Source organism: Streptomyces sp. BE20 (assembly GCF_036322525.1).
GTDB lineage: Bacteria > Actinomycetota > Actinomycetes > Streptomycetales > Streptomycetaceae > Kitasatospora.
This window is the reverse complement of record NZ_JAQYWW010000587.1, coordinates 113,946-171,616: the sequence shown is the minus strand read 5'-3', so window position 1 is coordinate 171,616 and position 57,671 is coordinate 113,946. Positions and strand designations below refer to the sequence as shown.

The window sequence follows — 57,671 nt, the reverse complement described above, 5'->3', positions numbered from 1 at the left end:
CGCCGCCGCCGTCCAGGAAGCCACGAAGGACATCGACCCCGGCGCCCGGGACACCGACAAGCTCCTCAAGGTCGGCGCCGCCTCCGTCGCCCCCGACGGGCGGATCGTCGCCCTCTACGGCGGCCCCGACTACCTCAAGCAGGGCTTCAACAACGCCAACACCTCCACAGTGCCGCTCGGTTCGGCCTTCACCCCGCTGGTCTACGCCGCCGGGCTCGACCAGGGCGTGCAACGCGCGCGGGGCGCCACCCGTACCCCGGTCACCCCCGGCACCACCTACAACGGGGACAACGGGGTGAACGTGATGACCCCGGAGGGCCCGTACTGGGGACGCGACGGCAAGATCGCCAAGACCGCCAACGACGGCAAGCGTGACTGGGGCCAGGTCACCCTGCGCGGAGCCGTCGAGCAGTCCGTCAACGGGCCGATCATGCAACTCGGCCTGGACATCGGCCTCGAACGGGTACAGAAGACCGCCGCCGCCCTCGGCCTCCTCCCCAGCGTCATGGGCGAACTCAGCCCCGGCTTCGCGGTCGGCAACTCCACCCCCAGCGCCATCCGCACCGCCGACGCCTACACCGCCTTCGCCGCCGGCGGCAGCCGCACCGACCCGTACTCCGTTCTCCGCGTCACCCGCAACGGTGAGCCGCTCACGCTGCGCCTGCCCACCGCCGTCCAGGCGCTGTCACCGGCCGTCGCCGCCGAGGTCGACGCGGCCCTCAAGGGCGCAGTCCGCGGCGGCAGCGCCGGCTGGGCGGCCGAAGCGGGGTCCGATCCGGCAGCGAAGCCCGGCACCACCCCGGACCGCACGGCGGGGTGGGCGGTCGGCTACAGCGGGCAGCTCGCCACGGCGGTCACGGTCTTCCGGGCCGACCTGCGGGACATGAAGCTGCTGTCCCTCGAAGGACTGGGCGGTGCCGCCCCGGACACCCTGGACTCGACGCTGCCCGGCCGGATCTGGAGCACGTACGTGAAGGCGGCGGGCGGGCGGTAGGAGGACCGGGCGGCCGCGGTCCCGCAGCCGCCCGGCGGTCGTCACTTCACCAGCCGCGACCAGTCCGCCGGCTGCCCCGGATCCAGTCGGCGCAGTTGGTCCAGCACCTGCGGGTCCTGGGCGTCCAGCCAGTCGGCGACCTGGCGGAACGAGGCGCAGCGGACCTCCTCACGCTTGCAGACGCTCTTGATCACGTCCTCGACCGCCTGCATGTAGATGCCGCCGTTCCAGTCCTCGAAGTGGTTGCCGATGAACAGCGGGGCCCGGCTGCCGTTGTAGACCCGCTCGAAGCCGGCCAGGTAGCTCTCCCGGGTCGCCTTCTCCCAGGTGTCGAACTTCTTCGGGTCGCCGTTCGTGGTGTTGCCGGACTGGCCGGCCAGGTAGTTGAAGTCCATCGAGAGGTTCTGGGAGGTCGTGCCGGGGTTCGGCAACAACTGCAGCGGGAAGTTCCAGACGCCTTCCTTCTTCACCGGCCACACCTGGAACTCGCCGGGCGAACTGGCGTCGTAGCGGAAGCCCTTGGCCTTCTCGACGGGCAGCAGGTTCTTCTGGCCCTCCAGGCAGGGGGCGCGGCCGCCCACCAGCTCCTTGGTGTAGTCGAAGGGGAACGGTGGGAGGTCCTTGTAGCCGGTGTTGGTACGCCAGTTGGTGACGAAGGATATCGCCTGGTCGAGTTCGGACGTCCACTCCTCGTTGGACCAGTCGCCGCCCCCGCCGGGCTGCGGGCCGCAGAAGTGCCCGTTGAAGTGGGTGCCGATCTCGTTGCCGTCCAGCCAGGCCAGGCGGAGCTGCTCCAGGGTGTCCTTGATGTGGGCGTTGGTGGCGAAGTCGATCGACGCCGCGCCCGCGTCGTGCTTCGGGGGGCGGTAGAGCGTGCGTTTGGACTTGGGAAGGAGGTAGAGGCCGGAGAGGAAGAACGTCATCTGGGCCTTGTTCTCGGCGCCCAGCTTCCGGAAGCGGGAGAAGAGGCGGTCGTCGCCCTCCAGGGCGCCGTCCCAGGAGAAGACCACGAACTGCGGCGGCTTCTCCCCGGGCTTCAGCCGCTCGGGTTCGGGCTGCTTGGGCTGCGGGCCGGTGTCGGAGGTGGAGCCGTCACCGAGCAGCTTGACCTGGCCGTCCCAGGTCGGCGAGGGCGTGGGGGCCGGGGCCGGGGTCTCGGCGGGGGACGAGGGCGTGGGGCTCTCGGGCAGGCTGCCGGTGGCGGTGGGTCTGCTCCTGGACGTGGGACATCCCGTGCTCAGGACGAGCGCCGACGCGACCCCCGCCGCCAGCACCCAGGTCACACCGCGAGTAGTCCGCACCGTGCCTCCGTCAAATCGCCCGACAGTTCAGTCACTGCACTGATAGGACGTGATGGATAGTCACAAAGGTTACACGGATGGCAGATTGAGAGTTCGTTGGAGCGGGTGTCGGCCGTGAGGAGTGAGCAGGGCTCCGTGCGGTCCGGCGGAAGTTCCCGGAATCCGTCACTGAGCTCGCGTCAACGGAGCCCGGAAGGACGTCCGGGCAGCGTCGTGGGAGGAGTCGTCGAGTGTCTCGCAGTCCGGTGGAGTCGGGGCTCGACAGAGCGGGCGAAGGTGGCTCCCGGGGCGGGTTTTCGCCCCGGAAGCCACCTGGGCCGGTGGCGTGCGGTGCCGGACGGGACCGCGTCACGCGGTCGGTGTCGGGCGGCGCGCCGCCTTCGCGGGGGCGCCGGTCAGGACGGGTGCCCCCGTTTGCGGGCCGGCGGTCAGGCCTTCTTGCTGAGCACGATGTCGAGCTCGGTGACCCGAGCCTCGAACTGTGCGAGCTCCTCGTTGGTCGGAGCGGGACGCGTAGCCATGTATTTCACCCCCGTTCCCCTGATTCGGCGGCGGCCGTGGACCGGCCGCCGTGCGACGGTGTCGGTCGACCGTCAGGGCTTCTTGGCGAGTGCGATGTCGAGCTCGGTGACCCAAGCCTCGAACTGCGCGAGCTCCTCATTGGTCGGAGCGGGACGCGTAGTCATGGATTCCACCCCCTTCCTTGATCCATTAGGCGGTGACGCTAACACGTTGCATGTTCACATCAGCAATGTGATGCGCGTCACGGCGAGGGTGGCCGGGGGTGCGGTGATCATCACGCTCGACGGCGTACATGTCATGCGGTTAGAGTCTGGCGAAGATCAATCAGCCGGCGCTGACGGGGATGCCGGGTTGCCGCCGCCGGGACACCGGCCGCGATGGCCCGCGGGCGCCGGGACCGCGGCCGTTCGAGTGCTCGACGCGAGCTCCTCACGACCGGTCCCGCCGTCATGCCCGCTCACGCCACCAGAGGGGGAGTCCGTATGCAGGCAGGGGTGATCGGAGCCGACCTGCGCGCGTTCGCGGCCGTCGACGACGCGGAGGACCCGGTCCCGCTGATCCGTGCGCTGGACGTCGGCAAGTCCTACCCGGGCATGCGCGGCGCCGAGGCCGCCATCATGGCCGCCCTGCGGCTGGACGGCGCCCGGGCGGTGCTGGACGTGGGCTGCGGCCTCGGTTCGGACGCCATCGGGACGGCGGCCGAGCTGGCGCCGGGCACGCGCGTCACGGGGATCGACGTCAGTCGCACCATGGTCGCCGAGGCGGGTCGCCGGGCGGCCGAGGCGGGCGCGGACGTGTCCTTCGTCTGCGGCAGCGCGCTGGACCTCCCCTTCGCCGACGGCGAGTTCGACCGCTGCCGGGCGCAGACGCTGCTGCAGCACGTGCCCGACGCGCCGCGGGCGATCGCCGAGATCGCGCGGGTCCTGCGGCCCGGCGGCCGGGCGGTGGCCTTCGAGTTCGACCTCGGTTCGACCGTCCTCGACCACCCCGACCGGGCGACCACCCGGACGGTCCTCGACTACGTCGCCGACGCCGCCCTGCAGGGCTGGATCGGGCGGCAGCTTCCCCGGTTCTACCGGGAGGCGGGCTTCACCGACATCGCGGTCGAGCCGCACCTGGTCTTCAACGACTACGCGTTCTTCCTGTTCACGATGCGCCGGCCGCTGGCCCAGCTCGTGAAGGACCGCGTCCTGACGGCGCGTCAGGTCGTGGCATGGAAGGGACGGTTGGAGCAGATGCACGCGGAGGGTCACTACCTCGGCGGCACCACCGGCTACCTGGTCTCCGCCACCCGGACCTGACGCGCGTCCGCACCGCGGTCGGCCGCAACCGGCCCACCGTCATCGAACAGTTCCACCGCACCGAGGAAGTGTCATTCCGTGCCCACCCAGCAAGACGGCGATCCACCCGTGACGGCCTCCGCGACCGCGGCGGCCACCGAAGGAACGGAAGGCGCGGAAGACGCGGAAGGAACGGAAGGCGCGGCGGCCACCGAGGCCGGGGGAGCCGTCGGCCCCGGATCGTGGATCGCCCGGCTCCGTGCGCGCGACGAGTGGACGTTCTTCGCCGTCCTGCCGCGCGCGCACCGGGGGCTGGCCGTCGCCTGGTGGACGCTGATCGTCCTGCGCGGTGCGCTCCCGGCGCTGTTCGCCGTCACGGTGGGCCTGCTGGTGGACGCCATCGACGACCACACCTCCCCGACCGGCCCGCTCTGTGCCGCCGGCGTCGTGTTCGTGCTCTTCCGGCTGCTGGTGCCCTTCCACTCCCTGGTCGGTACGGCGCTCGGCGAACGGCTCTCCTGCCTGCTGCACGACCTGCTGGTGGAGAGCACCACCGCGCCCGACGGCATCGCCCACCTGGAGTCACGGGAGCTGGCCGACAAGCTGGCCGGCGCCCGCGACTTCGACCAGGGGACCGTCGGACCGCCGATGGCCATCTCGGTCGGCCTGATCGCCGGCGGCCTGGTCGAGGCCGCCGTCGGCATCGGCCAGCTCGTCGTGCTCGCCGCGTACACCTGGTGGGCTCCGCTGCTGGTCGGCGGCGCCTGGACCGCGACGCACTGGCTGCTGCGCGAGAGCAGTTTCTGGGACCGCAACTCCGGCGAGGTGCTGGAGGCGCAGCGGCGCTCCGACTACACGTACAAGCTGGCCGTCGAGGCCGCCGCCGCGAAGGAGCTGCGGATCTTCGGCCTGGGCGGCTGGGTCGTCGACCAGTTCACCGCCAACCGCCGCCGCCTGGTCGAGCTGCGCTGGGAGACGACGCGGCTGAAGCAGCGCCCGCTGCGCTGGACGATCCTGCTGCTGGTCGCCGCCAACGGCCTGGTGCTCTGGTCGCTCGCCCGGGACGCCGTCTCCGGCGCGGTCGGGACCGGCGAGGTGGTCGTCTTCGCACAGGCCGTGGTCGGCGCGAGCGCGATCGCCTTCGGCGGCCTGAACTGGGCGTTGCCGCCCGCCGCGGGCTCGGTCGCCGCCGTGCTGGCCCTCGGGCCCGCGATGGCGGAGACCGGTGGGCTCGCCGACGGGGACCGCGGCGCGAAGGCGGCACCCGGCACGGAGCCGGCCCCGCGCCCGACGACGGAGCCCGGCCCGACGACGGAACACGGTGCGGAAACGGCGGTCGGCGTGAAGGCGGCGGTCGGTGCGGAGGTCCGCTTCCGGGGCGTCGGCTTCCACTACCCGACCGACTCCCGGCCGGTGCTCTCCGGGCTCGACCTCACTGTCGAGGCCGGCCGCTCGCTCGCGATCGTCGGCCTCAACGGCGCGGGCAAGACCACCCTGGTCAAGCTGCTCTGCGGCCTCTACGAGCCGACCCGCGGCACCATCGAGGTGGACGGCACCGGGCTGCACCGGCTCGACCTCACCGCCTGGCGCCGCCGGGTCACCGCCGTCTTCCAGGACTTCAACCGCTACGAGCTGCCGCTGCGCGCCAACGTCGCGCCGCTCGGCGCCCCCGACGAGGTGATCGGGGCCGCGCTGGCCGACGCCGGAGCCGCCGACCTCGCCGGCCTCGACACGGTGCTCGCCGCCGGCTACGAGGGCGGCCGGGACCTCTCCGGCGGCCAGTGGCAGCGCGTCGCCGTGGCCCGCGCCCTGTGCGCCGTCCGCCAGGGCGCCGAGGTCGTCGTCCTCGACGAGCCCACCGCGCAGCTCGACGTCCGGGGCGAGGCCGAGATCTTCGACCGCATCCTGAAGGCCACCGAGGGCTGCACCACCGTCCTCATCTCCCACCGCTTCTCGACCGTCCGGCACGCCGACCGGATCTGCGTCCTGGAGGACGGCCGGGTGGCCGAGCTCGGCACCCACGACGAGCTGATGGCCGCCCGAGGGCGCTACCGGGAGATGTTCGACCTGCAGGCGTCCCGTTTCGACTCCGAGGAGGAATCCGATGGCATCGTCCTCTGACGGGCTGCCCTCGTCCGCCAGGTCGCTGGTGCGTTCGCTGAGCCTCGGCTACCGGGCGAGCCCGCTGCTGATCGTGGTGGCCTGCGCGACCGCGATCGCCGCGGCTGCGCCGGACGCGCTGTTCGCCGTCGGCCTCGCCGCGCTCATCCACGCGGTGATCGACCAGGACGGCGGCGGCATCACGGCCGCCGCGCTGTTCCTGGGAGCCCTCGCCACCGGCGGGTGGCTGCTGGGCATCGTCAGCGACCGGGCCAACCGCCGCTTCGCCGACCGCGCGGCGGTGTTCGTCGAGTCGCACGTCGCCCGGCTGCAGTCGACCGTCTCCACGCTGGAGCACCACGAGCGGGCCGAGCACGCCGACCGCATCTCGGTGCTGCGCAACCACGCCGGCGCGCTGAGCTACCTCTACCAGGAGCTGTTCGGGACGGTCGGCGCCGTCATCCGCCTGGTCATCACGCTGGCCCTGCTCATGTCGGTCGACCCCTGGTACGGGCTGCTCGGCGCTGCGGCCGTCCCGGGCGTGCTGGTCTCCGGCTGGCGGTCGGGCATCGACAAGAAGGTCGAGGAGGCCGGCGCCCAGCACGAGCGGCGGGCCCGCCACCTCTTCACCCTGGCGACGTCGGCCGCCGCGGGCAAGGAGATCCGGGTGGCCGGGGTGCAGCGCTGGCTGTACGAGGCCCGGCGGGACGCCTGGCACCGCCGCTACGAGCCGCTGGCCCGCACCCGCTGGGTCTCCACGCTCTGGCAGGCGGCGGCCCAGTCCGTCTTCGTCGGGTCCTTCGTGCTCGTCGTGGTGCTCGCCGCCCGGGACTCCGGCGCGGGTGCGGCCGACACGCTGCTGCTCCTCACCGCCGGTAGCCGGCTGGCCCAGTACGTCGGGCAGACCGTCAGCCACGTGCAGTTCTACCGGACCATCTGGCTCGACGTGTCACGCCGGCTCACCTGGCTGGAGGACCTCGCCGCCGCCGAGACGGTGGGCGCCGACCAGCGCGTGCCCGCCCGGCTGCGCGACGGCATCCGCCTGGAGAACGTCTCGTTCCGCTACCCCGGGGGCGAGCGGTCCGTCCTGGAGGACGTGACCCTGCACCTGCCGGCCAGCAGGGTGATCGCGGTGGTCGGCGAGAACGGCGCCGGCAAGACGACCCTGGTCAAGCTGCTCTGCCGGTTCTACGCCCCGACCTCGGGCACGATCGCGGTGGACGGCGCCGACCTCGGCAGGATCGCCCCCGCCGAGTGGCGCGCGCGGATCAGCGGCGCCTTCCAGGACTTCTTCAAGTTCGAGTACCCGGTGCAGCAGGCCGTCGGCGTCGGCGACCTCGCGCGGGTCGACGACCCGGCCGCCGTGCGGGGCGGCGTCGCCCGGGCCGGCGCCGAGGAACTGGTCGCGGGCCTGCCCGACGGCCTCACCACGCAGCTCGGCCCGTCCTGGGAGAACGGTGTCGACCTCTCGCACGGTCAGTGGCAGAAGGTCGCGCTCGCCCGGGGCTTCATGCGGGACGACCCGCTGTTGCTGGTCCTCGACGAGCCGACGTCCGCGCTCGACGCCGAGGTGGAGCACGCGCTGTTCGAGCGCTACGCCGAGGCCGCCCGCAGCGCCGCCGACGACGAGTCCGGCCGGATCACCGTCCTGGTCTCGCACCGCTTCTCCACCGTCCGGATGGCCGACCTCATCGTGGTCGTCGACGGCTCCCGCGTCGTCGAGTACGGCTCGCACGCGGAGCTGATGGCGCGCGGCGGCCAGTACGGCGAGCTGTACGAGATCCAGGCATCCTCCTACCGCGAGGGCGCGCGCGCCGTCCCGGCGGAGGCGCGCTGATGGCCCCGCCCGCCCGCAGGCCGCGGCCGGTTCCCGACGGTGCGACCCTGCGTGCGGTCGTGGACCGGATCGTGCGGGTGCCCGACCGGTTCCGCTCGTTCACGTCCACCGCGGCCGACGCAGCCCGGCACTTCGGCATCGACGAGGCGCTGCTCACCGCGCTCACCGACGAGGGCCTGCCCTGCGGTGGGGCAGGTGGGGCAGGTGGGGCAAGTGGAGCAGGTGGGGCAGGAGTGTCGGGTGGTTCCGACGGTTCCGGGGGCGTCCGGTACGACCAGCTGGACCTGGCCAACGCCTCACTCTCGCTGACGCTGCCCTCCGCCCGGTTCATGGCCATGCGGGGCTGGTCGGCGGCCCTGCGCACGGCGGCGGGCGCACACGGAGCGGCCACCTACGCGGTGGACGTGCTGCCGGCCTGCCCGCCAGGCGCGGGCGAGCACGGCTGCCGTTCCCTGGCCTCGGCCGAACTGCGCGCGCAGCCGGGGTTCACCGGCCCGGCGGGCGGCCCGTTCACGCTCACCCGGCAGGTGCGGGCGCAGCCGGCGCAGGTCCACCCCGAGCTGGCCGAACTCACCGGCCTGGTCGCGGACGTGCACTTCCACTACCTCCCGGCCGGGCTCCGGAACGACGTGGGCTTCCTGCGGGACGCCCGGCTCGGCGACTGCGGTCTCGTGGCCACGCACCTCGCCGGGGAGGCGTCGCGGCTGGGGCTGACGGCGCGCCGCTCGTTCGGCCTCTTCCTGTCGGCGCCGTACTCGATCGCGCACTCCTGGCTGGACGTGCGGCTGGACGGCCGCTGGGTCTCCTTCGACCCGCACCTGCTGAAGCTGCTCACCGGGTGGGGCCTTCTCCCGGCCTCGGAGTGGCCGGCGCACCGTTCGATCGGCGAGGGCGCCTGGCGGCTGGCGGACCACGAGTTCGTGCTCGCGACCCACGACGGGGCGGAGACGCCGCTCTCCTTCCCCACCCGGGTCCTGGCCGGATCGATCTGACGGACCCGACGGGAAGGCCGGGCCCGAGGCCGGTCGGGCCCGAGGCCGATGCCCGGCCGATACCCGGCCGATCGGGCCGACCACCCGGACTCCCGCCCCGACCGGGGGCTCCCCGGCCGTGCTCCGGCTCCGGCCGTTTCGAGACGAAAGGACCGCCATGTCGCCCGATTCAGGGACCACCGGCCTGCCGGAAGCAGGCGGCCGGGTGCCGTCGTTCGAGGCCGTGCACTCCTATGTCCGCGAGGTGGTGGCGGAGGCCGCCGGGGTCGGGGCCGCCGACCTGCACGGCCCGGACGCCCTGCGGGATCTCCGCCTCGACTCGCTGACCCGGATGAACATCACCGTCCGGTTCGACCAGGACCTCGGGGACATCCCGCCGACCCTGACGTTCGAGTACCCGACGGTGGCGGACATCACGGAGCACCTGCGCCGGACCTGCGGACCCGAGCTGTGCGCCCTGCTGGGCCAGGAGCACACCGAGCCTTCCGACACCGAGTCCTCCGCCGCCGGGGAGCGCGCCGCCGGGCCGGTCGCGGTCCGGGCCCCGGCGCCGGCCCCGGTGGCGTCCGTCGTCGCCGCCGACTCCGACATCGCGGTGATCGCGGTGACCGGGCGCTACCCCGGCGCCCCGGACGTCGAGACCCTCTGGCGCAACCTGCGGGACGGCGTGCGCAGCATCACCGAAGTCCCCGCGGACCGCTGGGACTGGCGGACCCACTTCGACCCGCGCCGGGGCCGGCCCGACCGCTCGTACGGCCGCTGGGGCGGATTCATCGACGGCGTGGCCGAGTTCGACGCCGAGCTCTTCCACGTGCTGCCCCTGGACGCGGTCCACACCGACCCGCAGGAGCGGCTCTTCCTCCAGACCTGCTGGCACCTGTTCGAGCAGGCCGGGATGCTCGGCCCCACCACGCACGAGCCGTCCACCGGGGTGTTCGTCGGGACGATGAACCACACCTACGGGAAGATCGGTGCCACCGGCTGGCCGTCGGGCCGGCTCACCGGGGCCAACTCGGCGCCGTGGTCCGTCGCCAACCGGGTCTCCTACTTCTTCGACCTCAACGGTCCGAGTTTCGCGGTCGATTCGGCCTGCTCGTCCTCGCTCACCGCGATCCACCTGGCCTGCGAGAGCCTGCGCCGGGGCGAGTGCCGTACCGCCGTCGCGGGCGGCGTCAACCTCCTCCTGCACCCCGCGCACCTCGTCGGGCTCTCCGGTTCGGGCATGCTCTCCTCCGACGAGGCGTGCAAGGTCTTCGACGAGGCCGCGGACGGCTTCGTGCCCGGCGAGGGCGTCGGCGCCGTCCTGCTGAAGCCGCTGGCGGCGGCGGTCGCCGACGGCGACCACGTCTGGGGCGTCATCAAGGGCAGCGCACTCAACACCGCCGGCCGGACGTCCGGCTACACCGTGCCCGATCCCGCCCGGCAGTCCGACCTCGTCGGCCTGGCGGCCGCCCGGGCCGGCGTGGAGCCGCACACCCTGTCGTACGTCGAGGCGCACGGCACCGGCACCGCCCTCGGCGACCCGCTGGAGATCGCCGGACTCGCCCGCGCCCTGGCACCCGGGCGCGACGCCGGTGAGCCGTGCGCGGTCGGCTCGGTCAAGGCGAACATCGGACACCTGGAGGGCGCGGCCGGAGTCGCGGGCCTCACCAAGGTGCTGCTGCAGCTCAAGTACGGCCGGATCGCGCCGTGCGTCTCGCTGGACCGGGTCAACCCCGGGATCGACGCGCCGGTGATCCGCTTCCCCCGGGCGGAGGAGGAGTGGCGCACCCCGCCGGGCGTCCCGCGCCGCGCGGGGGTGAGCGGCTTCGGCGCGGGCGGCGCCAACGCGCACCTGATCGTCGAGGAGTACCTGCCCGGACGCGCGGCCGGTCGGGACGCGGCCGGTCGGGGCGCGCCCCGACCGGGGGAGGAGCACGTGGTGCTGCTCTCCGCCCGGACCGGGGAACAGCTGGGCGCCCTCGCCGCCGCCCTCGCCCGCACCCTGCCCGACCCGGCGGACGGCACCGGCCGGTCGCCGGACCTGGCGCACCTCGCGAGCAGCAGCCAGCTCGGGCGCAGGGAACTGGGCGAGCGCCTCGCCGTCACCGCCCGGAGCACCGCGGACCTGCGGGCGGCGCTGGAGGCGTTCGTCGCCGGTCGCCCCGCCGAGGGTCTGCGGACCGGGACCGCCCGCGCGGACGGCTCGCGCGGGGGTCTGCTGGACGACGAGGACGGGCGGGCCTACGTCGAGGCCCTGACGGCGAAGCGGCGGTTGGACCGGCTCGCGGCGCTCTGGACGGAGGGCGTGCCGATCGACTGGGGCCGCCTCTGGCCGCTCCCGCGCCCGGCGCGGGTCGGGCTGCCGCCCTACCCGTTCGAGCGGAGGCGCTTCTGGGTGGACGCCGCACCGGCGGTCGGCGGTGGTCGGGACGTGCCGGGCGACAGCACGGACGCCCAGGCCCCGGCGCAGGCCCCGGCCCCGGCGGAGAGCATCGGCGAGGCCGTCGACCGTGACCTTCGGCAGGAGTCCTGCGGCTTCCTCCTGGTCGAGCCGGACGCGGTCGACACCGACGCCGACCTGATGGACCTCGGCTTCGACTCCATCTCGCTGCTGCAACTCGCCGGCCAGGTGGGCGGGATCTACGGCATCGAGCTGGACCCGTTCGTGGTGTTCGCCCACCCGACCCTCGCGGCCCTGCGCGAGCACCTGCTCGGGGAGCACGCCGACGCCGTCGCGGCCCGTCACCGCGACCCCGTCGTGCCGCCGGGCGCACCGTCGATCCGACCGGCCGACGCGCCGGCCGACAGCAGAGTGGAGAACTGATGGACCAGCAGGCGGACGTCCGGCCGGAGTCCGGGACGGCGGTCGAGGAGGTGGTCGAGCGGATCCTCCGCGTTCCGGACGGCTACCGGGGTTTCACCACCCCGCAGGCCGCGCTCCAGAAGGTCTACGGCGTCCCGGGGGAGCTGGTGGAGCTCCTCCTCGACGCGGGCCTGCCGCACCGCGGCAGCGGCGACGAGAGACGGTTCGACGTGTTCGACCTGGAGAACGTCACCGTCGAGCTGGAGCTCAACAGCCCCAGCTGGATGCTGATGAGGACCCTCGGCCGGGCCTTCGACGGCGGACTCGGCCGCAGCCGCAACGAGTACCGCTTCCGCACCACCGGCCGCTGTCCCGAACCGGGCCACTCCGGCGCGTGCGACTTCGCGCCGGGCAGCATGCTCGACGCCGCCACCGGCTCCGGCGAGGTGACCTGGGACGGTCCCGCCTCCTTCGTCCGGCAGATCACGCTGCCGGCGGAGGAGTACTGGTTCGACGACTCCGTGCTCCCGCTGTTCGCGTCGGTCGACCGGCTGTTCTTCCACCTGCTCCCGCACGCCCTGTCGACCGACGTCGGCTTCGCCCGGGAGACCGGCCTGGCCGACTGCCGCCTCGCCGGCCACGTTCTGCTGGACGAGGCAGGCGGCACCGGCGTGCGGGTCCGCGGGGCCAGCGGCCTGATCATGTCCGCGCCCTTCCCCCTCCAGCACATGTGGGTCGAGGTCGAGGTGGACGGGCGCTGGACGGCCGCCGACCCGTTCTTCCTGCGCACGCTCGCCCGGTGGCGCATCGTCGACTCCCGGGCGTGGCCGGCGCACCGCTCCCCGCGCCGGATCTACTGGGCGGTCGAGGGCGCACCGGCCCCGCAGGACATCGCGATGATCACCCACCGGGGCGAGCGCGCGTCGAGCTCCAGCCGGATGGTCGACTGGCAGGACTGAGCGGCGCCGGTCCGGGCGGGCGGACGTGCGGACGTGCGGCGGCGGCGGTTCGGGGTGACACCCCGAACCGCCGCCGCCCGGTCGGTGGGCACGGGCCCGTCGTGCCGCCGATCGAGCGATCAGGCGATCAGGTCGGTCAGGCGGTCAGGTCGGTCAGACCGGTTCGCCGAGGCACCGTGCGGAGAAGACCTCGTCGATCAGCATCGCCGGGGTCCCTCCCGTCACCACCCGGTACCGCCGGGCGCCGCCCCCCTGGGCCGCGGGCGCCGTCGAGGAGACGATCTCGCGGAACGACTCCACCCGGTGCCGGCGCAGCAGCCGCCCGATCGGTTCGTCCCCGCCCAGCAGGTCCGCCCGCAGCGGCGCGGGCAGCGCCTCCACCACCATGAGCGTCCGGGCCCTCACGTGCACCAGCCCCGACCGGGCGCCGACCAGCTCGGTGGTGCGCGACAGCAGCGTCAGCCCGACCGGCACCGCCAGCAGGCGTGCGGCCTCCTCGTCCGCCGGCTCCGGCGCGTGGGCCAGCCCGGCGGTCACGATGCGCTCTCCCACGACCTGCTCGACCAGGGGCGTGACCGTGCCGTCGCACGCGAGGATCAGCCGGCCGACCAGGCCGAGCCGTCCCGGCTCCGGCGCAGAGGCGTGCGGGGCGGCGTGCGGAGAGGCGTGCGGGGCGGCGTGCGGGGATGCCCGCGGGGAGGCGTGCGGGTCGGCCACGGAGGCGGAGGGGTTCACGGGGCGACCTCGCGGCGGATCGGCTTTCCGGTGGCCGAGCGGGGGATCGACCGGACCTCGGTGATCCGCCGGGGCACCTGGTGGGGCGCCAGCCGCTCGCGGCACCACGGCACCAGGTCGGGCGCCGGGGCGCGCAGGACGACCTCGGCCACCGGCACCTGTCCGTGCGCGCGGTCCGGGGCGGCCGACACCTGGACGTCGGCCACCGCCGGGTGCCCGGCCAGGACCCGTTCGATCTCGGCGGGGGCGACCTTCTTGCCCGCCACGTTGATCAGGCTTCCGATGCGGCCGGCCAGCCGGAGGGCGCCGTCCGGGGCCGGCGGGAGGGCGAGGTCGCCGGTGCGGTAGCGGCCCCGCCCGTCGACATCGAGCGGGACCAGGCCCGCCGGGCCGATCCGGCCGAAGGCCAACGAGCTTGTTGCCAGCAGGAGTTCGCCCCGACCCTGGTCGTCGTCGTCAGGCGGTACGACCTCGGCCGCCACCCCCGGCAGCGGCACACCGATCCAGCCCTCGGCCTCGCCGCCGGAGACCGGGGCGAGCGTGACCGCGCCCGCCTCCGAGGAGCCGTAGCAGTTGTGCAGGCGGAAGGTGAACCGTTCGGCGACGGCGGCGGCCACTCCCGGTCCCAGGGGCGCGCCCGCCGACACCGCGACCTCCAGGCCGGGGGGCGTGGCCGTGTCGTCGGACGCGGCGGCGGCCTGCGCCAGCAGCGCGTAGTGGAAGGGCAGGGCGACGAGCGTCCGCGCGCCGTGGTCCCGCACTGCCGCCAGCAGCCGCGAGGGGACCGACCTGACGGGGCAGAACCGGACGGGGGCGCCCAGCACCAGCGGTGCGACCAGCCCGTAGTTGAACCCGTACGCGTGGAAGAGCGGCGCCGCCACCGCGACGGGGGCGTCCGGCCCGTAGCCGAGGAAGCGGCCGACCCGGCGCGCGTCCGCCAGTACGGCGGCGGCCGTGCGGACGACCCCGGTCGGTGCGCCGGTGGAGCCGGAGGTCAGGAAGACGTGGGCGCCCGCCGGCACACCGTCCGGCAGGTCCGAGCGGCCCTCCCCGGTGAGGCGCAGCGGGGGTTCCCCGGACAGGACGGTGCCGCCGTCGAGGCCGGCCTCGCCGTCCCGGGCGACCGGGCCCGCGACGCTGCCGGGAGTCGCGGCGTCCCGGTGCACCAGCGGCACCCCGGCCAGGTCGCAGCCCAGCACCAGGGCGGCCGTCGCCGCCGGGTCCGACAGCCGCGCCACCACGCCCTCCCCGGGGACGTCCCGGCGGGCGAGGGCGGCGGCGACCCGTTCGGCGGCGGCCAGCAGCTCGCGGTAGGTCCACGCCCGGCCGTTCGCGACCAGGGCGGTGGCGTCGGGCGGTGCGCCGTTGTCGCGAACCGCGTGGACGATGCTGGTCATGACCGGGCCTCTCGGAGTGCTGCGGGGAGATCGTTCAGTGCGGTGATCCGGCCGGGACCGGGCGGGCCCAGGACGAAGGTCGCGGCGACCCCGGCCGCCGCCCCCTGCCGGGCGTCGGCGGGGCTGTCGCCGACGTACACCGCTTCCTCGGGTGCCAGGCCGAGCCGCCGCAGGGCGAGCAGCAGGCCGTCCGCGGCCGGTTTGGGGCGGGCCGCGTCCTCCCGGGCCACGGTCAGGTCGAGCGGAAGGCCGCACGCGTCGAGCAGCAGCCGGGCGTGCGCGCGGGAGCGGCCCGTGCAGATCCCCAGCACCAGCCCCTCCGCGCGCAGCAGGCCGACCAGCTCCCGCGCGCCGGGCATCGGCGGTACGGGTGACGTGGCGCCCGCCAACTCCTCCCGCAGCGCGAGGTCGTACGCCCGGGCGGCCCCGGCCAGCAGCTCCGCGGGCACCAGCGCCGCGAGCGTCTCCAGGTCCGTCGGCCGCTGGGCGGCGGCGAGCCGCGCGCCGCTCGGTCGGTCGGACCCGACCGCGGCCACACTCCGCCGCAGGCAGCGCAGGTGCAGGGACCAGGAGTCGGCCAGTGTCCCGTCGAGGTCGAAGACCACCCCGCGTACGCGCCGTGCCGGGGCCGCGCCGGTGGGGGCCGGCGGGGCGGGCGGCGCGGTGGGGCCGGTCACTGGGCCTCCGCCAGGCCGGCGACGGCGGCGCCGGGCGTGAGCTCGGCGACGGCGAGGGCGGCGTTGACCAGGCCGGCCGCGAGAGCGGCGCCGGAGGCCATGCCGAGGCGCATCTCCAGGCGGAGGAGCGGGGGCTGGCCGAGCGCCTCCAGGACGTGCCGGTGCGAGGGCTCGGTGGATTCGTGGGCGGCGATCAGGTACCCCGCCACCGCCGGGCAGAGGCGGACGGCGAGCAGGGCCGCGACCGCCGTGATGGCGCCGTCGACGAGGACGACCTGCCGGCGGGCCGCCGCCGCGAGGACGATGCCGGTGTTGCCGGCGATCTCGTAGCCGCCGAGCGCGGCGAGCACCGTGAGCGGGTCGTCCGGCAGGTGGGCGGTCCGGTCGAGCGCCAGGCCGACGAGGGCGGCCTTCTGCCGGACGGTGTCCTGCGGGACGCCCGAGCCGAGGCCGGTCAGTTCGGTGGCGGTCCGGCCGAGCAGCCGGGCGGCGAGGGCGGTGGCGGCGGTGGTGTTCCCCACGCCGATCTCACCGATCGCGACCAGGCCCGCTCCGCCGAGACGTTCCTCGGCGAAGCGGGCTCCGGCCGCGACCGCGCGGACGGCCAGATCCGCGGTCATGGCGTCCCGGACGGAGATGTCGGCCGTGCCGGGAGCGATCTTGTAACGCTGGTCGCCGACCGGGTCGACCAGGCCGAAGTCGGCCGTCTCCACGCGGGCGGGAAGGCGGTCGGCCAGGATGTTGACGGGCGCCTGCCCGCTGTCGATGAGGCGCAGCACCCGGCCGGTGACGCCGGGTCGGAAGCGTGAGGTGCCGTGTGCGGCCACGCCGTGGTCACCGGCCAGCACGCTGACGACGGTGTCCAGCGGGCCGGGCGAGGCCGTACGGCGGATGCCGGCGACCCGCTGGACGAGGGTGTCGAGTCGGCCCAGGCTGCCGGACGGGCGGGCGAGGGCGAGCTGGCGGACCTGCGCGAGCCGGGCGCTGTGGCGGTCGGGGGCGGTGACGGAGGCGCAGAGGGCGTCGATCCGCTCGCGCCAGGCCCCGGCGGCGGAGGCCCCGCGCCCGGCCCCGGCGGCGGCGAAGGCCCCGGCCGTCGGCCCGCCGTCAGCCATCGGCCCGCCGTTCCGCCAGCTCGCGTCCGAGGTCGGAGACCCGCCGGGCGAAGCGCCGGTTGGTGAAGTGCTCGTCGACGCGGGCGCGGGCCGCGGCGCCGCGCCGGGCGGCCTCTTCCGGGTCCGCGAAGGCCCGGCGCAGGGCGTCGGCGAGGACCGCAGGGTCGAGGACCCGGGCGCCCGAGGGGCCTTCGACCGGGACGGGGTAGCCGAACTCCGGGCCGGGCACGAGCTCGCGCAGCGAGTCCACGGCGGTGGCGACGACCGGGCGGCCGAACGCCATCATCTCCGCGCAGACGTAGCAGAACGACTCCCAGAGGCTGGGCACCACGGCGACGTCGGCGACGGACATCCAGCCGAGCGCCTCCTGCCGGGGGACGTCGCCGAGGAACGTCACCCGGTCCGTGAGGCCCAGCCGTCCGGCGAGTTCGCGCAGCGGCTGCTCCTCCGGGCCGACACCGACCAGCGCGAGGTGCGGCCGGACGGCGGTGCCGTCCGGCCGCCGGACCGCGCCGAGCAGGTCGAGCGCGGTGAGCAGCTGGGCGAAGCCCTTGACCGGGACGAGCCGGCCGCAGGCGACCAGCAGCGGCTCGGCGCCGATGGCCAGGGCGTCGCGCCGCCGCCGCCACTGCGGGTCCTCTTCGACCGCCCGGATCTCGTCGGGGTCGACACCGAGGTGGATCACCGAGTGCGGTGCGGTGTTCTCCGGGTAGTAGCCCGTCACCGCGTCGGACAGCGCCCGGCTGATGAAGACGGTGTGGTCGCTGCCGAGGACGGACTTGCGTTCCAGCTCCACCAGGTGCGCCCGGTCGGCGGTGACCCCACTGGTGACACGGTGCTTGTCCCGGTCGTACGGGGTGATGGCACGGAAGTCCTGGAGCAGGACGTTGACCAGCGGCACGCCGTGCCTGCGGGCGAACATCGCCGCCTCCGGGTAGCAGAACAGGTCGGGCAGGGCGACCAGTTCGGGAGCCCCGTCCTCCTCGGCGAGCCGCTGCGCGGCGGTGTGGAAGCGCCGGTGGACGCGCAGGCTGTCGTCGGCGAGCCCGCTGCCGGAGTTGTAGACCGCGTCGGTGCCGACGCGGTGGACGCTCACGCCGTCGACCTGCTCGCGCAGGTCGTCGACGGCGCCGGGGCGGGAGGTGACGACGGAGACCTGCCAGCCCTCCGTGACCAGGCCGACGGCGAGGTTGCGGGCGACGGTGCTGGTGCCGCCGACGGTGGTCGGCGGGTACTCCCGGGAGAAGACGACTGCCCGTCGTGCGCTGCTCACTGCTGCTCGCCTGCCTGTCCGTCGGTCTGCTGGTGGGTGTCGGAGGAGTCGCGCAGGAAGTCCTCGACCTGGGCCGCGGTCTCCTCGGCGGGTGGGGTGCCCGCGCGGACGGCCCGGTGCCAGGCGACGACGGCGGCGGCCGAGGCCCCGAGGTCGTAGCGGTGGCGCCAGCCGAGCAGCTCGGCGGCCTTGCGGCCGTCCAGGCGCAGGAGTTCGTCCTCCGTGAAGCGGGTCCCGGGGTCGGCGGACAGCTCGGCGGGCCGGCCGCCGGTGGCCACCCAGGCCGCGTCGAGGGCGCGGGCGAGGTCGAGGACGGTCGCACCGTCGCCGGGCGGCGCGAAGTTGAGGACCTCGCCGGTGGCGACCGTGCCGTCGGCCAGCCGGTCGGCGAGCAGGAGCAGCCCGCGGACGACGTCCAGCACGTGCTGCCAGGGGCGGACGGCACCGGGGCGGCGCAGCCGTACCGGGCGGCCCGCGTCGAGCGCGGCCAGCAGGTCGGGCACCAGGCGGTCGACGGCGAAGTCGCCGCCGCCGATGATGTTCCCGAAGCGGACGGAGGCGCCCCGGGTGGGTGCGCCGGTGTCGCGCAGCAGCGTCGCGTACGCCTCGAAGACCAGCTCCGCGCCGGCCTTGGAGACGCTGTACGGGCAGCCGCCGCCGAGTTCGTCGATCTCCCGGTAGGGCCACGGCCAGTTCCGGTTGCGGTAGCACTTGTCCGAGGTGACGTGGACGAGCACCCCGGGCGCGCACCGGCGGACGGCCTCCAGCACGTTGAGGGAGCCGGTGATGTTCGTGCCGAGGGTGGTGTGCGGGTCGGCGAGGCCGGCGCTCACGAGCGGCTGGGCCGCCAGGTGGAACACCACGTCGAACGGCCGCGCGGCCATGGTGCGGTGCACGGCGTCGAGGTCGCGGACGTCGCCGACGACGGTGCGTGCGCCGAGCCCGGCGAGGCCGGTGCTGCGGGCCCTCGTCCGCTCGTCGCCGTCGGCCGCGAAGCCGGTGACGTCGGCGCCGAGCCGGAGCAGGGCGGTGGTGAGCCACGAGCCGACGAAGCCGCTGTGGCCGGTGACGAGGACCTGCCGGCCGCGCCAGTGCGGCGCGGTCCGGTTCAGGCCCGGACCGGGGTCGGCCATGGGAGTCCCTCCTCCTGCGCCAGCGCCTCGGCGTCGACGAAGTCCTTGTAGGTGTCGAACGGCAGCCACCGCCCGTCGTGCACCACCGCGTCGACCTCGCCGGCCTCGGCCAGCATCGGCAACACGTCTTCTTCCAGGCCGAGTTCGGGTGAGAGGGCGGTGAGCAGGCGGGGCGAGCAGGCGAAGTAGCCGGCCGAGATCAGCGCGGGCTGCAGCGGCTTCTCGACGAACGCGGTGACCGACATGCCGGCGCCGACCACGATCTCGCCGTACCGGGAGCGCACCCGGGTGGCGGTCATGGTGACGGCGCTGCCGCTCTTCCGGTGGTGCGCGAGGAGCCGGTGCAGGTCGAAGTCGGAGAGCACGTCGCCGTAGCCGAGCAGGAACGTGCCGGGCCGCAGCAGCGGGGCCGCCGCCAGCAGGCGGACGGACTTCTCGGCGGACGGGCCGTTGTCGACGAGGGTGATCCGGGTGCCGCCGGCGGAGAAGCGGACCAGGCCGGGGCCGGTCTCGACGTCCGCCGGGGAGACCGGGAACGCGTCGAGCAGCAGCCGCTCCATCGCCCGCGCGCCGTAGCCGGTGCACAGCACGAAGTCGTCCAGGCCGAACGAGCGGTAGTAGTCGAGCACGTGGAGGATCAGCGCCCGGCCGTCCGGGAGCGGGCGCAGCGGCTTGGCGAGGTCGTCGCCGTCGCTGCGCTGGCGCAGGCCGAGGCCGCCGCAGAGCAGGACGACGGTGGGGCGCCCGGTCACGTGCCGTCCGCCTTGCGGACGACCAGGCCGTGCAGGACCAGCACGTCCAGCTCGGTGGTGAGGAAGCAGCGCACCGCGTCCTCGGGCGACTCCACGATGGGCTCCTCGTTGTCGTTGAAGGACGTGTTGAGCAGCACCGGCACCCCGGTGATCCGGTCGAAGGCGGTGATCAGCGCGCACAGTTCGGGGTTGAGCGCGGGCGTCGCGGTCTGCAGCCGCGCCGAGCCGTCGATGTGCGTGACCGAGGGGATGTCCGCCCGCCGGTCCTCCCGCACCTGCGGGACGAGCAGCATGTAGTGGGCGGGGACGGCGGTGTCGAAGTACTCGGTCTGCCGGTCCTCCAGGACCACCGGGGCGAACGGCCGGAACGCCTCCCGGTGCTTGACCTTGGCGTTGATGCGGTCCTTCATGCCGGGGTCGCGCGGGTCGGCGAGGATGCTGCGGTTGCCCAGCGCGCGCGGCCCGATCTCGGAGCGGCCCTGGAACCAGCCGACGACGGCGCCGTCCGCCAGTTCGCGGGCCACCGTCGCGTACAGGTCGTCGGGGCGCTCCACCCGCAGCCGCCCGCCCTGGGCGGCGACGGCCGCCTCGATCTCGGCCTCGGTGTGCAGCCGGCCCAGGTAGGGGGAGAACAGCTCGGGGGAGGGGGCCCACGGGTGCCCGCCGAGCACGTGGTGCCCGTACAGGGCCGCGCCGATCGCGGTGCCGCCGTCGCCCGCGGCCGGCACGATGTGCAGCCGCTCGAACGGGGTGTCCCGCAGGATCAGGTAGTTGGCGACGCTGTTGAGGGCGACCCCGCCGGCCAGGCAGAGGTCCGTGGCACCGGTCTCCCGGTGCAGCCAGCGGGCGAGTTCGACGACGATCCGCTCGGTGTTGGCCTGCACGGCGTACGCGAAGTCCGCGCGGACGGCGTCCGCGGCCTCCTCGTCGGCGGCCTTCGCCAGCTCGCCGGCGACGAGGGCGCGCACCGCGTCCTGCTGGGCCAGCGACTGGCGGAAGGTCCCGTCGTGCAGGTCGTACAGCGCGGCGAGCGCCTCGACGTGGCGCGGGGTGCCGTACGGGGCGAGGCCCATGGTCTTGCCGGGCGCGCCCATGCCGCCGACGGTGCGGAAGCCGATCTCCTTGGACACGGCCTCGTACATCCAGCCGATGGAGTTCTCGTACGTGTCGTCGAGCCGGTGCTCGGCGGTCGCGACCCGGCCGGTCAGGCTGCGTACGGGGGTGAGTCCGTCGGCGTCGCCCCGGTAGAAGGTGACGGTCTCGCCGTGCTGCTCGCCGTCGCGCTCGACGGTGGAGCCGCGGCCGTCCATCACCAGGACCGCCGCCTCCTGGAAGGGCGAGGTGTAGAAGGTGCTGGCGGCGTGGGAGAGGTGGTGGCCGATCCATTCGATCCGGTCGCGGTGGCGCAGCGTGTAGACCGGGTTGACGAAGTCGTTGGCGACGATCAGGTCCACGTCCTGCGGACCGAGGCCGCCCTCGGCGAGGACGTAGTCGCCGGCCCGGCACTGCTGCAGGCGCGGTCCGAGGCCGAACGCGATCTTCTTCCGGACGAGGCGTTCCTCCTCGACGGCGGAGACGACGCGACCGTCCTCGACCAGGCAGGCGCCGAAGTCGTGGTGGGACCCTCCGAGTCCGAGTATGCGCACGGGGGTTGTTCTCCTTCTTGCTTGTCGGGCCCGGATGGCTCGGCGGAGGTTCGTCGGACGGTCGTCGGACGGCCGGCGGACGCGTGTCCGCCGGACGTCGGCCGCTCGTCAGACCCGCAGCAGCGTGCAGGCCCAGTGCATGCCGTTCCCGGTGCTGGTGAGGGCGACGATCCCGCCCCGCGGGAGCTCGCCGGCCTCCAGCTTCTTGCCGAGCGCGAGCAGTTGGTCGGCGCAGCCGAAGTGGCCGTGGTCGAGTGCGATGGCCGCGTTGGTGTTCTCCAGCGGCACGCCGTAGTCGCGCGCCGCCTCCGCCAGGCCGTCCGCGGTGCCGTTCATGTGCAGGACGTGCCGGACCTCCTCCACCGGGACGGGCACCCGGCGGCAGGCGGCCTCCAGGACGGCCAGGCCGTTGGTCCTCGTCCGCCGCATGAAGCGGATCTTCGCCCGCAGGTCGTGGCCGAGGAACTCCTCCATCAGCGTCACCGGGTTGCCGACGGCGCCGGGGTCCGGGGATTCGGCGGTGACCGGCCGGGCCGCACCGCCGCCGGGCAGGTACGCGACGTCGGCGAAGGTCCCGTCGGTGATGATCTCGGTCGCCAGCCAGCGGCACCGCTCCTCGTCGCGCCGCAGCACCGCCGCCACCGCGCCGTCCGAGGTGATCGCCGTGCTGGACTCCATCCGGTTCCAGTACGCCTCGCAGACCCGGTTGACGGTGATCAGCAGGGCGGTCCGGTAGCCGGGGTGGGTGGCGAACTTGCCCGCGGCGGCGTCGAATCCGCTGACGCCGCTGCTGCACGCCTGGTTGACCAGCAGGGCCTCCGCGCGGCGGGTGCCCAGTTTGGCCTGGGTCGCCGCGGCCGGGTCCCAGTAGAGGTACTCGGGGATGTCCGCCATCGCCAGTACCACCAGGTCGACCTCGTCCGCCGCGACCCCGGCGCGGTCGAGCGCCCGTCGGCCCGCCTGCGCGGCCAGGTCGGTCAGCCCGACACCGTCCGGCGCGCGGTGGAACCGGCGGTAGCCCCAGTCCTCCACCCGCTTGAGGTCGCGGGTGTAGCGGGGTGCCTGCTCGGCGACGTCGCAGGGTTCACCGAGCGCGTAGTCGACGGCGCTGATCCCGTAGGTCACGGCGCCGCGTCCAGCCGGCCCATGCTGCGCAGGATGTACGCCCGCCGGGACTTCGACAGGAAGTAGTCGCCGGAGCGGACCGGCGGGTGGTGCGGCGGGTCGTCGGGCGTGGTGCAGGTGGGGATGCAGGCGATCTCGGTCTCCGGGTCCGCCTGGTAGAAGAAGGCGATGGAGATCCGGTCGAGGTGCTCCTGCTCCTTCGGCGGGTTGACCACCCGGTGTACGGTGCTCGCCCAGCGGTCGTTGGTCCACCGGGTCATCAGCCGGCCGAGGTTGACGACGAAGGAGCCGGGCAGCGGCGGTACGTCAAGCCACCGACCCTCCTGGTCGCGCACCTGGAGGCCGCCGGGCGCCTCGTCCTGGTAGAGGACGGTGAGACTGCCGAAGTCGGTGTGCGGGCTGTTGCGCAGCTTGTCGTGGGCGACGCCGGTGCGGGGCGGGTAGTAGTTGACCATCATCGGGGTCATGTGCCGCTCGAACTTGGCGTCGAACCAGGTCTCGGGAAGGCCCAGCCCGAGGGCGAACAGCCGCATCAGCTCCGCGGACAGGACGGTGGCGGCGCGGTAGTACTCCAGGAACGCGTCCCGGAAGCCCGGCTGGTCGGGCCAGCGGTTGGGGCTGTCCAGCCCGGGGAACCGGTTCCCGGTCCGCTCGCCGCGCAGGCTCCCGCCGAACAGGTGCAGCCGGTCGTTGGCGCCGTAGCCGTGCTGGAGCGGGTCGTCGGGGTCGTTGGCGGCGCCGTCGCGCACCTCGGCGGGTCCGCGGAAGAACGCGCCGGCCGCCTCGTACAGCGCGGTGACGGTCGCTTCGGGCACCCCGTGGCCGACCACGACGAGGAAGCCGCTGGTCTCGCACGCCTTGCGGACGGCCTCGGCCACGCCGGCCCGGCGTCGCGCGTCCGGCGGCGCGTCGAGCCCCAGGTCGATGACGGGCACGTAGCCGTGCAGCAGGGTGGTGCCGTCGCCGCCCTCGCCGGGCGCGGACTGCGCGGCGGGCGCGTCCGGCGCGACGGGTGCGTTCGGTGCGACGGGTGCGATCGGTGCCGGTGGTGCGGTCGGTGCCGGTGGTGCGGTCGGTGTGGTCGGTGTGCCGGGCATCGGGCCTCCCCCTCCTAGCGATGGTGACTTCCGGTGACGGGTCACCAGGTGACGTGCAGCGACCGCAGACCGTAGATGAGCATCTCCGCCAGGAACGGCGGCTCGGTCTGCGGTTCGGCGAGCCGCAGACCGGGCAGGCGGCGCAGCAGGGCGGCCACGGCCAGCTCGGTCTGGGTCTGGGCGAGCGCGCTCCCGAGGCAGCGGTGGATGCCGTGCCCGAAGGCCAGCTGGCTGCGCACCGTACGGGTCAGGTCGAAGCGGTCGGGCTCCTCGAACACGGCGGGGTCCCGGTTGGCGGTGGCCAGGTGGACCACCACGCCGTCCCCGGCGCGGACCGTGCGCCCGCCGAGTTCGGTGTCGCGCAGGGCGACCCGGGCGACGCCGTGCTGCACGAGTGTCCAGTAGCGCAGCGCCTCGGCGACCGCGTGTCCGGCCCGGCGTTCCGGGTCCGCCCGGACCAGCTCGGCCTGGCGGGGGTCGCCGAGCAGCGACAGCACGGTCAGCGAGAACAGCCCGGCGGTGGTCTCCAGGCCCGCGACGACGATCAGGTTGGCCAGGTTGACCAGCTCGGTCATGGTCAGGTCGCCGTCGTCGAGGCTCCGCGCGAGACGGCTGAACAGGTCGTCGTCGGAGCCGGTCCGCTTGGCGGTGAAGAGCCGCTCCAGGTACTGGTTCATCCTCCCGGCCGCCAGGACGCGCTGCACCGCCGTGGCGTCGTGCGTCTGCAGGTCCCGGGTGCAGTCCAGGAAGAAGTCCCGGTCGGCGAGCGGGGTGCCCAGCATCTGCGAGGCGCTGAGGGCGGGCAGCGGGACGGCGAGCGAGGTGACGAGGTCCTGCGGGCCGCCGGCCGCGACCATCCGGTCGATCAGCTCGTCGGCGGAGGCGGTCAGGGCGGGGCGCATCGCCCTGACCCGGGAGCCGCTGAACTCCGCCGCGACCAGCTGCCGCAGCCGGGTGTGCTGCGGCGGGTCCATGGACAGGAAGTGGCCGGGGATCGGCCGCTTGGAGGAGAGCGGGAAGGCCGGGTAGCCGGGCAGGGTGGAGTCCGAGCTGAAGCCCCGGTGGTCGGCGAGGACGGCGCGGGCCGTCCGGAAGTCGGTCACCAGCCAGGCCTCGCCGCCGTAGCTGAGCGGCACCCGCCGGACCGGCTCGCCCTCGGCGGTGCGGTACGCGGCCGGCGGGTCGCGGGGGTCGCTGCGCGGTACGGGGAAGGACCAGCCGACGGCGGTGGCGGCGTCGATCGTCTCGGCGGTCACGGGCGGCCCGCCGCCGGGGCGAGCAGCCACTCGGCGGCCCGGTCGAGACCGGTGCGCAGGGCCGCGGCCAGCGACTCCACGTCCTCGTCCCGGTACACCAGGGCCGGGGCCAGCTGGATCCGGCTCGGGCCGGCCGACACCAGCGCGCCGGCCTGCCGGATCTCGTCGACGACCCGGCCGAGGACCGACTCGGAAAGGTCGGCGCCGTCGGCACTCAGCCGCAGGGCCCGGAAGCAGCCGAGGCCGTTGTCGTCGGCGACGAGCGGGTGCGCGGTCAGTTCGGCGAGGAGGCCGTCGAGCTTCGCGGAGACCCGGCCGGCCCGGCCGACCGCGTCGAGGCGTGCCATCTCGTCGATGGTCGCCAGCATCGCGGCGCAGGTCGGGGGAGCCCCGGCCTGCGTCTCGGCGTGGGTGAGGGCGGAGTCGGCCCGGTCGAAGACGTCGCAGACCGCGTGCGAGACGACGACCGCGGCGGCGGCGCAGGTGCCGTTGGTGAGGCCCTTGGAGGCCAGCAGGACGTCTGGGGGCTCGGGCCAGTTCTGCGAGGCGAAGTAGGAGCCGGTGCGGCCGAACCCGGTGGCGACCTCGTCGGCCACCAGCAGGAAGCCGTACTCGCGGCGCAGCCGGGCGAGGGCGGCCAGCATGGTGTCGGGCAGCGGGAGCGCGCCGGTGCCGAGGACCGGCTCGACCACGACGGCGGCGATGCTGTCGCCCTCCGTGCGAAGCAGTTCCTCCAGCTCGGCCGGGTCCTCGTGGCTGACGTGCCGGATGAGCCGCTGGTCGACGCTGTAGTAGCTCTGGCCGAGGGACATGCCGGTCAGGGCGTGACTGCCGTAGGTGAGGCCGTGGTAGCTGCCCTTGAGGCCGACGACGACCCGGCGGCGGAACTGCCGGTGCAGCGACCAGTACTGGCGCGCCAGCTTCATGGTCAGGTCGTTGGCGGCGCTGCCCGAGGTGGAGTGGAGCACCCGGCCGAAGTGCTCGGGGCCGCAGACGTCGAGCAGGGCCCGGGAGGCGGCGACGGCGGGCTCGTGCCCGGCGCGGAACAGCGAGAAGTACGACGTCTCGATCAACGCGGTCCGGACGGCGTCGGCGATCCGGGGGTTTCCGTAGCCGAGGTTGACGTTCCACAGGCCGCTGGTGGCGCACTGGCGCCACTGCCCGTCGGCGAAGAGCACCCAGGTGCCCTCGGCGCGGACCGCCGTGTGGGACGCCCTCCCGAATGTGCTGGGGCGCTCCAGGAGCTCCCACAGCGGATAGCGCGCAGAATCGGTTCCCACGTTTTCCCCCGGCGTGATGATGTGGTCAGGAAGGTCTTCGCCCGTGGTTGTCGGCCGCAATCCCGCGGGGCCGGGTGGATGGCGCCGGCCGGAGAATTCGCGCATTCACGAGAAGGGTCGGCGCAATGCCGTTGATCATGTACGGTACAAGAGATCAGGGCCTCTGAACAGCCTTTTCCGGAGGCGGGCTCGAAGAATACGCCGGTACCGCTCCCGGAGCGGGGCACGGCCCGGCGTCCGGGACCGTGGCGCCCCGTCCGGGAGCCGGGCGGGCCACCCGGCGGCCGAGCTCGGCGAGGTGCTCCAGGCCGTCCAGCACCTCCGCCGCGGGCACCCCGAAGTCGACCAGGCAGGCGAGCTCGTCGACACCGGCCCGCCGGTACTCCTCGACCAGCTCCTCGGCCCGGGCGACCGTCCCGAACAGACCGCACCCCTGGTGCAGGTACCGCCGCAGGGCGGGCCGGACGACGGCCCGGGTGCGGGCCGGGCTCCACCCGGCGCTCTCCTGGGGGCCGAACAGGGTCATGGCGCTGACCAGGTAGTCCTCCAGCGGCCCGCGGGCCCGCGCCTCGACCTCGGCCTGGTCCTCGCCCAGGAGGGTGTGGACCATCAGCACCACCCTGCCCCGCCCCGGGTGCCCGGCGGCGGCGTACTCGTGCCGGTACTCGGCCGTCCGCAGGGCGAGCTCGGCGAGGTCCTGGTTGGCCAGGTGGGTCAGCACACCGACACCCGCGCGTCCGGCGGCCCGGAAGGTCTCGGGGTTCCCCGCGCTGGTCAGCCACATCGGCAGCGGGCCGTTGATGGGCAGGGGGAAGATCCGCGGGCCCTCGGGCCCGTCGGCGGTGGCGGCCGGCAGCGATTCGCCGCGCCAGAGCCGGCGCAGCGTGTCGACGGCCTCGACCGCCGCGCGGTCGCGCCCCTCGAACCCCTCGGGGCGCAGGACGAAGTCGGCCGGGTTCCAGCCGGAGGCCAGCGAGAGGCCGGCCCGTCCGCCGGACAGGCCGTCCACCACCGCCCACTCCTCGGCGATGCGCAGCACGTGGTGCAGCGGGGCGACGACACTGCCCGCGCGGATCGCGATCCGCTCGGTGCACGCGGCGATGGCGGCGCCGGTGACCGCGGGGTTGGGGTAGAGGCCGCCGAAGCGGTGGAAGTGCCGTTCGGGCGTCCAGACGGCGGCGAAACCGGCGCGGTCCGCGAACCGGGCGCCCTCCAGGAGCAGGCGGTAGCGGTCCGTGACGCCGCCGCGGGGGGCGGTGCCGTCCGGGGCGGCGGTGTCCGGGGCCCTGCCGTCCGGGGCGGCGGCGTCGTCCGCGAAGTAGAAGAGGCCGAGGTCCACCGCTCAGCGCTCCCGCGAGCCGGCCGCCGTCAGCGCGGCGGCGACGATCGAGCTGATCCCGTCGATGCTGCCGAACGACGGGTCGCCGAGGGCGTCGTCGCCGAGCTCGAATCGGAACCGCTCCTCGATGTGCTGGATGAGGTGCAGGGTCCCCAGCGAATCCAGGTATCCGGAATCGAAGAGGTCGATCTGCCGGGTGAATTCCGGGTCACCGTCGTCGACCCGCCCCTCGGTCCGGACGAAACGCTCCAGGATTTCCGCGATCGCCGCAGTCCCCGTGATTTCCGCGATGTCCGCGACATCGCCGGCCGAAATACCGGACATGGTGTTCTCCATGGTCTCCACCCTTCTGCTCAGCTGGAATTCGTGTGCGGCCGGCCCCGCTCGCGAGCCTCCTCGAAGGCCGCGCGCAACCGCCGCCCGATGTCCTCGAACCGGTCCGGCCCCGTGTTGAGGGCCACCCGGAAGTGGCCCTCCTCGTGGAAGAGCTCCGACGGCATGGCGATCAGGCCGTGCGCGGCGAGCAGTTCCACGAACTCCCAGCCGCCCAGCCCGTACGGGCACTCGGCGTACAGGAAGCCGGTGGCCCCGCCGCCGACCACGCGGTAGCCGAGGTCGGTCATCAGCGCGCGCAGCCGCACCTGGTCGGCGCGCAGGTCCCCGCAGTCGGGGTCGAGATCGGCCAGCTCCAGCACGAGCCGCTGCATCAGGGCGGTCGGGGCGCAGTGGCCCATCGAGCGCAGGGCCCGCTCGGCGCGCACCCTCGTCTCCTCCCGCCGGCGCAGGCCCGGCCCGAGGGCGAGGTAGCCGGTGCGTTGCCCCTGGAGGGACCACGCCTTGCCGTACGAGTACACGCTGACCGTGTCCGGGTACACCTGCATCGGGCTGGTGAAGGGTGCCCCGCCCCAGTTCTGGTCGCGGTGCACCTCGTCGCTGATCAGCACGGGCGCGCGGCCGAAACGGGTGGCGGCGGCGCGCAGGGTGTCCGCCAGTCCGGTCAGCTCGTCCGCGTCGTGCAGCACCCCGGTCGGGCAGACCGGCTGACTGATGATCACGCCCGCGGTGTCGGGACCGATCGCCGCGGCGAGCGCCGTCAGGTCCAGCCGCTTGCCGGCGCCCGAGGGCACCGGGCGGGCCCGCAGGCCCAGCCGGTGCGTGTAGAGGAAGTAGTCCATCCAGCACGGCGTGACGACCAGTACCTCCTCCCCGGGTTCGAAGAGGGCGGCCAGGGCGGTGTTCAGCGCGGCGGTCGCGCCCGGGGTCAGCAGGAGGTCGCGGTGACCCAGCCGCAGGCCCAGCCGGCGCGAGAGCGCGGCGGCCGTTCGGCGCCGGGCGAGCGTGCCGCCGCCGAACGGCGTGTACTGGAGCTCGCTCTGCCCGACCGAGGCGGTCAGCGTGCGCAGCAGGTCGAATCCGCGCGGGTCGCGGTGGACCAGGGGGTTGGGGTAGGAGAGGTCGACGACACCGCCGCGTGATCCGCGCAGCGTCGCCGCGTGCAGGGCGGCGAACCGCTCCAGCGGAGCGGCGAGCCGGGCCTCCTCGTCGGCGGGCCCCGTGACGCCGACGGGCCCGGCGGGTGCCGTGACGTCGGTCGGCTCGGTCGGCTCGGTCGGCTCGGTCGGCTCGGTCGGCTCGGTCGGTGCGGTGGGTTCGGTGGGTGCCGTGGCGCCGGTCGATGCCGTGGTGTCAGCGGGTCGCACGGGCGGCCTCCTGCGGTGCCTGGGCGGCGGGCCGGGCACCGTACTCGGCCTTGACCCGGGCACGGTCCGCCTTGCCCGAGGAGGTGCGGGGCAGCGTCGGCAGCACCCGGAGGCGACCGGGCCGCTGGTAGAGCGGCAGGTGTGCGGCGATGTGCTCCTCCAGCAGGTCGAGGGCGAAGCCGGCCGGGTCGGCGGGCACCACGACGGCGACGACGACGGGATCGGCGTCCGTCCCGTCGGCCGGGTCGGCGGACAGGCCGGGGCGGTCCGCGAAGACGACCGCCTCCGTGAGCAGGCCGGAGGCGAGCAGTCCGGCCTCGATCTCGGTCGGATTGACCCGGAAGCCACGGGACTTGAACTGCTCGTCGCGCCGCCCGAGGTAGCTGAGGAACCCCTGCTCGTCGCAGCGGACGTAGTCGCCCGAGTGGACCACCCGCTCCGCGACCGCCCCGCCCGGGGCGAACGGGTACGGCCGGAACACCCGCGCGGTCGCGTCCGGGTCGCGCCAGTAGCCCGCGGCGACGGTCGGCCCCCGGTGGACGAGTTCGCCCACCTGGCCGGGCGCGCAGCGGCGCCCGTGCTCGTCGAGCACCAGGATCTCGGTGTCCGGGATCGCCCGGCCCATCGACCCCGGGCGGCTGTCGACCAGGTCGGGCGGCAGGTAGGTGGAGCGGAACGCCTCGGTGAGCCCGTACATCAGGTAGACCTCGGTGCCGGGGTGGGCGTCCCTGATCCGGGCGACGGTGTCGGCCCGCAGCGCGCCGCCGGTGTTGGTGACGTAGCGCAGTTCGGGCAGGTCGAGGCCGAGGAACGGTGACGGCCGGTTGACCAGCAGCTCCCAGAGCGGCGGAACCCCGGCGAGGCCGGTGATCCGCTCGGCGGCCAGCTCCCGGCAGACCCTGGGTGCGAAGGCCGGGCCGCCGATGACCAGCGTGCCACCGGCCCAGAACGTCGCCAGCACCTGGTTGAGGCCGGCGTCGAAGCTCCACGGCAGGAGGGAGAGGGTGCGGTCCGCCTCCGTGAGGCGCAGGTACGTCGCGACGATCCGGGCCCCCGCGACCAGGTTGGCGTGGGTGACCATGACGCCCTTGGGCCGGCCGGTGGAGCCGGAGGTGTAGATCAGGGCGGCGAGGTCCCCGCTGATCGGCCCCGTGCGGCCCGCCCCCGTGCCGCCGGTCCCCGTGCCGACGGTCCCCGCGGCGGTGCCGGGTGTCCTGGCCGGGTCGCCGGTGCCGCCGCGCGGGGCGGCGTCCGCCGCGTCGAGCACGGGCACGCCGAGGTCGCCCACCAGCGGGCGGTGCCGCCGGTCGGTCACCACCACGGCCGCACCGCTGTGCCGGACGATGTGCTCGACCTGCTGCGGCTTCAGCGACTCGTTGACGACCACCGCGACCGCGCCCAGCCGCAGTGCCCCGAAGAACCACCCGAGGCACTGCACCGAGTTGGGCAGGAGGACGGCGACCCGGTCGCCCGGCCCGACCGCGTTCGCGGCCAGGGCGTCGGCGAACCCCTCGGCCAGGGACAGCAGTTCGCGGTAGCTCAGCACGTCGCCGTGCCGGCTCACGGCCGGGCTGGCGCCATGGGTCGCCGCGCGGACCGTGAGCAGGTCCGGCAGGGTGAAGATCTCCATCGTCCGACTCCGGTGACGAGAGCCCTAGCCCTGGGCGACGACGTAGTCGACGATCTTCCCGATGGTGTTGAAGTTGTCCACGCTCAGTTCCTCGTCGGGAATGGAGACGGCGAATTCGCCCTCCAGCCAGACCAGGACCTCCAGAATTCCGAGCGAGTCGAACTCCGGGTAGTCGCGCAGGTCCTTGTCCTCGTTCACGCCGTCCTCGCCGAGGGCGGGGAGGGTCTGGCGAAGACGAAGTACCACGGAATCCGTGATCTCCTGACGTGAGGTCATGGTGATTTCTCCAAACTTCGTCACGACGAAACGGACGTGCAGATTCTCCGGGCGGCCGTGCGGAGGACGGCCACCGGTCGGTGTCCCCCGCACACGGGTGGGGGGAGCGCGCTGCCGCCTCGCGGGCCGGATGCCGCGGCGGCGGTGGTGGACCTCGGGGCGCGTGGAAGCGGTCCCTTGGTGAGGCAGCGCCAGTATAAGCATGTCAGGTACACGGCATAGAGCGCTGGCCTGCGGAATGTGACTGGAGTGACAGTCGGTGCGCATCGTCGATCCCGGTCCGTACCGGACCGGATGACGTCGGATCAGGCGTGGCGCGGAGACGTGGCGCGGCCCGGAACCCTCTGGGCGCAGCGGCCCGACGGGCTCCGGCCCCCCTGGGCCGGCCCGTCGGCCGCACACTATCCCAGCCCTCCTGACCTGGGAAGCTGTCCCGCTGTCCGCGCTCTTGCGAAGGTTCCACCCATTGGTCCGATTCGCGGGATTGGGGCTCCCGGAAAGGCCGTTGACGATCTTGCGGTCGGCCGCATAGGCTCCGAGCCGGTTCGGCGCCGAACGCCCCTTCTCGACGCGGTCGGAGGCCGACCCGAATTGCGATCACGGGGGGTGACGATGATGAGCGGAATTACTGACGCCCGTTCACCGGCGGTGAATTGGGGGGACCGCGGTCCCGCCGTGCGGAGGCGCCCACGGAATGCCGTTCGCGGTGGGGGAAACGCCACCGGAAGTGCCGCGACGACACCGGCCCGGGTTCCGTGAAATCCCCCGCGCCCGAGGACGGTTGACGATCACCGCCGGCCTGTCCCCGGGCGCGTGAGGTCGGCGCGGGGGACAGGCCGGCGGTGGCCGGTGGCCGGTGGCGATCGGCGGTGGCCGGTGGCCCTGGTCGGGCCCGCGGCGGTCAGGCCGTCGGGAGGTGCCGGGGCAGCGACCGGACCCGGCGCCGGTCGAGCGGGGAGGGGCGGCGGTCGAGTCGGGTCCGCAGCAGCCGCTCCGCGTCGGCGTAGCGGCCGGCGGCGGTCAGCGCGTGGATCAGCGTCTCCTCGACCACCTCGCGCTGGGCGGCGCTCCCGCCGGCCCGGCGCAGCGTCGGCCGCAGGGCGGTCAGTGTGTCCGCGGCGTCGCCCCAGCGCTCCTCGACGACGGCCGTCATGGCGTCGCAGAGCGGCGCGATGACCTCGTGCTGCACGGGGTCGGTGTGCCACGCCGCGTGCCGCCGGAGGCGGTGCAGCCCGACCAGGTCGCCCGCGGACGCGAGAGCCATCGCGCTGTGCAGGGCGACGAAGGCCGTCGCGGGCCGTTCCAGGGACTCGCGGCCGATCGAGTCCAGCACCGCGGTGACGGGCGTCGCGCCGTGCCACCGGTCGGCCAGTCGGGCCCGCCACAGGAACGAGGCGGAGTCGACGAGCGCCCGGACGCCGCTCACCCGGGACGGCGACAGCTGGGAGTACCAGCGCTCCCGGACGGCGGACGCGTCGTCGAGGGCCAGTTCGTGCAGGCCCGCGTGCCAGGAGAAGTGGGCGTGGTGCGCGGTGCCCAGGCCGTGGCGGTCGATCCACGCGTCGAGCCAGCGGCGCCCCTCCTCGTGGTTCCCGCGTTCGTAGTGGACGTGGGTGAGGGCGTGCACGGCGTGGCCGGCGGCCGGTTCGACGCCGAGGGCCCGGTCGGCGAGCTGTTCGGCGGCCGCGAAGTCGCCCTGCTCCTGCCGGATGAAGGCGAGCAGCGAGGTGTGGAACCAGTGGCCGTCGTGCTCCGGGGCGATGCGCCCGACCAGCCGGTACGCGTAGTCCTGAAGGTCCGTCACACCCGAGAAGGCGATGGTGGGGACGGCCATGCCGAGTGCGAGCACGTCCCGGGGGTGGTCGGCGAGGTGACGCAGCAGCGCGGCGTCCCCGCCGGTGCCGCGGACCCGGTGGGCCACGACCTCGACCAGTGAGCGTTCCCGTTCGTCGCCGCGCTCGCGGACCGCGCTGCGGGCGTCGGCGAGCGCGCGGGGGACGTCCGCGGTGGCACCGCCCTCATGGCCGAGCGCGGCCAGCGCGGCGTGCGCGAGGGCGAAACCCGGGTCGAGTTCGAGGGCCCGGTGCAGTGCCTCGTCGGCGCCGGCCCGGACCGCCATGAGGAGGTCCAGGGCCGTGCGGTAGGCCTCGGCCGCCGCCGGGTCGGTGCTGAGCGGAAGCCCCATCGGGTCCGTGGGCCGGACGCCTGCGGGGCGGGTCCGGGGAGCGGTGGCCCGGGTCAGCAGGACGTCCGCGATGCGCGCGGCCTGCGTCCGGATCTCGGGTACCGCCGTGGTCTCCCAGAGTTCGCCGCGGCGGTGGGCGCCGAGCGTCCACAGGGGCGCGGGCGCCGAGGCGTCGGCGCCGAGGAGCCGTCCGTCCGGGTCCGTCGCGTACCCCATGCCCAGTGGGCCGGTGCGGGCGAGGCCGGACTCCAGGAGGCCGGTGTGCAGGGGGTCGGGGGAGCGGGCCGGATCGGTCGCCGGCCCGGTACAGTCCACCACCCAGCGGACCCGCAGGGTGCGGCCGTCGACCAGGGTGACGACGAGCCCGGTGCCCCCGGGCTCGTCCTCCCGGACGGCTGCCACCTGCCCGGCGGCGGGCCGGAACCGGCCGGCCTCCCGGAGCCGGGCGAGGGCCTCGGCGGTCGCGGGTGCCATCCGGTGCCGGCGGGTGTTCCACCGGGAGCGGTCGCGGGCGAGGAACTCGGCGCGCTCCTCGACGGAGAGGGCCGACCAGAGCCGCGCGGTCAGCGGGCGCAGACCGTCGAGGGCCGGCCGCCAGTCCCCGTGCGTGCGGACGGTGCGGCGGACGTGCCGCTGGACGGCGCGCCGCAGGTCGGCGAGAGCGAGCCCGTCCAGCGGCTCGGCAGGCGGGACGGCGGCGAGGGGGGCCACGGCGTGCGGGCTGGGCAGGTCGCCGCCGCGGGACACGGCGTGGAGGGTGCGGCCCGGACGGTCGAGGGTGAGCGCCACGTCGACGGCGGTCAGCCCGGTGCCGACGAGCAGGACGTCGCCGTCGGACGCGAGCGGCCCGGCGAGGGCGTCCGGCGCCCAGGGATCCGGGACGAACCGGGCGGAGCCGCGGAGCCCGGGGGGTGCCCAGGACTGCCGCGAGCGGAGCGGACCGGTGGCCAGGACGCAGCTGTCGGCCGTGAGTTCGGCGCCGTCGGCGAAGGTGAGCACCGTCCGGCCGCGCTGCCGGGAGAGGCCGGTCACGGTGGCCGCGACCCGGTGCACCGTGACCAGGGCGCGGGCCCGGGCCGAGGCGTCGGTGAGGGCGTCGGCGAGGTACGAGCCGAAGAGCCCGCGGGGGACGAAGTCGGCGGCGGTGGTGCGGGCGTCCGCGTGGCGGACCAGCCAGCGGACGAAGTGGGTGTCGTCCTCGGGGTAGCAACTCATGCCCCCCGCAGGGACGTTCAGCCGGTGTCGGCGGTCCCGGGTGGCGTACGCGGTGCCCGCTCCCGGGGCCGAGCCCGAGCCGGGAGCGAGGGCGGGGTCGACGAGGAGGAGGGTTAAGGGGGTGTTCCGGCGGCGGGCGGCCTCGCACAGGTGGATCGCCACGAGCGCGCCGGCGGCGCCGGCCCCGACGACCGCCACGGTGTGCCGGGTCGGGTGGGACTGGTGTGTCGGCAGGGACATCGGTTTCTCCAGCGAGCGATGTTGTCCACTAACTCGATGCACTATATGGAAGTGGAGTGACGGGGGCGTCTGATCAGGTGTCCGAGGTGTGTGGGTCGCGTGGTGATCGGATCGTGCCCGGAGCGGTGGTGTGACCGAGGGGGCGGCGTGAGAGATTGGACCCATGCGGATCTCGGCCAGGGCGGACTACGCGGTACGGGCCATGGCGGAGCTGGCTCTCCGGCCCGCCGGCCCGACGAAGGCGGAATACCTGTCGGGTGCCCAGGACATTCCGCTGCGGTTCCTCCTCTCGATCCTGCGCGAGCTGCGTCAGCACCGGCTGGTGCGCAGCGTGCGGGGCCCCGAGGGCGGCTACGCCCTGGCCCGACCCGCCGCGGAGATCACCCTCGCGGACGTCATCAGGGCCGTGGACGGCTCGCTCGCCAATGTCCGGGACCTCAGCCTCACGGGCCTCGACTACCCGGGCGCGGCGGCTCAACTGCCGGACGTCTGGCGGGCGGTGCGGGTCAGCCTGCGGCAGGTCCTGGAGCACGTCACGCTGGAGGACCTGGCCCGGGGGCAGCTTCCCGAGAGCGTCCGGGCACGGGCGCGGCAGTACGTCGAGGACGTTCGCCATCCGGTCGCCGACACCTCGGCGGCGCAGGGGCCGGGCGGTCTCGACTGAGCGTCGGCGCGGACCGGTCCGGGGCGGCGACTCGGCTTACCGGGCGGCTTGTCGAGGGGCCCAGATCGGCCCCCGGTGCGTTCGGCGCGTTCGGCGCGTTCAGCGCGTCCGGCGCGTGCCGCGGCCGAGGAGGGCCTCGGCGCCGTCGAGGGCCCGGGCGACCGTGAACGCGTAGAACGCGGTCGCGGCCTCGTCGGGAGTCTGCTGGTGGGGCGCGCGTTCCCGGGCGTCCCGGGCGTCCCGGGCGGCGGGGGCCGCGGCGCGGTCGTCCTCGGCGGCGACCAGCAGGAAGGCGCTGTTGAACAGGTAGCGGTAGACCAGGGCGGCGTCCGCGCCGAACCCGGCGCGCTCCAGGATCTGCACGCCGGTCTCGACGACGGGCAGGGCGGCCGGCACGGTCGGGCCGACGAGGCACATCCGTCGGGCGACGCCCGGATACTGCCGCATCACCGTCCGTCCGTCGAGCAGGAGCTCGGTGAACCACTGCCGCCAGGGGAGGCTCGGGTTCGGGACGGGCAGGGCGGCGACCACGGCACCGGTGACCTCCGCCACCACGGCGTCCCGGTCGCCGATGTGGTGGTAGATCACGCCCGGCCAGACGTCGAGGGCCCCCGACAGCCGGCGGATCGACCAGGTGTCCAGCCCGTGCGCCCTGGTCAGCTCCAGAGCCGCGGCGACGATCTTCTCCGCGGTGATGGGCGGGAGGCCCTCGGCCATGCGGGAGCGTCTGCGGGGGGACCGGATCATAGGGCGACCCTAGTTCAGCCCCGGAGAGTCTGGCGAGTGGTCGCACGGTGCGCGCGGGGGCTCGCCGCACCGCCCGCCGCGCCCCCCGCGACCTGGCGTTCTCGGCCTCCGGGGCGGTTCCCCCGGCCCGGTCCACCACGGGTCGTGGGCGCGCCCGGGGGAGCGCCGAGGGGGCCTGCCTGGCCGTCCCGGCAGGCGGACCTGACCGGTCCGGGAGACACGCTTCGGCCGCCGCCGGTCGCCTCCCGGCCCGCCTCAGGACGTCCTGACCGGAGCCGTCAGCAGATCGGCGAGGAGGCCGCCGAGGAGCGCGGGGCCGTTGCGGGTGAGGACGGACGCCGGGTGGAACTGCACGGAGGCGAAGTCCGGTCCGCGCAGGGCGTGGACCTCGCCGTCGACGTCGTCGCGGGAGACCAGGACGGTGCCGGGCCGCCAGATGGAGGGGAAGTCCTCGTTGTCGCAGCGGGCGGCGAAGGTGTTGTGGAAACCCACCGTCCTGGTCCGGCCGAACAGATCGATGGTGCGCCGCACGCCCCGCTGCGGCGTGGGTCTGCGGACGACCGCCAGGCCGAGCAGGGTGCAGAGCACCTGGTGGCCGAGCCCGACCGCCAGGAACGGGGTGCCGTTCGAGAGCAGCATGGCGACGGCGCCGCGGAGGTGGGCGATCCCGGGGTTGCTGCTCTGGCGGGGGTCGCCGGGGCCCGGGCCGATCATGACCAGGTCGTACCCGTCGAAGCCGGACCCAGGCAGCCCGAACCCGTCCGGCAGGTGCCGCTCCGGGTGGTGCCGCCCCGCCGCGTGCTCCTGCGGTCCGTGCTCCTGCGGCCCGAGCCCTTCCGGCCCGAGCCCTTCCGGCCCGCGGCCCGGGAGACCGGGTCCGGGCAGGCGGGGCCCGTCGGGGCGGAACGGGTGGCGGGGGTGTGCGTCGGAGCCGTGCGGATCGCCGAACCGGCTGACCTCGACGGTGGCGCCGAGGGCCGTGAGCATCTGCCGGCCCAGGGCCGTGAAGGTGTCCCCGGGGTCCAGGACGAGGACCCGGCGCCCTTCGAGCGCGGGCATCGGCTGCGCCCGTTCCCCCGGTTCCGCCTGCCAGAACGCGGCGACCGGTTCGTGCCGGGCGGCGAGGGCCCGGCGGACCGCCGTTTGCGAGCCGAGGTCGGAGGGTTCCGGCGCGCGCGCCCCCGGAGCGGGCGCGACGGTCCGCAGGGCCGAGAGCAGGTCGGCGGCCTCGATCCGCGTCCAGGCGGCCGCCGCTGCCGGGGCCGACCCGCGGACCGGGGCCGGATCGACGCGGATCCGCAGCCGCCCGGTCGCGTCGACCTCGGCGGTCCGGGCGAGGACGGCGGAGTCCAGGGCCTGGCGGCCGCGTCCGTCCCGGCCGATCAGCGCGATCACGCCGGGGTGGTGGCCCGGGCCGCCGGGCCCGTCCGGTCCGCTCGGTCCGTTCGCGTCGTCCGGGAAGGTGCGGACGGCGGGCGCGGGCGGCCGGGTCTCGTGCAGGATCGTCCGCACGTCGCGGGTGGTCCGGCCCTCGACCTGGTACTCGGTGTGGGCGAGGTGGGGCATGGTCCGCAGTCGGGGGCCGGTGATCCGGCCGCCGGCCGCACAGAGCCGGCCCGCCGTTCCGAGACCCTCGTCGACCGCGCGGTAGAGCCGGGCGGCCTCCTCCGCGCCGGTCAGGAAGGCGACGACGCCTTCGGTGGTCGGCCCGCCGGGCGGGTAGCGGTAGGTACCGCCGGCCGGGTTCAGCGCGATGGTGCCGCGGTCGAGGCCGACATGGCGCCGGGGCGAGGCGCCGAGGAGGACGCGGTCGCCCGTGTGCAGGACGAACGTCCAGTACGCACCGGGCTGTTGACCGAGCAGGCGCCGGAAGAGGGCGAGCGCGGTGGAGGGCGACCAGTCGGTGACGGTGACCGAGAAGGATCGCCCGGCGTCGGTCCGTCGCAGGGGCGCCGGGTCCTCGTCGTCGGGCTCGGTGCCCGCTCCGGTGAGGCCGACCGGTGTGCCGGGCAGCAGTCCGAGCACCTCGGCGACCGGTGCGAGGGCCTGCTCGGTGACGCGGAGCGCGGTCAGGGCGTCGCCGTCGTCGGAGGCCGTCCCGCCGGGTCCGGCGGGAAGCCGGTGGGGGAGGAGCGCGAGGACCTGGTGGCGGCCGGGCGCGTCCGCGTCCGGCACCGGCAGGTCGCCGATCCGGGCCGGGCGGCTCACCGTGCCGGTCAGCACGTCGAGGATGCCCGGGCCGGTGGTTCCGGGGCGGTGCACCAGGGCGAACGGCGGCGGCGTGGGGCCGGTGATGAGACGGAGCAGCCGTTGGGCGGTCCGGGTCATCGCCGCGTGCTTCCGGCGGTGGCGGGCGGTGCGGTCGGCGAGGAGTCTCGCGTCGGGGTCGTGGCGGAGGTGCGTGGCCCGGTGCGCGTCGGGGTCGGCGCGGTGCGTCCGACCGGTGCGGCGTGCGGGGCTGTCTGCGGGATCGTCAAGGGAGCGGTCCCTCCGGGAGGGTGGCGGCGGCGGTGGCGGGTGCCGCCCACACCCGCCCGAGCCGGACCGTGCCGCCCGGGGGCGGGACCGGTCCGCGCTGTGCCGTCGCGACGGGTGGTTCCGCAGCGACGGGCCTCGCGGCCGTGACGGGTGGTGCCACCGCGACGGGCTGAGCCGTTGCGGTGGGGGCCGGGACCGTCCGGGCCGGCACGACGGGGGTGGGCCTGGTCCGGACAGGGCTGGACAGGGAGGCCCGGACGGCATGGTCGGTGGGCCATCTGCAGCTCCTGTTGGACGCTGTATATGAAGTGAGGCTAACCTTACCTACTCGCGGTCAACAAACGTCAAGAGCTTCCCGTCCGACCCGCGCCGAAGGATCCTTCGCACACACGAACGCGCCGCCCCCGCCTTGGCGGGGACGGCGCATGACCGAACGTCAGCTCTCCCGGGCGTCAGCCCTCCGAGCGGCGGAGCAGGTAGGTGTCCATGATCCATCCCTTGCGCGCCCGGGCCTCCTCGCGCAGCTCGCTGATCCGCGGGGCGGTCTCCGCGAGCGGACCGGCGGCGAGGATCTCGTCGGGCGTGCCGAGGTAGGCGCCGTAGAAGACCTCCAGCCCCTCGGGATCGATCGCGGTGAAGGCGGCGCGCCCGTCGAGCATCACCACCACGTCGTCCACGCCCTCCGGGAAGCCCTCGGCGAGCCGGCGGCCGGTGGTGATCTGCACCGGGCGGCCGACCCGGGTCAGCGTGGTGCGGTGCCGGGCGGCGAGTGCCGAGACGCTGCTGATCCCCGGGACCACCTCGTAGCCGAACGCCGCGCCGCCGCGGGCGAGGACCTCGTCGATCACGGCGATGACGCTGTCGTAGAGGCTCGGATCGCCCCAGACCAGGAACGCGCCGGTCTCGTCCGGGCCGAGGTGCTCGGCGACCAGCCGCTCGACCAGGTCGGCCCGGCGGCTGCGCCAGTCCTCCACGGCCGCCGCGTACGCGGGGGTGGTGCGGTCCCGCTCCGCGTCCGAGACGCCGACCACGCGGTGGCCGGGCCGGCCGTGCTCGGCGAGGATCTGCCGGCGCAGCCGGATCATGTCCTGTCGTTCCTCGTTCTTGTCGAGGATGAAGAAGACATCGGTGCGGGCCAGGGCCTTGGCGGCCTGGAGGGTCAGGTGGTCGGGGTCGCCCGCACCGATGCCGATGACGAAGATGTGCTGCATGACAGCGATTGTGCCGTCCGGCCGGTCCGGTCGACCGCCGGGGGCGGCTCCGGAGGTGCGCTCCGGGAGGCCCCCGGACGGTGCCCGGAGGTCGCTCCCGGGGGTGGCGCCGCGGGTGTTCCGGCCGGTGCCGCGGGTGGGTTTCGGGGGGCTCCGGGGGCGGGTGGGGAGGGTGGGGCGGAAGGGCGCCCCGGGGCCCGTTTCGTTGACCGGGCGGGGCCGGAGCTAGCATGTGAACACCCTCCTAGCTCGAAAGATGGACTTGTGACTGTCAACGACGACGTGTTCACGGACTGGAAAAACCGCGAGGAGATCGCGGAGTCGATGATTCCGATCATCGGCCGACTGCACCGGGAGCGGGACGTCACCGTCCTGCTGCACAGCCGCTCCCTGGTGAACAAGTCGGTGGTCAGCATCCTCAAGACCCACCGGTTCGCCCGCCAGATAGCCGGCGAGGAGCTCTCGGTCACCGAGACGCTGCCCTTCCTCCAGGCGCTCACCGCGCTCGATCTCGGCCCCTCCCAGATCGACATCGGAATGCTCGCCGCCACCCACCGCGCCGACGGCCGCGGCCTCTCGGTGGAGCAGTTCACCGCGGAGGCGGTCGCCGGTGCCACCGGGGACAACAAGATCGAGCGCTTCGGCTCGCGCGACGTCGTGCTCTACGGCTTCGGCCGCATCGGCCGCCTGGTGGCGCGCCTGCTGATCGAGAAGGCCTCCGGCAACGGTCTGCGGCTGAAGGCGATCGTCGTCCGCCGGGGCGGTGACCAGGACATCGTGAAGCGCGCCTCGCTGCTGCGGCGCGACTCGATCCACGGCCAGTTCCAGGGCACCATCACCGTCGACGAGGCGAACGACACGATCGTCGCCAACGGCAACGCGATCAAGGTGATCTACGCCGACGACCCGTCCCAGGTCGACTACACGGCGTACGGGATCAACGACGCGATCCTGATCGACAACACCGGTAAGTGGCGCGACCGCGAGGGCCTGTCGAAGCACCTCCGCCCCGGCATCGACAAGGTCGTGCTGACCGCCCCGGGCAAGGGCGACGTGCCCAACATCGTGCACGGCGTGAACCACGACACGGTCAAGCCGGACGAGCAGATCATCTCCTGCGCGTCCTGCACCACCAACGCGATCGTGCCGCCGCTGAAGGCGATGGACGACGAGTACGGCGTGCTGCGCGGCCACGTGGAGACGGTCCACTCGTTCACCAACGACCAGAACCTGCTGGACAACTACCACAAGGCCGACCGCCGCGGCCGCTCGGCGCCGCTGAACATGGTGATCACCGAGACCGGTGCCGCCTCCGCCGTCGCCAAGGCGCTGCCGGACCTCAAGGCGAAGATCACCGGCAGCTCGATCCGGGTGCCGGTGCCGGACGTCTCGATCGCGATCCTCAACCTGCAGCTGGCGCGCGAGACCAGCCGCGAGGAGGTCCTGGAGTACCTCCGCGAGGTGTCGCTGACCTCGTCGCTGAAGCGCCAGATCGACTTCACCACCGCGCCCGACGCGGTGTCGAACGACTTCATCGGCTCGCGTCACGCCTCGATCGTCGACGCCGGCGCCACCAAGGTCGAGGGCGACAACGCGATCCTCTACCTGTGGTACGACAACGAGTTCGGCTACTCCTGCCAGGTCATCCGGGTCGTCCAGTACGTCTCCGGCGTGGAGTTCCCGACCTTCCCCGCTCCGGCGGTCTGATCGACGAGTGCGACCCCCGTGGGGCGGCGACCGGTTCTCCGGTCGCCGCCCCACTGTCGTTCGCCACCCCCCGCCCCGCCCGGGCCGTGGGTCCGTCCGGGCCCGCCCCGCCCAGGCCGTGGGTCCGTCCGTCCGGTGTCCGTGTACACGCGTTCCGCGTCTGTGGCAATCGTGTGTCGCAGGGGGCCGAGAGAGGCGCGTGGGGCGGTTTCCGGCCTGGCCGAACGGCCCTTCGAGGGCGTGTCCGCAGGGATGTTGGAGGACTGTTAACCCTCCTGTGGCCTGCTGCTTTACGGGCGGGGGTGGGCTGGTCGGTCTAGTGGGGCAGGGGTGAGGTCCGGCCGTCGGACGAGTGGGCGAATGGTCTATACCAATGGGGTACTGTGACCGTGGAGCTGTCAGAAACACGGCTGTGGGGGCCATATGACTGTCCAAGAGATTCCGCCTGTTCGGACGGGGCTTACCGAGCCCGTCGGGCACCTTCCTCAACCTCCTTCGGATCAGGAGCTCTACTGGTACTTCGGACCACAGCGCCGTTGGGTGCTGGTCGCCACCTCGGCCGCGTTCGTCTTCACGGCCGGGACGATGTTCACGTTCGCGCTGCGGACGCCCGCACTCTGGATCTTCCTCGCGGTACTGGCGCTGAACGTGGTGGCGCTGGTCCTCTCCTCCTTCAACAGCCTGCGCAGCCGCCGGCTCACCCGGCAGTCGCACGAAGTCCTCGTGCACGCCTGGGACCCGGACGAACTGCCCACCGTCGACCTCTACCTGCCCACCTGCGGTGAGCCGTTGGACATCCTGGAGAACGCCTACCGGGCGGTCTCCGCGGTCGACTGGCCCGGCGCGCTGACCGTCTGGGTGCTCGACGACGGCGACCGGCCCGAGGTGGCCGCGCTCGCCGCCGCCCACGGCTACGAGTACGTGGTGCGCCCCGACCGGGGCCACCTCAAGAAGGCCGGCAACCTCAACCACGCGCTCACGCTCAGCAAGGCGGAGTTCATCGCGATCCTGGACGCGGACTTCGCGCCCAGGCCCGACTTCCTGCGCCACCTCGTCCCGTACTTCGCGGACCCGCGGACCGGCATCGTCCAGAGCCCGCAGTGCTTCGACACCGACGAGACGATGGGGTGGATCCAGCGCTCCGCCGGCGCCGCGCAGGAGTGGTTCTTCCGCTGGATCCAGCCGTCCCGGGACGCCAGCGACGCCGCCATCTGCTGCGGCAGCAACGCCGTCTACCGGCGCGCCGCCATCGACGCGGCCGGCGGCTTCGCCCGCCTCGACCACAGCGAGGACCTCTTCACCGGCCTCGGCCTGTACGCCAAGGGCTACCGCACCCTCTACGTGCCGGTGCTGGTCGCCAAGGGCACCTCGCCCGACAACCTCGCCTCCTTCGTCAACCAGCAGTACCGCTGGGCGATGGGCAACCTGCACCTGCTCGGCTCGCCCGAACTCAAGCGGATCGGCGCACCCTGGCGGATGCGGCTCTGCTTCTACGAGGGCATCGTCGGCTACCTCGCCGCCGCCGTGAACATCTTCGTCGCGCCACTGCCGCCGCTGGTGATGATGTTCTGGTACCCGGACCAGATCCGGCCCTGGCACGTCCTGCCGATGCTCGCGCCGCTCTGGCTCTGGCACGTCCTGCTGCCCAGGGTCAGCCGTACCCGCTGGCGGATCGAGGTGATCCGCTCCAACGTGCTGATGAGCGCCGCCGCCGGCGCCGCGTTCTGGCACACCCTGCGCGGCCGCAGCGCCGCCTGGGTGCCCACCGGCGCGGGCAAGGCCAAGCCCGGCGGACTGGCCAGGCAGGTCGTGCTGGTCTCGCTGGCCTGGCTGATCGCCTCGCTCGGCGCCGGCGCGGCCGGGCTCGCCCTGGCCGTCGCCCACTACGGATGGGAACCCAACTGGGGCCTCGGCCTTTACCTCGCGGTCCAGGCGCAGATCGGCGTACCGCTGATCCGGGACCTGGTGGGCGAGATCAGGGGGGACGCCCGAAGCAGTGCGTCGTCCGCACCCACGAGCCGCGTCGGCATGCTCCCCCGGCGCTGGCCGGAGGGGCTGGCCGCCACCGCCACGCTCGTGCTCACCGCTCTGCTCGCCTCCGGCTGGGTCCGCCCGATGCTGCCCTGGCTGGGTTGAAAGGTCGTCACCACCCATGGAAACGCCCGCGGTTCCGGAACTCCGTCCGGATGCCTACACCATTCCCGGCCCGCCGCCCGGCGGCGCCGGAGCCCCGGGGGCCGTCTCCCGGGGCGCCGTCTCCCGGGGTTCCGATGCCCCGGGCCCGGCGCCCCGGCCGGGCTTCCGGCCCGACATCGAGGGCCTGCGCGCGGTCGCGGTCCTCGCCGTCCTCGCCTTCCACGCCTCCGTCCCCGGCCTGGCCGGCGGCTTCGTCGGCGTCGACGTCTTCCTGGTCATCTCCGGCTACCTGATCACCGGCCTGCTGGTGCGCGAGGCCGTCACCAACGGCCGCATCCGGCTCGGGGAGTTCTTCTCCCGCCGGGCCCGGCGCCTGCTGCCGTCCGCCGCCATCGTGCTCGCCGCGGTCGCGCTGGTCGGCGCCTGGCTCACCGTCCCGCTGCGCCGAGCCGACCTGGAGCACGACGTCCTCGCGGCGGCGCTCTCCGTCGCCAACTGGCGGTTCGTCGCCCAGCAGACCGACTACCTGGCGGCCGGCCGCGACGAGAGCCCGCTGCTGCACTTCTGGTCGCTCGCCGTCGAGGAGCAGTTCTACCTCTTCTGGGGGCCGCTGCTCGCGCTCACCTGCTACCTGGTGCTCCGGGTGGTCCGCAAGGGCCGACCCGACGGCCGCGGCCGGTCGGTCCGGCCCGTGGCGGCCGTGATCGCGGCCGTCCTGACCGTCGGCTCCTTCGCGCTCTCGCTGCACTGGACGCAGGACTCCGTCTCGCTCGCCTACCTCGGCACGCCCTCCCGCGTCTGGCAGTTCGGGGTCGGCGCCCTGCTCGCCCTGCTGCCCTGGCACCTGCTGCGCGGGCCGCGGTCGCTGCGCCTGCTCGTCGGGTGGGGCGGTGCGCTGGCCGTCGTCGGCTGCGTGCTCGCCTACGACCACACCACCCCGTACCCGGGCGTCGCCGCGCTCGTCCCGACCCTCGGCACCGCCGCCGTGATCCTGGCGGGGACGCCCGACCGGGCCGGTGCCACCGCCGTCCTCGGTGTGGACCGGGTGCTCGGCACCCGCGTGCCGCGCGCCCTCGGCCGGCTCTCCTACAATCTCTACCTCTGGCACTGGCCGGTCCTGGTCCTCGCCGGCGCGCAGTTCGGCGCCCTCGGCTGGCCCGTCAAGGTGGCGCTCACCGCCGCCGCCGCGCTGCCCGCCGCCGCCGTCATGCGCTGGGTCGAACGGCCGCTCCGCCGCAGCCGGACCGTCTCCGAACTCCCTCGCCGGGGGCTCTCGTTGGGGCTCACCGCGGTCGTCGTCCCGGTGATGCTGGCGCTGGTCGTCGGCACCGGGACGCTGCGCCTGCTCGGCCCCGCCTCTCCCGTCGACCTCCAGGGCCTGCCGCCCGGCTCGCCCGACGGCACCTCGTTGCTGGTGCGCACCGCCGCCCCGCCGAAGGGCGGCCCGGCGGTGGTCCCGGACGCCGTCCAGGCCCGCAAGGACTTCCCGCCGGACGGCGAGTGCGAGGTGGCGCCGGCCGCCACCACCAGCCCCGACTGCCGGTTCGGCGTGGTGGACAGCCCGGACCGGATCGTGCTGCTCGGCGACTCGCACGCCGGCCAGTGGTTCTCCGCGCTGCTCGCCATGGCCGCCGAACGGCGCTGGGCGCTGGAGGAGTTGGTCAAGCAGGGCTGCCCGCTCCCGGAACTCGACGTGATCAACCCGCAGTTGGGTCGCCCCTACCGGGAGTGCGACACCTGGCGGGACAACGCCCTGGCCCGGCTCAAGGAGGGCCCCAAGCCCCGGCTGATCGTCGTCTCGACCCTCAACCGCTACACCGACGACCGTCAACTCCTGCTCCGGGGCTGGGAGAAGACCTTGACGCCGCTGCGCGAGCTGGGCGTGCCGATCGTCTACCTGCGCGACACCCCGATCCCCGGGACCGACGTTCCGGCCTGCATCTCCGGCCACACCGACGACCCGGCCACCTGCGAGTTCTCCCGCGACCGGGCCCTGTGGGCCGACCCGCTGGCCGACGAGATCGCCGCCGGCCGGCTGCCCGGCGTGCAGTCGGTCGAGGTCAACTCGGTCATCTGCCCCGGCAACGGGCGGAGTTGCCCGGCCGTCCTGGAGCGCATCCTGCTCTACCGGGACGACACGCACCTGACCAACGTCGCGGCGGTCGTCCTGACTCCGCGACTGGAGCGGCTGCTGGTCGAGGCGGGCGCACTGCCCGCCAGGGGCGCCGCTCCCGGCGGGTCCGGCGGCCCGGGCACCCCGGTGGGTCCGGACGGATGGACCCACCTGCTCCGGGACGACTTCGACGGTCAGGCCGGCAGCCGCCCCGACACCGCCAACTGGCAGTACGACCTGGGCACCTGCTACCCCGGCTGCCCGGCCCCGCAGTGGGGCACCGGCGAGATCGAGACGATGACCGACTCGACCGACAACGTGCGCCTCGACGGCAAGGGCGCGCTGGAGATCGTGCCCACCCGGGACGCGAACGGCCGGTGGTCCTCGGGCCGGATCGAGTCCCGTCGCGCCGACTTCGCGCCGCCGCCCGGCGGAGTGCTGCGGATCGAGGCCTCGCTCGCACTGCCCGACGTCACCGGCCCCGCCGCCGCCGGGTACTGGCCCGCGTTCTGGACCCTCGGCGCCGAGCTGCGCAACGGGTACACCGGCTGGCCGGCCATCGGCGAGCTGGACGTGATGGAGCAGGTCAACGGCCGGGACACGGTCTTCGGCACGATGCACTGCGGTGTCCTCGACGGGGGACCCTGCCAGGAACCCCGGGGTCTCGGCTCGGGCGACCAGCCGTGCGGCGCGGACTGCCGCACCGGCTTCCACCGGTACGCGGTCGAGGTCGACCTCACGGCCGGCGCCGAACAGGTCCGCTGGTACCTCGACGGCCGCGAGTTCCACCGGGTGGCGGCCGCGCAGATGGACCGCGCGACCTGGGACAGGGCCGTCAACCACGGGCTGTTCCTGATCCTGAACGTCGCCGTCGGCGGCAACCTCCCCGCCGCCTTCGGCGGCACCCCCGGCCCGGCGACGGAACCTGGCCACCCGATGCGGGTCGACTACGTCGCCGTCTCGGCGAAGGCGGGCCCCGTGTCGGGCACGACGGCCGGTGCGGGAACGGGTGCGGGAACGGCCGCAGGAGCGGGCGCGACCGCGGGCGCGGCCAAGCCGTAGTCCGTACGGCGCGAGTGACCGGCCCGGGCCGGGGAGCCACGTGCTCCCCGGCCCGGGCCGCGTCCGGTGGCGGCCCGCGGCGTCCCACCGGAGGACGATCCGACGGATCGCGGGCCGAGCCCGTGGGCGCCGACACGTCGCCCCGCCGCGCCGCCCCGCCGCGTTCCACTCGGTGTCGCTGCGCCCGTCGCCGCGAGAAGCGGTGGCCACCCTGCCCGCCGCACCGGGCCCGGTGTCATGCTGGGGCTACCGATACAGAGGAGGCGCGCGTGGCGGGGGACAACGTCGGTGAGGCCGGGCCCGGTGCACGGCCCTGGTACGCCGCCAACGAGGTTCTGGCCTTCCTGATCGAACTCGCCGCCTTGGGCTCGCTGGGCTGGTGGGGGTTCGGCGCAGGCCACGAGGGCGTCCTGCGGATCCTGCTCGGGGTCGGGGCGCCGCTGGCGGGCATCGTGCTCTGGGCGCTGTTCGCCGCCCCCCGGGCACGGCTGCGGCCGGGGCTTCCGCTCGTCCTCGCGGTCAAGGCGGTGGTGCTCGGTGGCGGCGCCGCCGCTCTCTGGGCGGTGGGGCACCCCGTCGCGGCGGGAGTCATGGCGGGCGTGACGGTCGCCAACATCGCGGTGGCCGAGACCTTCCGCACGTCGGCCGTCGACCGCGCTCCCGGAGCGGCCGCACCCGCCGGCTGACGGGAGGCGACGCGGCCGTACGGCGGTTCGGGTGACCGGGGGCGGTGTGTCCGGGCGGCGCGCGGGCCCGGGGGCGGTGCCCGGTGTGTATACGTGGCAGCCGGTGGGCCGACCGCCCGCCGGAGACCGCTACGGAAGGGAACCCCATGACCCAGCCACGGGCCAGGGCCGCGCAGAGCGTCGACGAGGTCATCGAGCGGATGCGCGCGATCAAGGCCCGGCTGGACCCGCGGGACGGCGTCGCCTGCTTCAACCGGATGTACCTGCGCGTCACCGAACTCGTCGGCGAACGGTTGACTGCCGGCTCCTTCCAGGACCGGGCGTTCGTCGAACACCTCGACGTCGACTTCGCCAACCTCTACTTCGACGCCGTGGACGCCGCCGAGACCGGGCGCCCGGTCAACGCCGCCTGGCAACCGTTGTTCGAGGGCCGCGCCGACCGGGTGGTCTGGCCGATCCAGTTCGCGTTCGCCGGGATGAACGCCCACATCAACCACGACCTCGCGCTCGCCGTCGTGACCACCTGCATCGAGTGCCGCACCACGCCCGACACCCCGCCCGTCCATGCCGACTACCTCAAGGTCAACGAACTGCTCGCCCAGGTCGAGGCCGAGGTGCGGGCCTCCTTCGAGGTGCAGATCGGCACGGCCGGCACCCGCGCCGCCGAGCCCCTGAAGCACCTCGTCGCCAGCTTCTCCGTCGCCCGCGCCCGGGACGCGGCCTGGGCCACCACCGAGGCCCTCTGGCACCAGCGCAACCTCCGCCCGGTGTACGACGCCACGCTGACCGCCGTCACCGGCACCACCGCCCCCGCCGGACGGATGCTGCTCACCCCCGTCCTGCCGCCGGTGGAGCAGCCGGACGGCGACGTCTGACACCGACCTCCCACGCGCACGCCGACGGTTCAGCGCAGCGGGTCGAACGGCGCCAGCACGGCCGGGGGACGCCCCGTGGCGACCGCCTCGGCGAGCAGCCGTCCGGTGGCCGGGCCCAGCGTCATCCCCCACATCCCGTGCCCGCCCGCCACGAACACCCGGGGCGAGCGGGTGGCGCCGATCAGCGGCAGCCCGTCCGGCGTGCACGGCCGCGAGCCGACCCACACGTTCCGGCGGTCGTCCAGATCGGCCCCCTCCAGCAGCGGTCGCGCCGCCTCCGCGACCGCCCGGACCCGGCGGCCGTCGAGCGGTGCGCCCGGCCGGCGGAACTCCATCATCCCGGCCACCCTCAACCGGTCGCCCAACGGCGTGCAGGCCACCCGCTGCGCCGGGAAGTACACCGGCCCGGTCGGGGGCCGGCGCACCGCCACGTCGAAGCTGTAGCCGCGACCCGCCTGGACGACCGACCGTACGCCGAACCGGCGTGCCAGGTCCCCGAGGTGGACGCCGCCCGCCAGCACCACCGCATCGAAGTCCTCGGCGTCCCCGTCTCCGGTGAACAGCTCGACCCGCCCGCCCCGGTCCCGGAGCGCCCCGACGGCGGTGCCCGGCAGGATCGTCCCGCCGCGTCCGCGCATGGCCTCGGCCAGGGCGTGCACGAATCGGCCCGGGTCCAGGTACCGCTGGCCCTGCAGCAGCACCGCCGCGCCGATCCGCTCCGAGAGCGCCGGCTCCACCGCCCGGGCCTGCCCGCCGTCCAGCAACTCGTGCTCCACCGGCTGGCCCGCGCCCCGCAGGTGGTGCAACTCCGTGACCAGAGCCCGCCGTTCACCGGCCGTCCGGAACGCGGCGAGGAACGAGGCCGCCGGGAGCGTCCGTGCCGCGACCCCGCCCGCCGCCAGGAGGTCGAAGGCCGGCAGCGCCAGCCGGTTCAGCGGGACCAGCGCCGCCATCCCGCGCCGCCACCGACCGGGTGTGCTGTGCCGGACGAACCCGGCGAGGAACCGCATCAGCCCGGGGTCGGTGCTCGGGGGTACGTACACCGGGGAGGCGGGGTCGAACACCGCGCGCAGCCCGAAGCGCAGGACCGCCGGTTCCGGCAGCGGGGACGCCAGCCCCGGCGTCAGCCACCCGGCGTTCCCCCGGGACGCGCCCGCGCAGACCTCCTCGCGGTCGAGGACGGTGACCTCGACGCCGTGCTCCTGGAGGAACCAGGCGGTGGCCAGCCCGACCATCCCGGCGCCGACGACGGCGACCCGGCGCGGGTGCGCGGGACGCGCGGGGGAGACGGGGGCGGTGGACGAGGCGTGAGTACCGGGAGTACCGGGGGAGGCGTTCGGGGCCATGGGCGCTCTCCTTCTGCTGTCGCTGTCGCTGTCGCTGTCGTCCGGGCCGAGGGGACGGAACGATGGTGACGCGTGCAGGGGGCGGGCGTCGTCGTCCCCGAGGGTGGTCCTGCCGGCCCCCGGCGGCATCCCCGCCCACGGCAACCAGCGTTCCGAGTGGGACGTCGGCTGCCGCTTCGACGCCGAGAACCCTGACACAACACCGCCGACCGGCCCCGGTGGATGGGGACCGGCCCCGGTGGGAGGGGACCGGCCCCGGTGGGAGGGGGAGAAAAACGGGTTGCGCCGGGGGAGGCAGCGGCTTAGGTTCTGGGTGTCCTCGCCGATGCGGTGCGAGGAGTCGATGACGAGGAGGTGTGTCCGGATGGTTGCCGCCGTGATGCGGCGCGCCTTCGTGCGCGCGCCATACGCCCCCCTCGTACGTCTTCTCCCCACCGGCTGACAGCGCGTCGCATCGGTCGCGCCCCGGTGGGTCATCTCCTCAGGAGCCACCGCAGTGCGCGAGCGTTTTTCCGACAGTGATTCCTTCTCCCGTATCCGTCCCAGGGGCGGGTCCCGGCGCGGCCGCCGGTCCGAGGGGTTGGACGGGTTCGACGGTTTCGAGCCCGAGTACTTCCCCGCCGGGACGGCCGGCACCTCCGAGGGCGGCCTCGACGAGTCCGCCCTCCTGTCCCCGCCCTCCGCCGACGGTCCGGCGGAGGGCGACCGCTGGTCCACCTGGGACCGGTCCACCCCCACCGAGAAGGGGCCCGAGCCGCGGCCCGCCTGGGTGGTGACCGAACTCGCGGCCGTGGACACCGAGCTCGGGATCGTCAAGACGGGCAAGGAGGCCGACGTCTTCCTGCTGGAGCGCGGTGTCCCGGGCACCGGGCGGCGCACCCTGATGGCGGCCAAGCGCTACCGGGACTCCCAGCACCGGATGTTCCACCGCGACTCCGGCTACCTGGAGGGCCGCCAGCACAAGGAGTCCAGGATCTCCCGGGCGATGGCCAAGCGCACCGCGTTCGGCAAGGAGGCCATCGCCGGCCAGTGGGCGGCGGCCGAGTTCTCGGCGCTCTGCCGGCTCTGGACGGCGGGGGCGGCCGTGCCCTACCCGGTGCAGATCACCGGGACCGAGATCCTGATGGAGTTCGTCGGGACCGCGGACGGCACCGCGGCGCCCCGGCTTGCCCAACTCCGCTCGGAGGAGGCCGACATCGGGGATCTTTGGCGGCAGCTGGGCCACAGCCTGTCGCTGCTGGCGGCCGACGGCTACGCGCACGGGGACCTGTCGGCCTACAACATCCTGGTCCGTCAAGGCCAGTTGGTGATCATCGACGTCCCGCAGATCGTGGACGTCATCGCGAACCCGCGCGGCCTGTCGTTCCTGGAGCGGGATGTGCGCAACGTCGGCGCGTGGTTCGTGTCCCGGGGCCTGCCCGAGCGGAGCGTCGAGGAGCTCATCGACTCGCTGGCCCGGGACACGCGCCTGCGGTAGCCCGTCGCCGGGGCAGGCCCCGGCGACGGCCATGTCCGGCGCGCCTGCGGTGGTGAGTCTCGCTCACCTGTCGACCGGAGTTCCTGGGCCGCGATCGACGCGCCCGCCGCTCCGCAGGCGCCGCCCAGGACCCCGCCGACAACGTCCGCAGGCCGCCGGTGGATTTCCGGCCGCCTCCCCGCTCCCCGTCAGCCGCGTGGACGGTCAGTCATACCGCCGCCGTCCAAAGACCGTTCAGCGGCCGCCGCAGAAAGCCGTTTCGAGGAACGCCCGCATCGCCGTGATCTGGGCGGCCTCGTCCTTCTCGTCGCCGCGGCCGGTGTACGAGAGCGCGACCTGGCGGTCGGCGGTGCCCCAGAGCTGGGTGTCGTAGCCGAAGATGCCGCCGTTGTGCCCGAGCACCGGTCCGCACGAGAGCTGGTACCGCGCCAGGCCGAGGCCGTAGTCGAGCTGGTGCCCGCCGGGCTCGGTCGGCACCGCGGCCGTCATCTCTCGCATCAGCCAAGCGGGCAGCAACTGTCCCCTGAGCAGAGCTCGTTCGAAGCGGACCAGGTCGTCGGTGCTGGAAATCAGCGCCCCTGCGGCGCCGGCCCAGGTGGGGTTGTGCTCGGTGACGTCCACGTACGTCTTGCGGACCGGCCCCGCCTCGTCGACGATCGTCCAGTACCCGTGGGCGTGCGGGCCGGGGATCGCGCTCGCGCTGCCGGGGAACGAGCTGTCGTCCATCCCGAGCGGCCGCAGGACGCGCCGGGTGATCTCCTGGCCGTACTCGTGCCCGGTGGCCTTCTCGATCAGGAGGCCGAGCAGCGCGTAGTTGGTGTTGGAGTACCGCCACTCGGCGCCCGGTACGAAGTACGGCGCGTGGGCGGCGGAGGCCGCGACCAACTGGCGGGCGGTGACCGTGCGCTGTAGCCCGCCGTCGGCGAACCAGGCGCGGAACACCGCCGGGTCGAACAGTTCGGGGAAGATGCCGCCGCTCTCGTTGGTCGGATCCCAGAGCCCCGACGTGTGGTTCAGCAGCTGGCGCACCGTGACGTTCGCGCCGTTCGGCACGAGGCCCGGCAGGTGCTTCTCCACGGCGTCGTCCAGACCGATGCGGTGCTCGCCGACCAGTTGCAGCACGGTGGTGGCGACGAAGACCTTGGTCACGCTGCCCGCCCGGAAGCGGCCGTCGCCGCGTACGGGCGCGCCGGTCGCGAGGTCGGACACCCCCGAGGCGCCCCGCCAGACCCCGTCGCGGTCGCGGATCTCGGCTATCGCGGAGACCGCTCCGGCGGAGGTCAGTGCCGCCAGGGCCTGCCGGCGCTGCCGGGCGGCGGACCGGTCGGACCGGCCGTCCCGGCCCTCGGCCTCGGCCGCGTCGGCGGTCTCCGCGGACTCGGTGGACTCGGTGGGTTCGGCCGCTTCGGCCGTGGACGGGGCGCCCGCCGCCGAAGCGAGCGCGGGGGCCGCGGGCGCGGCCAGGACGAGACAGGCCGCTGCGGCCACGACGTAGGCCAGGCGACGTTTCACGGGTTTCTCCTCGGTTGTGGGCGAACCGCGTCCGCCCCGACCTCAGCCTCCCGGCTGCTCGCCACCGGATCGTCGCCCTGACTGAGGACCCGCTCCTCGGCCCCCGGAGGTACCCGCATACGCCGCCGGAAGGAGACCGCACCGCAGGGAAGTTGTACCCCGGTCGGCTGTCGCGCCCGAATCCCGGCGGACCCGCCGGCTCGTCCACCGGCCTTGCCCGCCGGCCCCGTCCACCGGCCCTGTCCACCGCCCGGACGGTCGCCCGGGGGAGGCTGCCGGGAATCGAACTGACGTGAGCTCTATCGAACGTGGGATCGATTTCGGCCGGGGGTGATGCCGTGCGTGGCGCCCGTGTCCGGGTGGTGGCAGGTTTCGGATCCGGGGGATCGGCGCGGGTTCGTGTGGTCGGCCGGATCCGCCGACAGGTGGGGGAGGGTGCCCTGGCGTGCGGGGAAGCCGTTCCGGCCCCGGGCGGAGGGAGGTCGGACGGTCCACGATTCCCCGCCGGTGCGCTTCAAACGCGGTGGGTGGATACGTTCACCCGATCGGGTGTAGAAGATCGTTCGGCTCGTTCCAGACCTGCCACCCCGCCTACCGTTGGGAAGCGAGCGAGACGGGTCCGCTTGCGGAGATCCCGTTCCCGCCGGGTTATATGACGATCAGTCATCCCCTGTAGTTCCTTCTCGGAGGGAGGCTCCCCCATGCCCCTGGGCACCAGGCCGGAGACGCCGCGGACGTCGTGGCGCGCGCGGTTCGTCCCCGCCGCCGCGCGGCGCGTACCGGAGGACGTTCGGACCGTGGCCGAGCGAGGCGTGCCGGAGCACGTCCGGACGGAAGCGGTGCGGTCGTGAGTTCCGTGGCCCTGGACCGGATCCTCCGCGGTCCCAGCGGGCTGGGCACGGCGGGCCTGCACTTCGCGCCGCGCGACGAGGCGCCGGAGGTGGCCGAGGCATCCGATTCGGACGATGGCGAAACGTCACGCCCGGCGCCCGAGGCGGGCCCGCCGAAGACCGGCGACCCGATCCCCGGCCTGTACTGGCACCCGGTGGCGGAGCCCGACCCCGAGCGGGTGGCGGAGGTCAGCCGCCGGATCAAGGTCTGGGCGGAGGACGAGGTCCAGCTCTACCCGCCGGAGTGGGAGGACCAGTTCGACGGCTTCACGCTCGGCCGCTACATGGTCACCTGCCACCCCGACGCCCCGACCGTCGACCACCTGATGATCGCGACGCGGCTGATGGCCGCCGAGAACGCCGTCGACGACTACTACTGCGAGGACCACGGCGGTTCGCCGGTCGGCCTCGGTGGGCGGCTCCTGCTCGCCCACACCGCGCTCGACCCGCTCCACACCACGCAGGCCTACGGGCCGGACTGGGCGGAGTCCCTCGGGTCGGACGCCCCCCGGCGCGCGTACCGCTCCGCAATGGACTACTTCACCCGCACGGCCACCCCCGCCCAGGCGGACCGGTTCCGGCACGACATGGCCCGCCTCCACCTCGGCTACCTCGCCGAGGCCGCCTGGTCGGAGACCGAGTACGTCCCCGAGGTGTGGGAGTACCTGGCGATGCGCCAGTTCAACAACTTCCGCCCCTGCCCCACCATCACGGACACGGTCGGTGGCTACGAACTGCCGTCGGACCTCCACGCCCAGCCCGCCCTGCAACGGGTCATCGCGCTGGCCTCCAACGCCACCACGATCGTCAACGACCTGTACTCCTACACCAAGGAGCTCGCCAGCCCCGGCCGGCACCTCAACCTGCCCGTGGTGATCGCCGAACGCGAGGGCGTCTCCGAGCGGGACGCCTACCTGAAGGGCGTCGAGGTCCACAACGAGCTCATGCACGCCTTCGAAGCGGAGGCGGCCGCCCTGGCCGCCGCCTGCCCGGTACCGACCGTGGTGCGCTTCCTGCGCGGCGTCGCCGTCTGGGTCGACGGCAACCACAACTGGCACCAGACCAACACCTACCGCTACAGCCTGCCTGATTTCTGGTAAGCGAGGAGATGACCGATGACCACGACCGACATCACCCCCCTGAACGGGTCCGCCCCCTTGAACGGCGCCGTCACCGTCCCCGGGCCGGCCACCCCCTACCAGGGCGACATCGCCCGCTACTGGGACCATGAGGCACGGCCCGTCAACCTGCGCCTCGGTGACGTCGACGGCCTCTACCACCACCACTACGGCATCGGTGACGTCGACCACTCCGCGCTGGGCGAGCCGGGTGACAGCGAGCGCGAGAAGAAGGTGATCGCCGAGCTGCACCGGCTGGAGTCCGCACAGACCGGCGTCCTCCTGGACCACCTCGGCGACGTCACGGCCGGCGACACGCTCGTCGACGCCGGCTGCGGCCGAGGCGGCTCCATGGTGATGGCCCACCAGCGCTTCGGGGCCAAGGTCGAGGGCGTCACGCTCTCCGCCAAGCAGGCTGACTTCGGCAACCGCCGCGCCCGGGAGCTGGGCATCGACGACTCGGTCCGCGCCCGGGTCTGCAACATGCTGGCCACGCCGTTCGACACCGGCTCGGTCCGCTCGTCCTGGAACAACGAGTCCAGCATGTACGTCGACCTGCACGACCTCTTCGCCGAGCACTCCCGCATCCTGTCGGTGGGCGGCCGGTACGTGACCATCACGGGCTGCTGGAACCCCATCTACGGCCAGCCGTCGAAGTACGTGTCGCAGATCAACGCGCACTTCGAGTGCAACATCCACTCCCGTCGCGAGTACCTGCGGGCCATGGCCGACAACCGGCTGGTGCCCGCCGCCGTCATCGACCTGACCCCGGCGACCCTGCCCTACTGGGAGCTGCGGGCCACCGCGTCCTCGCTGGTCACGGGCATCGAGGAGGCGTTCATCAACTCGTACCGGGACGGCTCCTTCCAGTACGTCCTGATCGCCGCCGACCGCGTCTGACACGACGGCGCCCGACGCGCACCGCCGCCCGCGGCCCGGCCACCCGCCGGGCCGCGGGCGGCGGCGGTGTGTCCGGGCCCGGGCCGGGGCGGGTCCGCCCCGTCGCCCGGCGCGCGCCGGGGCGGCGCCCGCTCAGCCCTCGCTGAAGACGAGGTCCTCGACCTCGACGGTCATCCGCACGGCGTTGCCGTCGAGGACCTGGACCAGCGGCTTGAGGCTCAGCTCGGTCCGGTCGGTCGGGATGACCTTGACCTCGTCCTGCGCCCCGGCGAGGAAGGCGGGGAGGCAGGTGAGGGAGGTCCCGACCAGGTTGAAGTGGTCGACCAGCCGCCGGAACAGCTTGGGCAGCAGCACCAGGCCGGTGAGCGCCTCCATGGTGGGGATGACCGCGCCGGTGGCGGAGGTGGTGACGTCGTCCCGCCAGAGTCCCTTCTTCTCCGTGCGGGCCTGGTGGGCGACGGTGGTGAGTTCGGTGCGGAGGTCCGCGAAGAGCTTGCTGTAGAAGGTGGGGTAGGCCAGCCCCCTGGAGAGCAGGTCGTGGTTGGCGGTGGTCCGCAGCAGCGGGACGTCCATCTGGACCTGGCTGCCGTCGGCGCCGGGCGGGGCGCCGACGCCGACCAGGGCGACGCAGCGGCCGAGGTTGTCGGCGCCGAGGGTGGCGATCCAGCCGGGCGTGGTGGCGGGAGTGGCGGCGACGACCTTCTCACCGTCGTGCTGGACGTGGCTGAAGCCGAGGAAGGCGAGCAGCGCGTCCCGGGCGGCGTGGGCGAACTCGTGCGGCTGGCTGACCTCGGGGCCGGTCCGGTCGTAGTGGGTCTCCAGGGCGTCCACGGCGTCGAGCCGCAGCCTGGTCTCGCCGGTGGCGGCGCTGTGCTTGACCGGACAGCCGGGGAGCCGGTCCCAGGCCTTCGGATCGAGCGGGACGAAGCGGACGGTGTCGCCGTCCGGCTCGGAACCGATGATCTTGAACGAGCCGTGGACCAGGAGCATCGTCATGGCAGCCTCTTCGTGGTGGCGGCGGAGGCCGCCCGCCCGGTCGGAGGTGCCGGTTCGTGGGGGTCCGTCACGGCCGGTGCGGCCCCGGTGGTGGGAGGCGGCGGGGTGGCGCCACTGTAGGTTCGTGTCCGATCCGGTTCAATCACCCCCGGCGTTCCCCGTCCGGCGCGTCGCCGGTGGTGGGGTTGGTGGCGATCAGGGTGTTGCCGCCGCCGCCAGCGGTGATGGTGGCGGCGGGGCCGCCGATCCGGGACCACGCGGCGCCGTCGTAGCGGTAGAGGTCCCCGGTGGTGGGGTTGGTGGCGGCCAGGACGCCGCCGCCGCTCACGACGGTGCCCGCCGGGCCGCCGACCTGGATCCAGGCGGATCCGTTCCACTGGTGGACCCCGGTGCCGCCGGGCGAGAGTGCGGCGAGCAGCGGGGAGGCCGCGACCGCGGCGGTCGCGGCCGGTGCGGCGGCTGCGACCGGTGCGGGGGAGAGCCCGGCGGCCTGCGCCGGGAGGGTGGCCAGCGTGCCGCCGAGGACGACGGCGGCGCCGGTGAGGAGGAGCTTGCGGGTCATGGCGCGGAGGTTCATCGGAGTACCTGCCTTCGGGTGAGGTGCGGGTACGTGCGGAGAGAGACCACGGCCGGCGGGGATGTGGCGCCCCGCCTTGACCGTTCAGCGCGAACATGCCACGGCCATCCTCGCCCGCGGTCCCCCCGCATGTCGTACGACGAAATGCGGATTCCGTTCGGGCGGCTCCTGCGGTACAAGCGACTTAGCATCAAGTCACTTGCGGTGACGCGTAGTTGGTCAGGACGGGCGGGCCTCGATCCGCTCGGCGCGGACGGCGGTCAGCAGGCCCGCGACCGCCGGGGACCACGGTCGACCGGTCGGACCGGTGAGTGTGAGCGTCCGGTGCACGGCGG

Annotated in this window: 43 protein-coding genes and 1 pseudogene (2 of these 44 cut by a window edge); 17 read left to right on the top strand and 27 right to left on the bottom strand. The window is 74.2% G+C overall.

Annotated features, from left to right (window positions below; translation table 11 throughout):
- Positions 1 to 994, top strand: the final stretch of a protein-coding gene (locus PUR61_RS11465) for a transglycosylase domain-containing protein (RefSeq protein ID WP_329878464.1). The gene continues 1,031 nt to the left of window position 1, outside the view; only the last 994 of its 2,025 coding nucleotides appear in the window; its start codon lies beyond the left edge, outside the window; its stop codon occupies positions 992 to 994.
- Positions 995 to 1,035: 41 nt separating this feature from the next.
- On the opposite strand, the gene PUR61_RS11460 is transcribed toward PUR61_RS11465, so the two are convergent.
- Positions 1,036 to 2,277 carry a hypothetical protein gene (locus PUR61_RS11460; protein ID WP_329878462.1) on the bottom strand — a complete coding sequence of 414 codons (1,242 nt, stop codon included), beginning with the start codon at positions 2,275 to 2,277 and terminating at the stop codon, positions 1,036 to 1,038.
- A gap of 1,034 nt (positions 2,278 to 3,311) precedes the next feature.
- On the opposite strand from PUR61_RS11460, the gene PUR61_RS11455 reads away from it, so the two are divergent.
- The 6 genes from PUR61_RS11455 to PUR61_RS11430 all read left to right on the top strand — a co-directional run bounded on the left by PUR61_RS11455 (position 3,312) and on the right by PUR61_RS11430 (position 12,770).
- Positions 3,312 to 4,118 (top strand): methyltransferase domain-containing protein, encoded by an 807-nt coding sequence (locus PUR61_RS11455; RefSeq protein ID WP_329878460.1) that lies wholly within the window; start codon positions 3,312 to 3,314, stop codon positions 4,116 to 4,118.
- 78 nt (positions 4,119 to 4,196) lie between these two features.
- Positions 4,197 to 6,218: an ABC transporter ATP-binding protein gene (locus PUR61_RS11450; protein WP_329878458.1), complete on the top strand. Its 2,022-nt coding sequence runs from the start codon at positions 4,197 to 4,199 to the stop codon at positions 6,216 to 6,218.
- Entirely contained in the window at positions 6,202 to 8,034 is a 1,833-nt protein-coding gene (locus tag PUR61_RS11445; protein ID WP_329878456.1) for an ABC transporter ATP-binding protein, read from the top strand. The genes PUR61_RS11450 and PUR61_RS11445 overlap by 17 nt, the downstream gene beginning before the upstream one ends.
- Positions 8,034 to 9,026 (top strand): transglutaminase domain-containing protein, encoded by a 993-nt coding sequence (locus tag PUR61_RS11440; protein WP_329878454.1) that lies wholly within the window; start codon positions 8,034 to 8,036, stop codon positions 9,024 to 9,026. The genes PUR61_RS11445 and PUR61_RS11440 overlap by 1 nt, the downstream gene beginning before the upstream one ends.
- Positions 9,027 to 9,183: 157 nt before the next feature.
- Complete coding sequence (locus PUR61_RS11435) at positions 9,184 to 11,832, top strand: beta-ketoacyl synthase N-terminal-like domain-containing protein (protein WP_329878452.1); 2,649 nt, start codon at positions 9,184 to 9,186, stop codon at positions 11,830 to 11,832.
- On the top strand, positions 11,832 to 12,770 hold the full coding sequence (locus PUR61_RS11430; protein ID WP_329878450.1) for a hypothetical protein: 939 nt from the start codon (positions 11,832 to 11,834) through the stop codon (positions 12,768 to 12,770). The genes PUR61_RS11435 and PUR61_RS11430 overlap by 1 nt, the downstream gene beginning before the upstream one ends.
- Before the next feature lie 153 nt (positions 12,771 to 12,923).
- Here the strand turns inward: PUR61_RS11430 and PUR61_RS11425 are convergent, their stop codons facing one another.
- From PUR61_RS11425 to PUR61_RS11340, 18 genes are all read right to left on the bottom strand, one after another.
- Positions 12,924 to 13,505 carry a chorismate--pyruvate lyase family protein gene (locus PUR61_RS11425; RefSeq protein WP_329878448.1) on the bottom strand — a complete coding sequence of 194 codons (582 nt, stop codon included), beginning with the start codon at positions 13,503 to 13,505 and terminating at the stop codon, positions 12,924 to 12,926.
- Positions 13,502 to 14,902: a class I adenylate-forming enzyme family protein gene (locus PUR61_RS11420; protein ID WP_329878446.1), complete on the bottom strand. Its 1,401-nt coding sequence runs from the start codon at positions 14,900 to 14,902 to the stop codon at positions 13,502 to 13,504. The genes PUR61_RS11425 and PUR61_RS11420 overlap by 4 nt, the downstream gene beginning before the upstream one ends.
- Complete coding sequence (locus tag PUR61_RS11415) at positions 14,899 to 15,579, bottom strand: HAD family hydrolase (protein ID WP_329878444.1); 681 nt, start codon at positions 15,577 to 15,579, stop codon at positions 14,899 to 14,901. The genes PUR61_RS11420 and PUR61_RS11415 overlap by 4 nt, the downstream gene beginning before the upstream one ends.
- Positions 15,576 to 16,694 (bottom strand): nicotinate-nucleotide--dimethylbenzimidazole phosphoribosyltransferase, encoded by a 1,119-nt coding sequence (locus tag PUR61_RS11410; protein WP_329878442.1) that lies wholly within the window; start codon positions 16,692 to 16,694, stop codon positions 15,576 to 15,578. Before PUR61_RS11410 ends, PUR61_RS11415 begins: the two co-directional genes overlap by 4 nt.
- Complete coding sequence (locus tag PUR61_RS11405) at positions 16,687 to 17,967, bottom strand: glycosyltransferase family 4 protein (protein WP_329878440.1); 1,281 nt, start codon at positions 17,965 to 17,967, stop codon at positions 16,687 to 16,689. The genes PUR61_RS11410 and PUR61_RS11405 overlap by 8 nt, the downstream gene beginning before the upstream one ends.
- The gene (gene rfbG, locus PUR61_RS11400; RefSeq protein ID WP_329878438.1) at positions 17,964 to 19,100 is read right to left on the bottom strand and encodes a CDP-glucose 4,6-dehydratase; all 1,137 of its coding nucleotides are present in this window, start codon (positions 19,098 to 19,100) and stop codon (positions 17,964 to 17,966) included. The genes PUR61_RS11405 and rfbG overlap by 4 nt, the downstream gene beginning before the upstream one ends.
- Positions 19,076 to 19,852 carry a nucleotidyltransferase family protein gene (locus PUR61_RS11395; protein WP_329878436.1) on the bottom strand — a complete coding sequence of 259 codons (777 nt, stop codon included), beginning with the start codon at positions 19,850 to 19,852 and terminating at the stop codon, positions 19,076 to 19,078. The genes rfbG and PUR61_RS11395 overlap by 25 nt, the downstream gene beginning before the upstream one ends.
- Entirely contained in the window at positions 19,849 to 21,498 is a 1,650-nt protein-coding gene (locus tag PUR61_RS11390; RefSeq protein WP_329878434.1) for a carbamoyltransferase family protein, read from the bottom strand. Before PUR61_RS11390 ends, PUR61_RS11395 begins: the two co-directional genes overlap by 4 nt.
- A gap of 108 nt (positions 21,499 to 21,606) precedes the next feature.
- Positions 21,607 to 22,623 carry a 3-oxoacyl-ACP synthase III family protein gene (locus PUR61_RS11385; protein WP_329878431.1) on the bottom strand — a complete coding sequence of 339 codons (1,017 nt, stop codon included), beginning with the start codon at positions 22,621 to 22,623 and terminating at the stop codon, positions 21,607 to 21,609.
- The gene (locus PUR61_RS11380) at positions 22,620 to 23,720 is read right to left on the bottom strand and encodes an isopenicillin N synthase family dioxygenase (protein WP_329878428.1); all 1,101 of its coding nucleotides are present in this window, start codon (positions 23,718 to 23,720) and stop codon (positions 22,620 to 22,622) included. The genes PUR61_RS11385 and PUR61_RS11380 overlap by 4 nt, the downstream gene beginning before the upstream one ends.
- Positions 23,721 to 23,761: 41 nt before the next feature.
- Complete coding sequence (locus tag PUR61_RS11375) at positions 23,762 to 24,976, bottom strand: cytochrome P450 (RefSeq protein ID WP_329878426.1); 1,215 nt, start codon at positions 24,974 to 24,976, stop codon at positions 23,762 to 23,764.
- The gene (gene mpaD, locus PUR61_RS11370) at positions 24,973 to 26,256 is read right to left on the bottom strand and encodes a daptide-type RiPP biosynthesis aminotransferase (RefSeq protein WP_329878424.1); all 1,284 of its coding nucleotides are present in this window, start codon (positions 26,254 to 26,256) and stop codon (positions 24,973 to 24,975) included. The genes PUR61_RS11375 and mpaD overlap by 4 nt, the downstream gene beginning before the upstream one ends.
- 154 nt (positions 26,257 to 26,410) lie before the next feature.
- Entirely contained in the window at positions 26,411 to 27,595 is a 1,185-nt protein-coding gene (locus PUR61_RS11365; RefSeq protein WP_329878422.1) for a MupA/Atu3671 family FMN-dependent luciferase-like monooxygenase, read from the bottom strand.
- Between the two features lie 3 nt (positions 27,596 to 27,598).
- Positions 27,599 to 27,931 carry a phosphopantetheine-binding protein gene (locus PUR61_RS11360; RefSeq protein WP_329878420.1) on the bottom strand — a complete coding sequence of 111 codons (333 nt, stop codon included), beginning with the start codon at positions 27,929 to 27,931 and terminating at the stop codon, positions 27,599 to 27,601.
- Positions 27,932 to 27,948: 17 nt separating this feature from the next.
- Positions 27,949 to 29,295, bottom strand: coding sequence for an aminotransferase class I/II-fold pyridoxal phosphate-dependent enzyme (locus tag PUR61_RS11355; protein ID WP_329878418.1), 1,347 nt, complete (start codon positions 29,293 to 29,295; stop codon positions 27,949 to 27,951).
- Positions 29,282 to 30,925, bottom strand: coding sequence for an AMP-binding protein (locus tag PUR61_RS11350; protein WP_329878417.1), 1,644 nt, complete (start codon positions 30,923 to 30,925; stop codon positions 29,282 to 29,284). Before PUR61_RS11350 ends, PUR61_RS11355 begins: the two co-directional genes overlap by 14 nt.
- A 24-nt stretch (positions 30,926 to 30,949) precedes the next feature.
- Positions 30,950 to 31,201: an acyl carrier protein gene (locus tag PUR61_RS11345; protein WP_329878415.1), complete on the bottom strand. Its 252-nt coding sequence runs from the start codon at positions 31,199 to 31,201 to the stop codon at positions 30,950 to 30,952.
- Positions 31,202 to 32,102: 901 nt separating this feature from the next.
- Positions 32,103 to 34,841 carry an FAD/NAD(P)-binding protein gene (locus PUR61_RS11340; protein ID WP_329878413.1) on the bottom strand — a complete coding sequence of 913 codons (2,739 nt, stop codon included), beginning with the start codon at positions 34,839 to 34,841 and terminating at the stop codon, positions 32,103 to 32,105.
- Between the two features lie 163 nt (positions 34,842 to 35,004).
- Here PUR61_RS11340 and PUR61_RS11335 point away from each other — a divergent pair, with 163 nt between their 5' ends.
- Positions 35,005 to 35,505, top strand: a complete 501-nt coding sequence (locus PUR61_RS11335) for an RrF2 family transcriptional regulator (protein ID WP_329878412.1) — start codon at positions 35,005 to 35,007, stop codon at positions 35,503 to 35,505.
- Between the two features lie 99 nt (positions 35,506 to 35,604).
- On the opposite strand, the gene PUR61_RS11330 is transcribed toward PUR61_RS11335, so the two are convergent.
- The 3 genes from PUR61_RS11330 to cobF form a co-directional block, all read right to left on the bottom strand.
- Positions 35,605 to 36,252 (bottom strand): TetR/AcrR family transcriptional regulator, encoded by a 648-nt coding sequence (locus PUR61_RS11330; protein WP_329878410.1) that lies wholly within the window; start codon positions 36,250 to 36,252, stop codon positions 35,605 to 35,607.
- Positions 36,253 to 36,507: 255 nt separating this feature from the next.
- Positions 36,508 to 38,580, bottom strand: coding sequence for an aminodeoxychorismate/anthranilate synthase component II (locus tag PUR61_RS11325; RefSeq protein WP_329878408.1), 2,073 nt, complete (start codon positions 38,578 to 38,580; stop codon positions 36,508 to 36,510).
- 602 nt (positions 38,581 to 39,182) lie between these two features.
- Complete coding sequence (gene cobF, locus PUR61_RS11320; protein WP_329878406.1) at positions 39,183 to 39,941, bottom strand: precorrin-6A synthase (deacetylating); 759 nt, start codon at positions 39,939 to 39,941, stop codon at positions 39,183 to 39,185.
- A 264-nt stretch (positions 39,942 to 40,205) separates the two neighbouring features.
- On the opposite strand from cobF, the gene PUR61_RS11315 reads away from it, so the two are divergent.
- The 5 genes from PUR61_RS11315 to PUR61_RS11295 all read left to right on the top strand — a co-directional run bounded on the left by PUR61_RS11315 (position 40,206) and on the right by PUR61_RS11295 (position 48,520).
- Positions 40,206 to 41,648 carry a glyceraldehyde-3-phosphate dehydrogenase gene (locus tag PUR61_RS11315; RefSeq protein ID WP_329878405.1) on the top strand — a complete coding sequence of 481 codons (1,443 nt, stop codon included), beginning with the start codon at positions 40,206 to 40,208 and terminating at the stop codon, positions 41,646 to 41,648.
- 423 nt (positions 41,649 to 42,071) lie between these two features.
- Positions 42,072 to 43,784: a glycosyltransferase family 2 protein gene (locus tag PUR61_RS11310; RefSeq protein WP_329878404.1), complete on the top strand. Its 1,713-nt coding sequence runs from the start codon at positions 42,072 to 42,074 to the stop codon at positions 43,782 to 43,784.
- A gap of 16 nt (positions 43,785 to 43,800) precedes the next feature.
- The gene (locus tag PUR61_RS11305; protein ID WP_329878403.1) at positions 43,801 to 46,959 is read left to right on the top strand and encodes an acyltransferase family protein; all 3,159 of its coding nucleotides are present in this window, start codon (positions 43,801 to 43,803) and stop codon (positions 46,957 to 46,959) included.
- Positions 46,960 to 47,228: 269 nt separating this feature from the next.
- Positions 47,229 to 47,645, top strand: a complete 417-nt coding sequence (locus PUR61_RS11300) for a YrdB family protein (protein ID WP_329878402.1) — start codon at positions 47,229 to 47,231, stop codon at positions 47,643 to 47,645.
- Positions 47,646 to 47,791: 146 nt separating this feature from the next.
- A complete protein-coding gene (locus PUR61_RS11295) occupies positions 47,792 to 48,520 on the top strand; it encodes a DUF5995 family protein (protein WP_329878400.1) in 729 nt (242 codons plus the stop codon).
- A gap of 29 nt (positions 48,521 to 48,549) precedes the next feature.
- Here the strand turns inward: PUR61_RS11295 and PUR61_RS11290 are convergent, their stop codons facing one another.
- Positions 48,550 to 49,866: an NAD(P)/FAD-dependent oxidoreductase gene (locus PUR61_RS11290; RefSeq protein WP_329878398.1), complete on the bottom strand. Its 1,317-nt coding sequence runs from the start codon at positions 49,864 to 49,866 to the stop codon at positions 48,550 to 48,552.
- A gap of 106 nt (positions 49,867 to 49,972) precedes the next feature.
- Here PUR61_RS11290 and PUR61_RS11285 point away from each other — a divergent pair.
- Positions 49,973 to 50,062: pseudogene (locus PUR61_RS11285) on the top strand (flavodoxin family protein); the annotation flags it as partial.
- A gap of 384 nt (positions 50,063 to 50,446) precedes the next feature.
- Positions 50,447 to 51,343 carry a serine protein kinase RIO gene (locus tag PUR61_RS11280; RefSeq protein WP_329878396.1) on the top strand — a complete coding sequence of 299 codons (897 nt, stop codon included), beginning with the start codon at positions 50,447 to 50,449 and terminating at the stop codon, positions 51,341 to 51,343.
- A 234-nt stretch (positions 51,344 to 51,577) separates the two neighbouring features.
- Here the strand turns inward: PUR61_RS11280 and PUR61_RS11275 are convergent, their stop codons facing one another.
- The gene (locus tag PUR61_RS11275; protein ID WP_329878394.1) at positions 51,578 to 52,855 is read right to left on the bottom strand and encodes a serine hydrolase domain-containing protein; all 1,278 of its coding nucleotides are present in this window, start codon (positions 52,853 to 52,855) and stop codon (positions 51,578 to 51,580) included.
- A gap of 739 nt (positions 52,856 to 53,594) precedes the next feature.
- Between PUR61_RS11275 and PUR61_RS11270 the strand changes: the two genes are divergently transcribed.
- Both PUR61_RS11270 and PUR61_RS11265 read left to right on the top strand, forming a co-directional pair.
- On the top strand, positions 53,595 to 54,845 hold the full coding sequence (locus PUR61_RS11270) for a family 2 encapsulin nanocompartment cargo protein terpene cyclase (protein WP_443035151.1): 1,251 nt from the start codon (positions 53,595 to 53,597) through the stop codon (positions 54,843 to 54,845).
- A 15-nt stretch (positions 54,846 to 54,860) separates the two neighbouring features.
- The gene (locus PUR61_RS11265) at positions 54,861 to 55,763 is read left to right on the top strand and encodes a geranyl diphosphate 2-C-methyltransferase (RefSeq protein WP_329878392.1); all 903 of its coding nucleotides are present in this window, start codon (positions 54,861 to 54,863) and stop codon (positions 55,761 to 55,763) included.
- Between the two features lie 132 nt (positions 55,764 to 55,895).
- Here PUR61_RS11265 and PUR61_RS11260 read toward each other — a convergent pair whose 3' ends face one another.
- From PUR61_RS11260 to PUR61_RS11250, 3 genes are all read right to left on the bottom strand, one after another.
- Complete coding sequence (locus PUR61_RS11260; RefSeq protein ID WP_329878390.1) at positions 55,896 to 56,759, bottom strand: thermonuclease family protein; 864 nt, start codon at positions 56,757 to 56,759, stop codon at positions 55,896 to 55,898.
- Positions 56,760 to 56,901: 142 nt separating this feature from the next.
- Complete coding sequence (locus PUR61_RS11255) at positions 56,902 to 57,321, bottom strand: hypothetical protein (RefSeq protein WP_329878388.1); 420 nt, start codon at positions 57,319 to 57,321, stop codon at positions 56,902 to 56,904.
- Positions 57,322 to 57,555: 234 nt separating this feature from the next.
- Positions 57,556 to 57,671, bottom strand: the final stretch of a protein-coding gene (locus PUR61_RS11250; RefSeq protein ID WP_329878386.1) for a LysR family transcriptional regulator substrate-binding protein. Its footprint extends 775 nt past the window's final position; the window shows 116 of its 891 coding nt (coding positions 776–891); its start codon lies off the right edge, out of view; the stop codon is at positions 57,556 to 57,558.

What these genes read in the sequence shown, in the direction of transcription:
- rfbG (WP_329878438.1), bottom strand. Translation starts at nt 19,100, where the DNA reads ATGGCCGACCCCGGTCCGGGCCTGAACCGGACCGCGCCGCACTGGCGC.
- PUR61_RS11310 (WP_329878404.1), top strand. Translation starts at nt 42,072, where the DNA reads ATGACTGTCCAAGAGATTCCGCCTGTTCGGACGGGGCTTACCGAGCCC.
- PUR61_RS11325 (WP_329878408.1), bottom strand. Translation starts at nt 38,580, where the DNA reads ATGACCCGGACCGCCCAACGGCTGCTCCGTCTCATCACCGGCCCCACG.
- PUR61_RS11340 (WP_329878413.1), bottom strand. Translation starts at nt 34,841, where the DNA reads ATGTCCCTGCCGACACACCAGTCCCACCCGACCCGGCACACCGTGGCG.
- PUR61_RS11305 (WP_329878403.1), top strand. Translation starts at nt 43,801, where the DNA reads ATGGAAACGCCCGCGGTTCCGGAACTCCGTCCGGATGCCTACACCATT.
- PUR61_RS11335 (WP_329878412.1), top strand. Translation starts at nt 35,005, where the DNA reads ATGCGGATCTCGGCCAGGGCGGACTACGCGGTACGGGCCATGGCGGAG.
- PUR61_RS11360 (WP_329878420.1), bottom strand. Translation starts at nt 27,931, where the DNA reads ATGGAGAACACCATGTCCGGTATTTCGGCCGGCGATGTCGCGGACATC.
- PUR61_RS11260 (WP_329878390.1), bottom strand. Translation starts at nt 56,759, where the DNA reads ATGACGATGCTCCTGGTCCACGGCTCGTTCAAGATCATCGGTTCCGAG.
- PUR61_RS11265 (WP_329878392.1), top strand. Translation starts at nt 54,861, where the DNA reads ATGACCACGACCGACATCACCCCCCTGAACGGGTCCGCCCCCTTGAAC.
- PUR61_RS11435 (WP_329878452.1), top strand. Translation starts at nt 9,184, where the DNA reads ATGTCGCCCGATTCAGGGACCACCGGCCTGCCGGAAGCAGGCGGCCGG.
- PUR61_RS11295 (WP_329878400.1), top strand. Translation starts at nt 47,792, where the DNA reads ATGACCCAGCCACGGGCCAGGGCCGCGCAGAGCGTCGACGAGGTCATC.
- PUR61_RS11380 (WP_329878428.1), bottom strand. Translation starts at nt 23,720, where the DNA reads ATGCCCGGCACACCGACCACACCGACCGCACCACCGGCACCGACCGCA.
- PUR61_RS11255 (WP_329878388.1), bottom strand. Translation starts at nt 57,321, where the DNA reads ATGACCCGCAAGCTCCTCCTCACCGGCGCCGCCGTCGTCCTCGGCGGC.
- PUR61_RS11440 (WP_329878454.1), top strand. Translation starts at nt 8,034, where the DNA reads ATGGCCCCGCCCGCCCGCAGGCCGCGGCCGGTTCCCGACGGTGCGACC.
- PUR61_RS11330 (WP_329878410.1), bottom strand. Translation starts at nt 36,252, where the DNA reads ATGATCCGGTCCCCCCGCAGACGCTCCCGCATGGCCGAGGGCCTCCCG.
- PUR61_RS11420 (WP_329878446.1), bottom strand. Translation starts at nt 14,902, where the DNA reads ATGACCAGCATCGTCCACGCGGTTCGCGACAACGGCGCACCGCCCGAC.
- PUR61_RS11350 (WP_329878417.1), bottom strand. Translation starts at nt 30,925, where the DNA reads ATGGAGATCTTCACCCTGCCGGACCTGCTCACGGTCCGCGCGGCGACC.
- PUR61_RS11445 (WP_329878456.1), top strand. Translation starts at nt 6,202, where the DNA reads ATGGCATCGTCCTCTGACGGGCTGCCCTCGTCCGCCAGGTCGCTGGTG.
- PUR61_RS11430 (WP_329878450.1), top strand. Translation starts at nt 11,832, where the DNA reads ATGGACCAGCAGGCGGACGTCCGGCCGGAGTCCGGGACGGCGGTCGAG.
- PUR61_RS11410 (WP_329878442.1), bottom strand. Translation starts at nt 16,694, where the DNA reads ATGGCTGACGGCGGGCCGACGGCCGGGGCCTTCGCCGCCGCCGGGGCC.
- cobF (WP_329878406.1), bottom strand. Translation starts at nt 39,941, where the DNA reads ATGCAGCACATCTTCGTCATCGGCATCGGTGCGGGCGACCCCGACCAC.
- PUR61_RS11345 (WP_329878415.1), bottom strand. Translation starts at nt 31,201, where the DNA reads ATGACCTCACGTCAGGAGATCACGGATTCCGTGGTACTTCGTCTTCGC.
- PUR61_RS11290 (WP_329878398.1), bottom strand. Translation starts at nt 49,866, where the DNA reads ATGGCCCCGAACGCCTCCCCCGGTACTCCCGGTACTCACGCCTCGTCC.